The following is a 57,671-nucleotide window of genomic DNA, read 5'->3' on the forward strand; positions in this document are numbered from 1 at the left end:
GCGGGGACCTGGGGGCGTACCTGCTGGAGCGCCGCCACGCCTGGGTGAACCCGCACGGCGGCCTGCTCTCGGAGGGTTACGTGCACGGCCTGAACAACGTGGCCCAGGCCGTCAGGGAGCTCCGGGAGGGGCGTGAGGTGGCTCTCGTGACGGGGCTCGGCGGCAGCTACGGAAGTGCCGCCCTGCTAGTACGGTGAAAAATCGGCTGAAATGCCGATGATGCCTCCGACATGTACGGGGTGATCCGATCCCGAGACCCGAGGAGGCCGACCATGGGGACCGCCCGTGGATGACGACCGGAAAACCCGGTTCGAGGCCGTTTACCAGCAGACGTACGAGCACATACTCGGCTACGCCATGCGCCGCTGCGACTCGCCGGAGGACGCGGCGGACGTGGTCGCCGAGACGTTCGCGATCGCCTGGCGCCGCATGGACGCACTGCCACCGGGCGGCGAGTCCAGGCTCTGGCTGTACGGAGTCGCCAGGAACGTGCTGGCCAACCACCGCCGCGGCCAGGCCAGGCACCGGCACCGGAGCGTGGAGCTCGACGCCGACCTCGCCGACCTGTACGCCCACTCACCCGAGACCAGCCTCGAGCTGAGCGCGATCGCGCGGGCGTTCGGCGAGTTGCCCGAGGACGACAGGGAGTTGATCTCGCTGGTGGCCTGGGAGGGCCTGGACCGGGCCCAGATCGCCACCGTGCTCGGCTGCTCGCGCAACGCCGTGCGCATCCGGCTCCACCGGGCGCGCAAGCGCTTCTCCAAGGCGCTGGCCGCCGCCGGCGTGACCGTCAACCATCTGATCATGGAGTCCGCATGAACGAGTTGCAGCACCTCGCCAGGGTCCGCGACGAGGATCTGGCGGGCCAGGCGTCCGGCGCGGGGGCGCGGGCGCTCCTCTCCTCGATCACCTCCGAGGAGCCCGCCGCCGAGCCGGCCCGCCGTCGGACCCCTCGGTGGCGCACCCGCCTGGCCGTGGGCGCCGTGGCCGTCACCGGGCTCGCCGCGGCCGCCGTGATCGCCCCCGCCGTCCTCGGCGCGCGCGGCCCCGCCACCTCCTACGCCAACTCCGCCATCGACATCGAGCTGCACGGCGACATGTACGTGGCCACCATCAAGGACCCGTTCGCCGACTACGCCAAATACACCGAGGGCTTCAAGGCCGTGGACCTGGACGTGAACCTGGAGGTCGTGCCGGTGTCTCCCACCCAGGTGGGCCGGATCACGGGCATGCGGCTGAGCGGCCGGCTGGCGGCCAACGGCGAGTCCATCACCAACGGCACGTCGCCCGAGGGCTGCACGTTCGGCAGTGCAGGCTGCGCGATGACCATCGAGGTGGCCCGCGGCTGGAAGGGCTGGGCCTTGGTCCAGCTGGGGCGGGCGGCGCGGCCGGGGGAGAAGTACCAGAACTGGCGCTCGGCCATGAAGAAGGGCGAGATGTTGGAGGGCTACCGTGCCGGCGGGAAGACCGTGGGCGAGGTCATGGCCGAAGTCCGACGGCGCGGCCTCAAGGCGGTCTTCCAGATCATCGCTCCCCTGCCGGACCGCGGCGGCTACTCGGTGAACCCGAATCAGCAGTCGGCCAAGGTCGGCGACGACTGGATGGTCTGGGAGGTCCAGTCGGAGGAGGCCGGCGTCGTGCGCCTGATGGTGACCAAGGAGCGACTGCGGAAGAACCCCGTCTACGGCGACGCGAAGATCGCAGACGAGTAGCCGGAGTCAGGCGGTGAAGGCGGCGTGCCGGGCGCGTGCCTCGGCCTCCGGGAGCAGGTCGCGGGCCGCCAGCCACGCCGCCGCCCCCGCCGCGTCACCCGCCGTCGTGACGCGCTCGCCCGCCAGCAGCTCCGTCACCGCCTGGCGTACCGGGCCCTCGCTGGTCAGCACGCTCCCCGCGAGCACCACCGGGCCGGACTCGTGCACCCGCCTGAGCGTGGCGACCAGGCGCTCGGCGGCCTCTTGCATGATCTCGAGCGCGGCCGGGTCGCCTGCCGCGGCGGCCTGGCTGACCAGGGCGGACAGGGCGGCCAGGCGCATGTGGTCGGCCTGCGCCAGCCGTACGATGCGGTCGGCGGCGGCACGCGGCGCCGCGGGCCGGTCGTCGCCCAGGAAGTGCGCCACCACGAGCTCGCTCAGACCGCCGCCACCGGGAGCAGCGCCCCGGTCCAGGGCGTGGACCACGGCCTTGACGGCCCGGCGGCCGATCCAGAAGCCCGACCCCTCGTCGCCCAGCAGCCAGCCCAGCCCGTCGGCGAGCGCGTCGAGCCGGAAGCCCTTGATCCTGGCGGCCACCGCCCCCGTGCCCGACAGCAGCAGCGAGCCGTCGGGCTCCGGCGAGCCCGCGGCGTAGGCGATCGGAGTGTCGCCCATGTAGCGCGGCCCCTCCGTGATGCCGTGCTCGGCCCAGACCTTCGCCAGCTCGGGGACCATCTCTGCAACCTGCCCCGCCACCCCGGCCAGCGAGCCGACGACCCGCCCCCCGTCGTGTGTCCCGAGCGCCGCCCGGAGCGCGGCGGCGATCGCCGCCACCGCCTTGCCCAGTCCGTGAGCAGTGGGATTGCCCGCACCGGCCCGCGCGTAGCCGACCCTGGCGCCGTCGAGCGTGTGGACGGCGACCCGCGTGGACGTGGCCCCGGCGTCGACACCGACCACTAGCCGCGATTCAGTCACGGTCCGAGTCTGGGGGTTGACGTGGACCGGAAGCAAGAATAATTTTCGCCAGAAGACCGGGTATTCGGAAGGAATATTCGTGACTTCAGGAGCGCTCGGGCGCGTCGAAACAGAACTACCCGGTTTGCCGGAGGCGTTGCGCAGGGTCGGCGAGGTGATTCTCGGCGATCCTGCCGAGGCCGCGCGCTCGACCATCATCGCGCTGGCCGAGCGGGCGGGCAGTTCGCCCGCGACCGTGACCAGGTTCTGCCGGGCGTTTGGCTTCTCCGGGTACGCCGAGCTGCGCGTCGCCCTGGCCACCGAGACCGGCAGGGCCGCGCAGGCGGGCTGGGGCGCGGGCGTCGGCCACGAGATCGGCCCGGACGACCCGCTCGACTCGGCCATCGAGGTCATGGCCGCCGCCGACGCCAGGCTCATCCAGGACACCGCCGCCCAACTCGACCTCGACGTCGTCGCCAAGGTGGCCGACGCGATCGTGGCCGCGCCGCGTGTCCTCCTCGTCGGGGTCTCCACCAGCGGTAACGTCGCAACCATGCTGGAAGGCCGGCTGCGCCGCATCGGCATCCCCGGCTGGAGCGCCGGGGACGCGCACGTGGCCCTGTCGGAGGCGGCGTTGCTCAAGGAGGGCGACGTGGCCATCGGCATCAGCCACAGGGGCCGCACCCGCGAGGTCATGGAGTCGCTGGCGGAGGCGGGCAGCCACGGCGCGCTGACGGTCGCGGTCACCTCCTTCGCCCGCTCGCCGCTCGCGGAGCTGGCCGACCTCGTGCTGACCACGGCCAGCAGGGAGACCACGTTCAGGCTCGGCGGGCTGGCCGCCGTCCATTCGCAGCTGTTCGTCCTGGACGCCGTGTACGTGGCGGTGGCCCAGCGCACCTACGAGCGCACCAACGAGGCGTTCGAGCGCACGATCAGCGCGGTGGAGAGCCACCGGGTGGAGAGAGGCTGAATTGACGTACGCATCCAAGGTTCTCGATCTGGCACGCCAGGTCGCGGAGAGCCAGGCCGAGCCGGTGAAGAAGGCCGCCGCGCTGGTGGTGGCCTCGATCCGGGCGGGCGGTGTGGTCAACGCGTTCGGCTCTGGGCACTCCGAGGCCATCGCCATGGAGATCGCCGGGCGGGCCGGCGGCCTCGTCCCCAGCAACCGCCTCACGCCCAGGGACCTCGTCCTGTACGGGGGCCGCCCGGCCGGCGTGCTGACCCCCGAGCTGGAACGCGACCCGGCCGTCGCGCACGAGATCTACGACCTGGCGCCGGTCGAGCCGCAGGACGTGTTCGTGCTGATCTCCAGCTCCGGCGTGAACGGCACGGTCGTCGAGCTGGCCACGCTCGTCAAGGAGCGCGGACACGCGCTGATCGCGCTGACCTCGGTCAAGCACAGCACCCAGATGACCTCGCGCCACCCGTCCGGCCGCAAACTGCTCGACCTGGCCGACGTCGTGCTGGACAACGGCGCGCCGTACGGCGACGCCATCCTCGAGCTGCCCGGCGGCGGCACGTACGGCGCGGTGTCCACGGTCACCTCGGCGCTGCTCGCGCAGATGGTGGTCACCGAGGCGGTGGACGAGCTCGTGGCCATGGGCGAGACGCCCCCTGTCTACATGTCGGTCAACGTGACCGGTGGCGACGAGCACAACAAGGCCCTGGAGAGCCGCTACGCAGGACGTATCCGACGCGGATCATAGACAAGTCAGGAGCAGTCATATGCCCAACACCCCCCACATCACCAGGCGTGAGCTCCTTCGCGGCGCCGCACTCGTACCTGTGGCGGGGGCGCTGGCCGCGTGCGCGACGCCCGCCGCCAAGCCCTCCGCCTCGTCCTCGGCGGCGCCGGTCGCGACCAGCGCGGCCAACCCGTTCGGCGTGGCGGACAACAAGCCGCTGGAGGTGTGGATCTTCGACGGCGGCTTCGGCCAGGACTACGCCAAGACCATTCACCAGCCGCTGTTCAAGAGCAAGCATCCCGGCGTCGAGATCAAGCACAACGCGACCAAGGAGATCACGAAGGTCCTCCAGCCGCGCTTCGCGGGTGGCAACCCGCCGGACGTCATCGACAACTCCGGCGCCAACGCCATGGACTTCGGCGCGCTCGCCCAGGACGGCCAGCTCCAGGACCTGGGCCCGTTGCTCGACGCGCCGAGCTGGGACGACCCCGCCGTCAAGGTCAGGGACACCATCGAACCCGCGGTCATCGAGTACGGCACCTACGGCGGCACGTTCGGCGTGCTCGGTTACGTGAACTACATCTTCGGCATCTGGTATTCGCAGAAGGTCTTCAGGGACAACGGATGGACGGTGCCCAAGACCTGGGACGAGTTCCTGAAGCTCTGCGAGACGATCAAGAAGTCCGGCAAGATGGCGCCCTTCACCTACGCGGGGAAGTTCCCGCAATACCTCTACGATCCGCTGCTGACGATGGCCGCGAAGATCGGCGGCGCCGAGGTGCTGGTCAACATCGACAACCTCGAGGACGGCGCCTGGAAGACCGACGCCATGAAGACCTCGGCCACGGCCTGGGCCGAGATCGGCGCCAAGTACCTGATGGAGGGCACCGCCGGTCTCGACCACGTGCAGACCCAGACGGCGCAGAACAAGTACAAGGTCGCCATGCTGCCCAGCGGCTCCTGGCTGGAGAACGAGCAGAAGACCACCACCCCGGCGGACTTCGAGTACGGCATGTTCCCCGTCCCCGACTTCACCGGCTCCGACAAGTTGCCGTACGGCACGCTGCGCTCCCAGCCCGGCGAGACCTTCATCGTCCCGGCCAAGGCAGCCAACCCGCAGGGGGGCATGGAATACCTGCGGGCCATGCTGTCGAAGAAGGCGGCCGGCGACTTCAGCGAGATGGTGCGGACCGTGTCGGTGGTCAAGGGCGCGGGCGAGGGCCGCACGCTGTCGCCCGGCACCCAGAGCGCCACCAAGGCATTGACCGCCGCGGGCACCAACACCGTCTACTTCCGCTTTGACAGGTGGTATCTCCAGCTGAAGGACGAGGCCATCGCCGCCACCGGCGAGCTCATGTCGGGCGGGCTCAAGCCGGAGGCGTACCTGGAGCGCATCCAGAAGAAGGCCGACGAGATCAAGAACGACTCCTCGATCAAGAAGTACAAGCGCTGATGATCTTCAACAGGTATCGCCGCGGGCTGTTCATCACCTCGTTCCTGGCAGCCCCGGTGATTCTCTACCTGGTTTACGTGATCTCGCCGTACATCCAGGCGTTCTACATCGCGATGACCGACTGGCGCGGCGTGACGGCCACGCCCACGTTCATCGGTCTGGACAACTTCATCCGGCTCTTCAGCGACGGGATCTTCTGGAAGGCCGTCACGCACAACGGCGCGCTGCTCGTGCTGCTGCCGCTGATCACGATCGTCATCGCCCTGTTCTTCGCCTTTCTCCTGAACGTGGGCGGCGCGCAGGGCGTGACGGGGATCCGCGGGTCGAAGTTCTACCGGGTGGTGTTCTTCTTCCCGCAGGTCCTGGCCGTCGCCGTGGTGGCGGTGCTGTTCCAGCAGGTGTTCCGGCCGGACGGCAGCGGCATGCTGAACGGCCCGCTGATGGCGCTCGGGGTCAAGCCGATCGGGTTCCTGTCCGATCCGGACGTGGCGTTCTGGTCGGTGCTGGGCGTCATGGTCTGGCAGGCGGTCGGCTTCTACGTCGTGCTCTTCTCCGCCGGCCTGGCCTCCATCCCGAAGGACATGTTCGAGGCCGCGCAGATCGACGGGGCCAGCCGGTTGAGCCTGTTCTTCCGCATCACGCTGCCGCTGCTCTGGGACACCGTGCAGGTGGCCTGGGTCTATCTGGGGATCATGGCGCTCGACGTGTTCGCGATCGTGTGGGTGATGACCGACCAGCACGGCGGCCCCGACTGGTCGACCACGGTCATGGCCGCCGAGATCTACCGCAACGCGTTCCAGTACTTCCGCTTCGGGTACGCCTCGGCGCTGGGCGTGGTGATGTTCTTCTTCACCGTCGGCTTCGCGATCCTCTCGCTGCGCCTCTCGCGGCGCGAACGAATCGAGTACTGATGACAACGATGATCTCGTGGACGGCGGCGAACTCGCGGAAGATCGCCCGCCAGGAGCGCAAGCGCCGGCTCGGCCCGCTGGGCGTGCTGACGCATGTCGCGCTGCTGGTCTGGACGCTGCTGGTGGTGGTGCCGATCCTGTGGACGTTCCTGGCCTCGGTCAAGAGTGAGGACGAGATCTTCGGCGACGCCTGGTCGATGCCCGCCTCACTGCACTGGGACAACTTCGCCAGGGCCTGGGAGCAGGCGCACATCGGGCAGTACATGCTCAACAGCATCATCGTCGTGTCGTTCAGCACGTTCGGGACGATGCTGATCGGGTCGATGGCCGCGTACGTGCTGGCCCGCTACCCCTTCCGCGGCAACCGGGCGATCTACCTGCTCTTCGTGTCGGGCCTGGCCTTCCCCGTCTACCTGGCCCTGACCCCCCTCTTCTTCGTCGTCCAGAACTTGGGCAACGTGCCGCTGATCGGCCCGTTCATCGGCCTGAACACGCACGCGGGCCTGGTCCTGGTCTACATCGCGTACTCGATGCCGTTCACGATCTTCTTCCTGTCGGCGTTCTTCCGCACGCTCCCCACCGCCGTGGGGGAGGCCGCGATGGTGGACGGCGCGTCACACACCAGGGTCTTCTTCCAGATCATGCTCCCGATGGCGCGGCCCGGCATCATCAGCATCACGATCTTCAACGTCCTGGGGCAGTGGAACCAGTACCAGCTGCCTCTGGTGCTGCTGCAGGAGCGGGACAAGTGGGTCCTCACCCAGGGCATCGCCGACATCTCCACCGCCGCCGGATACGACCAGGACTGGTCGGCCCTCTTCGCCGCCCTGACCCTGGCCATCCTCCCGATGCTGGTGGTCTACACGGTCTTCCAGCGCCAGATCCAGAGCGGCCTGACCTCGGGAGCGCTCAAATAGCTCGCGCGCCCGGCGCGGGGGGCTTACTCTGCGGTGTGTGAACGGCGACATCCGCACGTTGCTGTCCCGCCATCTCCCCGACTACCGGGTGCGCTCCATCCGCCCGCTCGGCCAGGGCCTCGACAACATGGTGTACGAGGTCAACGACGAGCTGCTGGTACGGCGCAACAAGGCGACGACTCCGGAAACCAACCGGCAGGAGGTCGCCCGCCTGGCGGCCGTCAGAGAGCTCTCCCCGCTGCCGGTCCCCGAGGTGGTCTTCGCCGACGACGAGTCTGGCGTGATCGCGTACCACAAGCTCCCGGGCGAGCCCCTCAACCGGCACCCGGCACACGACGGGCCGCGCCCGGTCCTTGACCTGTGGCACTTGGCAGAGCCGCTGGGCGAGTTCCTCACCGCCCTCCACGCCGCCTCGCCCGGCAGGATGCGCGACCTGGCGCCACTGGACGTCTACCCGGCGCCGACGCTCCTCCGGGACGCCGAGCTCGACTTCCGGGACGTGGAGAGCCACGTCCCGGAAGAGCAGCGCCCCCTGGTGGAGCGCTTCTTCCGAGAGCCCCCGCCGGACGAGCCCCGCTCGCTGCGCTTCTGCCACAACGACCTGGGCGCCGAGCACATACTGGTGGACGCGGACGCCGGCACCATCACCGGCATCATCGACTGGACCGACGCCGCCATCACCGACCCGGCCCACGACTTCGCCCTCCTCTACCGCGACCTGGGCCCGGAGGTCTTCGAGGTGACGGTGGCGCACTACGGCTCCGACCTGGACGAGACGGACCGCGAGAGGGTGCTCTTCTACGCGCGGTGCGCACTCATCGAGGACCTGGCGTACGGCCTGAGCACGGGCCCCCGCCACTACGCCGACGCCGCCTTGACCCACCTGGCCTGGACGTTCGCGTAGATTGCGCGAACTGGCCTGGACATTCGGGTAGGTTGCGCCAAGGCCACCCGCCCGTTGCCCGGTTACGGGGTGGGCCTGCTGGAGCCCACCCCGGGCGGGCCTCGCTCCGCTCGTCCCGAAATGCGCCTGGCGGCGCGCAAGGTCTTCGCCAGGGGCGCTTCGCGCTCAGAGGGCTCAGCCGTCGCTCCCAGTCGGGCCCAGTCCCAACCCCTGTCGGGCTTCGCTGCGCTCAGGCGCTCTTATCCAGGCGCAGACTCCGCCTGCGCGTTGCTCGACTCTGTGATATCTCGGAACCATGCCTGAGACCTCGTTCGGCATCGCTGAAGGCCCCTCGATCCGGATGAGCTCCTCCTTGGCCGAAGGGACAACTGCGGCGGTGAAGCATGAGCTGCGTGGTCAGATACTGGACGAGTATCTGGCCGATTACGCGCGCCGCAACGGCCCCGTGCCCGCAGAGGAGCAGCAGCGTGCCCGCCAAGTGTTCGACGAGGTAACACCGGCCGCTACGCTCCCGACAATGGACGCAATCTTCCCGCCCAAGCTGAACAGAGGCGACGTCGTACGTGTGGTGGCGCCGGCCAGATCCCGCGCGATGGTGACGGAGCACGACCACACCGGCATCATCGAAGCCCGGTTCGCCGAGCTCGGTCTCACGCTGTCCTACGGCCGCCACGTCGATGAGCGGGACGCCTTCGACTCCTCCAGCATCACCTCCCGGGTCGCCGATCTGCACGAGGCCTTCGCGGACCCGTCGGTGGCAGCGATCATGACGGTCATCGGCGGCTACAACTGCAATGAGCTCCTGCCGTTCCTCGACTGGGACCTGATCCGCGCCAACCCGAAGATCCTGTGCGGATACTCCGACATCACGGCCCTGCAGAACGCCATCCTCGCCCGGACCGGGCTGGTCACCTACTCGGGGCCGCACTGGTCGACGTTCGGGATGCGTGATCACTTCGAGCAGATCCTGCGGTGGTTCACCGACGTCATGTTCGGCTCGGATCCGGTCGCCTTGGCTCCCGCGGACCATTGGAGTGACGATCTCTGGTTCCTCGACCAGGACAAGCGCGACCTGGTGCCCAACGAGGGGTGGTGGCGGCTCCGGCCCGGTTCCGCAGAGGGAAGGATCGTCGGCGGAAACCTCTGCACCCTGAACTTGCTGCAGGGCACCCCCAACATGCCGTCTCTCGCCGGCGCGATACTGATCGTCGAGGACGACCTCGAATCACATCCGGCGACGTTCGCCCGGAACCTGACATCACTGCTTCAGCTTCCCGATGCCGCCGATGTCCGGGGACTGGTGATCGGGCGCTTCCAGACAGCGACCCGCATGACCCGCTCGCTGCTGGAACAGGTCATCGCCGCCCAGCCGTCGCTGGCGGGAGTCCCGGTCCTGGCCAACATCGACGTCGGTCACACCTACCCCATGGCCACTTTCCCGATCGGCGGTCAGGGCGAGCTCACCGTCGCGGAGGGCGAGGCGAGCCTGACACTGCTGCGGCACTGACCATGTCGGTCAGCGGGTGGTCGGCGTGCGAGGCCGCCATGCGTCGCGAAGCAGGCTCATCGTGACCGACGCCCACCACTTGCCGGCAACGTACGTGGCCTTCGGCTCGACGCTCTCTATGCGGAACCCCAACCGTTCATATGACCTCTGGCCTCAGGTGACACCAGGACCATGCCGAGCCGCACCGACTGGCGGGACGGCTCGGTTCGCAGGCGGAACTGGCCCACCGGCTGCCCGTCGGAGTCGATGGCGATGTGGAAGCGACAGCTGGGGTTGGCTGCCTGGAAGTCGGTGAGTTGACCCGGGTCGAATGGCCACGTGAGCCCGGCGTTGCTGGACCAGGTGATGAGCGCCTCGAGGCTGTCTATCCACGACGCGACTCTGTGGGCGTCCCTCGGCTCGAATGCGCGTAGTCCGATCATCTGGTGATACCTATCGAATCCGCCCATCCAGGTCAAAACGACCACACGTACTGCGTCGAATGCACTGCGCGACCTGACAAGCACGCCAAGCCGTCCACCTCCCCCGTCCTCGGCGACGCGTTCGCAGCCGTCGGCATGCTCGTTCCGCGCTTATCCGAGAGTTGTGCGGCCACCAACAGCGGAGGGTAAAGTCTAAGACACAAAGAGCTACAATCAAACGTGCATTCGAGGGCGAGCCCGAGGAGCTGCCGGTGATGCTTCATCCGATGCCTACACTGGACATCGTGTCGGCCCCTGTGCCCCTTAGCGGCTCTGCGGCGGCCGTCGCCTATCTGCTGGCGACTGCCCGGGCCGCCGGCGTGCGTGTGAGCCGCACCAAGCTCTCCCACCTCCTCTATCTTGCCGACCTCCGAGCCGTCGAGCAGGGATTGCCCGCTGGTTCCGGCCTTGAATGGCGCTGGAGCCGTAGCGGTCCCCATAGCTTTCGGCTGGGCGAGGTTGAGCGTGACCTTCGTGAGGCGGGAGTGATCCTCCTCGATGAGAGCCTCGATCCTTTCGCCGGTCGCCGTGAGTGGACCATCCATCTGGTCGATGTGCCTCAGACCGTTGTGAGCGGTGAGTTCGCGACGATCATGGAGGCCGTTCTGACCGAGTATGGGCGGCTTTCGCCGGGTCAGCTGCGGGACCTCGCCTGCCAGACCCCACCCATGCGGGAGGCAGGCAGACAGCGTCGGGACGACGCGCGACTCGATCTTGCTGGAGGGCCGCCCCTGCCCGACCTGGGCTCCGGTCTGACCCGCCTGCGCCGGTGGGCAGAGCGCAATCCTCTGCCTGACGACGAGCCCGGCGGTGTCGACGATCTCGCCGAAGAGAGCCGCTACCTCGCCGAGCACCGGGCAGAGGCGATCCGCCGTCTCTTGGGAGACTAGGTGCCGGGTCCCTACATTGTCGGAGGCGTCTATCTCGTCACCGACAAGACGCTTCGTCTCATTCCTGAGGAAGAACGAGTGGTCCACGACGAGCCTGGATCAGGATTCCGGCCGTGCAACCCCTGCCGAAAGCCGCTCTCGAAGACCGCACCGGTGTGCTGGACGAAGACCTGCTGACCCAGGTTCAGGGGCGACGCGCTCAGTATCTTGGTCTGCTCGACTGACCTTGCCGCGCCGGAGCACGACGTCGCCCAGCGGGACCGGAAAACCGTTCGCGAGGGGCTGGGGCGGCGTGGTTGGCTGCCGGTCATGACGTCGGTATGGGTAGGCCAGCGCGTACGGCTGCGAGCCATCGAGCCGGAGGACTGGGAGGCGTTCCACTCCTTCAACGAGTACTCCGACGCCGTCAGGAGCGGCCATCAGCTCCACCCGCCGCAGTCGGCGGCGCGGGCCAGGAAGTGGGCCGCGGAGCTGGCCGAGAAGGATCAGGGCATGGACGACGTCCGCCTGGTGATCGCCACCCGCGACGGGAACGTCCCGGTCGGCATGATGAACACGCACAGCGTCGACCGCGTGCACGGCACCTTCGGGTACGGGATCGGGATCGGGACGCCGCACCACCGCAAGGGCTACGCCGGCGACGCCATCGTCCTGCTCCTGCGCTACATGTTCTTCGAGCGCCGCTTCCAGAAGGCCGAGGCGTGGGTCTACAGCTCCAACGAGCCGTCGCTGGCGCTGCACCGGCGGCTGGGGTTCGTGGAGGAGGGCCGCCGGCGCAGGAGTCACTACGCCAACGGCCGTTACGACGACGAGGTCCTCTTCGGCATGACAGTCGAGGAGTTCATCGAACGCCACGCCTCCTAGGGAGCCTGAAGCTCCGCGCGCAGCCGCCGCGTGGCCGTGACCACGTTGGCCAGCGCGGCCTCCACTTCCGCATACGTACGGGTCTTCAGCCCGCAGTCCGGATTGACCCAGACCCGCTCCACCGGCAGCACCGACAACGTCCGGCGCAGCAGTTCCGCCACCTCCCCGGCCCCGGGCACCCGGGGCGAGTGGATGTCGTACACCCCGGGCCCGAGCCCGCGTCCGAAGGAGCCGACCGAGCCCAGGATCCGCGCACCCGATCGCGCGGACTCGATGGTGGTCACGTCGGCGTCCAGCCCGTCGATGGCGGCCAGGATCTGGTCGGCGTCCGAATAGCAGAGGTGGGTGTGGATCTGCGTGCGATCGCTCGCCCCCGACGTGGCCCGCCGGTACGCGGCCACCGCCCACTCCAGGTAGTCGGCCTGCGCGGCCCGCCGGAGGGGGAGCAGCTCGCGTAGGGCGGGCTCGTCCACCTGGATGATCGACACTCCGGCCGCCTCCAGATCGCGGACCTCCTCCCTGACTGCGTCCGCCACCTGGAACACGACGTCGCGCAGCGGCAGGTCGTCGCGGACGAAGGACCAGGCCACGATGGTGACAGGCCCGGTGAGCATGCCCTTGACCGGCTTGTCCGTGAGCGACTGCGCGTAGGTGGCCCACCGGACCGTGATCGGCGAGGGGCGGCCGACGTCTCCGTGCAGGATCGGGGGCCGGGTGCAGCGGGAGCCGTACGACTGGACCCAGCCGTTCCTGGTGACGGCGAACCCGTCGAGGTGCTCGGCGAAGTACTGCACCATGTCGTTGCGCTCCGGCTCGCCGTGCACGAGGACGTCGAGCCCGAGGCGTTCCTGGACCCGGATGACCCGCTCGATCTCGGCCTCGACCTGCCGTTCGTAGGCGGCCTGCGACAGCGTGCCCGAGGCGAGCGCGGCCCGGGCGGCGCGCAGGGAGCCGGTCTGCGGGAACGAGCCGATCGTGGTGATCGGGAGCGCGGGCAGCCGCAGGTGTTCCGCCTGGGCCGCGGCCCGCACCGCGTACGGGCCGCGTTCCTCCGGCACCACCGGCCCCGACAGCGCCACCGAGGCCTCGGCGGGCGCGGCGTCCCGCAGCGGGGAGCGCGCGAGCGCCACCACCTCGGCCACCTTCTGCTCCGCGAACGCCAGCCGCTCGGTCAGCGCGGGGTCGAGCTCCGGCTCGGCCGCCACGTCGTACGGCACGTGCAGCAGCGAGCAGGACGTGCTCACCACCACGTCCGAGGCCCGCACGGCGCCGAGGGCGGCCAGCGCCCGCTCGGGGGAGGTGCGCCACACGTCGCGCCCGGACACCACGCCCGCCACCACGGTCTTGCCGGTCAGGTCGAGCCCGGGCACGCCACCCCGTACGAGGTCGATCCCGATGGCCTCCACCGGTGTGCCGGCCAGGACCGGGAGGGCCTCGCCGAGGTCGCCGAAGTACGAGGCGACGAAGAGCCCGGGGCGGTCGCGTACGGACCCGAGCCGGGAGTACGCGGTCCGCACGGCGGCCAGCTCGTCCGCGGTCCGGTCGCCCACCAGCGCGGGCTCGTCCAGCTGCACCCACGAGACCCCCTCGGCGGCCAGCGCGGACAGCAGCTCCTCGTAGCAGCCGAGCACGTCGTCCAGCCGGTCCAGCGCCGCCCCCAGCAGCAGGAACGTGACCGGCCCCACCACCACGGGCCGCGTCTCGAACCCCAGCGCGCGCGCCTCCCGCACCTCGGACAGCGGCTTGCTCGCGTCCAGCTTGAACACCGTGTCGGGGCCGATCTCGGGGACGATGTAGTGGTAGTTCGTGTCGAACCACTTCGTCATCCGCAGCGGCGCGAGCCCCTCGGTGCCCCTGGCCATCGCGAAGTAGGGGTCAGCGGCCTCGCGATACCGCGCGGGCACCGCGCCCAGCAGCACCGCCGTGTCCAGCACCTGGTCATACAGCGAGAACGTGTTGGACGGCAGTCCCTCGAGCCCCAGCTCGGCCAGCCTGCGCCAGGTCCGCTCCCTGAGCTCGGCTCCCACCTGCTCGAGCTCGACCCGGGTCGAACGCCCGTCCCAGTAGGACTCCAGCGCCCGCTTCAACTCCCTTCGCGGCCCGATCCTCGGATATCCGAGCACGGTGGACTTGGGGAATGGGGACATCTCTCGGCTCCCTTGACGTCGTTCGAGTGATCGCAGGCATCCTGCCGAGCGCTCGGGAGCTGATGCATCATGTATTGGTGCTGCTTATGCTCAAGGAGATGCACTGCTTCGCCGGCGTCGCGGAACGGCTCAGCTTTTCCCGGGCCGCCGCCGACCTGGGGATGTCCCAGCCCGCGATGAGCCAGGCCATCACCCGGCTCGAGCGCGCGGCCGGCGTCAGGCTCTTCGAGCGGACCGCCCGTGACGTGCGGTTGACGGCGGAAGGCAAGGCGCTGCTGCCGTACGCGGAGCAGGTGATCGAGTCGGTCCGGGCGTTCGAGGCGGAGTCGGCGCGGCTGGCGCGGCCGACCATTCATCTCGCTTATCCACCGCTCGTCGGCGCACTGGCGGCGCGGATCGTCAGGCGGCTGGCGGGCCGCACCCCCGCGATCAGCGTGGAGCTGCGCGCGGCGGGCCGCGGGGCGGCGGCGCAGGCGCTGGCGGGCGGCGAGGTGTCGGCCGCGATCCTGGCCACCCCGGCGCCCGCGCAGTTCGTGACGGCGGCCAGGTTCCACGTCACGGTCGACCACCTGGCCCTGCCCGCGGGCCACCGGCTGGCGGCCCGGTCCAAGGTGACCGCGGCCGAGCTGGGCGGCCAGGTGCTGCTCACGCCGGGCAGCCGCCCCTGGCCGGGGCTGCCGGGGCGCTCGCGCATGGTGGCCGACGACGACTTCGCCGCCGCGCTCGACCTGGTGGCGGCGGGCGCCGGGCTGCTGCCGATCCCGCAGCTCCTGGTCAGGGCCGTCAGGAGGGACGACGTGCGCTTCGTGCCGCTCGACGCCGGCGACCTGCGCATCACGTACGCGCTGGCCTGGTCGAAGGAGCGCGTGACGCCGGAGCTGATGGCACTCGTGCAGGCCGTACAGGACGCCCTGTGGACTAGGTGACGGGGAGGTTCTTGAGCGCCTCGCGGCGGCTCAGGCCCGAGATGCCCTTGGCCTTGACGTAGCGGATCACCTCGGCGGGGTTGGTCTTGGCGTATTCGCGTAACGCCCACCCGATCGCCTTGCGTGCGAAGAAGTCGTTGTCCGACAGGCTCGGCTCGATGCACGCGTACAGCAGGGCCGTGTCCGTGCGCTGCTTGAACCGGTTCTGGCACAGGATGGCGGTGCGCCGCTTCCACAAGTCGTCGTCATGCGCCCAGTCCAGCATGAGCGGCCGCATCGACTCGGGGAACGCGGCCAGCAGGCCGCCGATCCGGTGCGTGGCCAGCTCGTCCACCAGGTCCCACCAGGCCCCGGTGACGATCATCTCCTCGTACATCGGCACCGTGTAGAGGGTCTGGAAGCCCCGGTAGAGGTGGAAGCCGGTCAGCTCGACGGCGGCGTAGCGCTCCTCGCGGTATTCCGCCTCCCGCCACAGCCCCAGCACAGCCCGTCGCCACTCCGGTGCGCTCTCCAGCCGGTGCTCGGCGAAGACCCGCCGGAGCACCGCCCGCCTGGGCACGGCCTGCACGCCCAGGAACGGCATCGAGGACTTCATGTAGGCGCGCATGGTCTCGGCCTTGCCGGGCTCCGCGGCCTCCTGCAGCGCCAGCCGTACGGCCTTGCCGAGGCTCATCCCTTGTGAGTGGTGCGCTCGCCCGTGGCGAGGCCGTCGAAGAGCACGGTGATGTAGTGTTCGGCCAGCGCGCTGGTGTTGAGCCTGCCGCCCGGCCGGAACCAGCGCACCGCCACCCAGATCGTGTCGCGGATCATGCGGTACGTCAGCTTCGGATCGACGTCGGACCTGAACAGCCCGGCCGCCTGGCCCGCCTTGATCTGCGACACCCAGATCTGCTCGACCTCGTCCTCGGCCTTGACCAGATAGTTGAAGCGCTCGAACTGCCGCAGGTAGTTCCAGTCGTTCTGCATGACCGTGATCGCGGCCCGGTGCGGCTCCAGCGTGCTGAACCCGATGCGGACCATCTCCGACAGCACGGTGCGGGCGTCGGCGCTGGAGTCGACCGCCGCGCGGTAGCGGGCGATGAGGTCGTCGAGGAAGGTGGACAGCACCTCGTCGACGATCGTCTCCTTGGAGTCGAAGTGGTGGTAGAGACTTCCGGAGAGGATGCCCGCCTCGGTGGCGATCTCGCGTACTGTCGTGGCCTGGAAGCCCTTGCGCGCGAAGATCTCCGCGGCGAGCTTGACGAGGTGGTCGCGGCGCTCGGAGGCCGATCCCGACGAGGTCGCGCGCTGGCGTTTGGCCGGGGTGGTCGTGGTGCCGGAGTTCTTACGCGTGGTCACGACACCATTATGAGCCCTCAGACAATCGCTTGTTCACCTAACTGCCCCAGCTCATACGGCATTCCACACTGCACCAAGCGCTTGCTACCATGCGGATGTGAACGAGGCCTACATCGTCGGCGCGGTCCGTACCCCCGTCGGGCGCAGGAACGGCGGCCTGGCCGCGGCCCACCCCGCCGACCTCGGTGCGCACGTGCTCAAGGAGCTGATGTACCGCGCGGACGCCGATCCGTCGGCCGTCGAAGACGTGATCTTCGGCTGTGTGGACACGATCGGCCCGCAGGCCGGCGACATCGCCCGCACCTGCTGGCTCGCGGCCGGGCTCCCCGAGGAGGTCCCGGGCGTCACGGTGGACCGCCAGTGCGGCTCGTCCCAGCAGGCGCTCCACTTCGCCGCCCAGGCCGTGCTGGCCGGCACGAATGACCTGGTGGTGGCGGGCGGCGTGCAGAACATGAGCATGATCCCCATCTCGGCCGCGATGCTCGCGGGTCGGGCGTTCGGGCACGAGAGCCCTTTCGGGGGCGCCAAGGGCTGGATCGAGCGGTACGGCACGCAGGAGGTCTCGCAGTTCACCGGGGCCGAGCAGATGGCCGCCACCTGGGACATCTCGCGCGAGGAGATGGAGCGGTACGCGTACGAGTCGCACCGCCGGGCCGTCCACGCCATCGACGCCGGACATTTCGCCCGAGAGATCGTCCCCTATGAGGGCGTCACCACCGACGAGTGCCCGCGCAGGGGCACCACGATCGAGCAGATGGCCGGGCTCAGGCCCCTGGTCGAGGGCGGCCGGCTCACCGCGGCCCTCGCGTCGCAGATCTCCGACGGCGCGGCGGCCCTGCTCATCGCCTCGCCCAGAGCCGTACGGGAGCACGGCCTGACCCCGCGCGCCCGTGTGCACCACATCTCGGCGCGCGGCGCCGACCCGATCATGATGCTCTCCGCGCCGATCCCGGCCACCGCGCACGCGCTCGGCATGACCGGCCTGGCGATCGACGACTTCGACGCGATCGAGATCAACGAGGCGTTCGCGCCGGTCGTCCTGGCCTGGATCAAGGAGACCGGCGCGGACCCCGCCAAGGTCAACCCGAACGGCGGCGCCATCGCGCTCGGCCACCCCCTCGGCGCGACCGGCGCCGTGCTGGCGGTGAAGCTGCTGCACGAGCTGGAGCGCACCGGCGGACGGTACGGCCTGCAGACCATGTGCGAGGGGGGAGGACAGGCGAACGTCACCGTCATCGAGCGGCTGGCTCCATAGGCCGTGCGCCCCGGCTGCTAGCGGCCGTCCATCTCGCGGAAGATCTGGTCCAGGCGGAACTCGTGTTCGTCCATGGCACGGCTGAAGGTGTCCAGGGTCCTGTCGAACTGCTCCAACGCCTGTTCCGGGGTGGCCGGCAACTCGCCGACGGCATCGCGGACCACGCGTTCGCATTGCATGGCGCTGTCTTCCTGCGCGCGCCGCACCGCGAGCACGACCGCCTCGGCCAGATCCTGGCTGCTCAGCTTCATGACGCGCGGATCGAGCGAGATCTGGGCGATCCGTCCGTCGGCGTCGGCGCGTACCCGGACCTTGCCGTCCGCGCCTTCACCCACACCGCTGATCGTCTGGATCTCCCGCTGCGCGGACTGGAGCCGGCGGTCGTCCCACTCAGCTTGTTCGGTGATCTGCATCACGTCGTCCGGAGGGTTGTTTTCCGCCCGTGGCTTCCCCAGCAGGTCCGACGATTCGGCGACCCCTCGCGCCCCGGTTCGCATCGTCTCCGAGCTGTAGGAGAACCCGTCCATCGCTCTACCCATCGAATCCTCCTCTGCGTCAAGAGACGTCGCCGCGGCGCTGCTGCTTGCCTTAGTTCAGGCCGGAGTCCAGCGGGGCATTCATGCTTGGCAGCCTGTCCGCGGTCGCCTTCGCGTTGAACTGTCGAATGCCTTCTGACCCAGCGGCTTGCCTTCGATGAAGTCGTTGTACGCGGTCGAGCCGCCGCCGCTGAATCCCGGGAGGAAATACGCTCTCCTGCCGGGGTCGGCTTTCCGGCTGGCAGATCACCGCCCTTTGGGCCCTGCCTCGCGCGACGGCGGGGTCAGGGACCAATCCGACGAGCCCTCCGATGGCGTCATCGACAGCGGCACCGATCGGATTGGGTGCGTTGGGCCCTGGAGCAAGCATGTCCCCCCTCAAAGATGTGATCTTGGGACGCTGGAGGCCGAGCGCCGGCACCCAGGCTGCTCCCGCTCAGCGTTCGCAGCCCTGAAGAGGCCATGCGAGTGCGCGAGAAGATCAGCGGCTGTCTCACATTTTGACACAAAGAATTCGCCTACGGCTACCCGTAACACCGGATTAGGGACATGTGAGCCAGGTATGCCCACTTCTCCGGGGGTGCGCCCGAGTCTGCCAGACGGCTCGGGGCAGGAATCGGCCGAGGAGTCATTCCGCTACATCGCCGCTGGTCAAAGGGGTTGTGGTGGCTCGCCGGCCATACTTTGGAGCGTTCCCTCTACGCAATGCGGACAAAAATGGACCATTGTCGTATGTCTTCGTATATCACCCAGCAGATCTTGACCACATGTCCGAAACTCCATACCTTTGGCCGTTGTTCGCGGCGCATGCGGCGCGTGACGCTGTCGCACGCACAGTGTCCGCCGCACTGCCTGGGCCTGGCCCAGCCTGTCGGCCATGGATAGCGAGGAGGCGATAGAGGCTAGCGATCCGGCCGGGGATCTCACCCACAGTGCCCGGCTGTGGTCAGACCGATAATCGGCTCGGGGAGAGACTCACCCAACCGGTGACATTCCACGGCCGGGATTCCGCCTCTGGACAATCGAACGGAGAAAGTCCCCTCCATGGAACGCACGTACCTTGTCTGCCTGCCCTTCGCCGGTGCAGGCGCATCTTTCTTCAAAGAGTGGCAGCGACACGCCCCCGATGAACTGAGCATCCTGCCGGTGCAGTTGCCCGGCCGCGAGGAACGCTTTGTCGACCCCCCGCACACCGATGCCGCACGCGCAGCGGAGGAGGCATACGCCCAGGTGCTGGCGCGGATCGGCGGGCCCGCCCGGGTGGCTCTTTTCGGGCACAGCCTCGGCGCGGTGCTCGCGTACGAGCTGGCCCACCGCCTCGGCGGCGTGGCCGGCATACGGCTGGCACGACTTTTCGTGAGCGGTTCCCCCGGGCCGTGGAATGGGCGGGAGAGCCGGGCCAGCGGTCTGAGCGATGAGGAGTTCCTGGCTCGGGTCCGCGATTTCTCCGGTTATTCGCATCCGGCGCTCGAAGACCCGGAAATGCGGTCGTTGTTGCTGCCCGTGATCCGGGCGGACGTCGAAATGCATGAGAATTACCGGCCGGCCTCCGACAAGCCACTGTCCATACCGGTTACCGCGCTGCGAGGGCGCGGGGACGAGCTCGTGGACGGATCACACCTCGCTCAGTGGGAGCGGGCCACCACCGCCGGATTCGCCACCGCCGAACTCGACGGCGGTCACATGTACCTCGCCGACGATCCCGCGACCCTGCTGAGGCTGATCGGGGCCGCGCTCGCCCCGCAGGAAGAACGGTGACGGCGCGCCTGGCCGGGAAGACGGCCATCATCACCGGTGCGGCCCGTGGTCTGGGACGCGCCAGCGCTCAGGCCTTCGCGCGGGAGGGCGCCGACCTGGTGCTGATCGACGTCGCGCGGGATCTGCCGGGTGTGCCGTACCCGTTGGGTTCCCGGAGCCAGCTCGAACACACCGCGGAGCTCTGCCGCGATTCCGGCGTCTCTGTGCTGGTCAAAGAGGCGGACGTACGGGACCTGCTCGAGCTGGAGGACGCGGTGTCCACGGCGGTCGACCGTTTCGGCCGCGTCGACGTCCTCGTCAACAACGCGGGCATCGCCGCGCCGTCCGGCAAGACGGCGCACGAGATCGACGAGAACGAGTGGCAGTTGATGCTCGACGTCGACCTCTCGGGCGCCTGGCGTGCCATCCGGGCGGTGGGCAAGCTCATGGTCGAGCAGCGTTCGGGCAGCATCGTCAACATCGCGTCCACCGCGGGGCTGGTCGGTTACCGGCATTTCGCGGGATACGTCGCCGCCAAACACGGTCTTGTCGGCCTGACCAAGGCGGTGGCGCTGGACTACGCCCCGCGCCAGGTCAGAGTCAACGCGCTGTGCCCTGGCTCGGTCCGCGACGACGCGCAGGTCGAGGGCCGCATGCTGGCGGAGATCGCGCGCTCGCTCGACGTGCCGGTCGGTACGCATGAGGAGGCGTTCCTCCTGTCCCAGCCGATGAACGCGCTCATCGAGCCGGACGCCGTCGCCTCCGCTGCCGTGTGGCTGGCCTCGGACGAGTCCCGGCAGGTCACGGGCAGCGTGCTCACGGTCGACGGAGGTTTCACAACCCGGTGACGGCCGCTCACCGGACCTGCCGTCCCTCAGATCCCTGGAGATTTATCCGTGTACCAAGCTGACAGCGTCTCGCGGCTGTTCGCTGCCGCCCGCTCACCGTCCGTGCACTGCCACGCCTGGCGGGTACGGCTGTCCGAAGGCGCCGACGCCGCGCGGATGGCCCGGCTTCTCGATCAGGCGTCTCGTGCCTGGTGGGGGGAGCCCGCCCGGTTGTGGGTGGAGAACGTTCCCGCTGACGGCGACTCGCCGGCAGCGCGCCGGCGGCTCGACTCCGAGCTGCACCGGCCCATGTCAGGAAGTGGGCCTCGCCTGCGGGCCGTGCTGCTGGAGTACGCGGACGGACCGGCAGATCTCGTGCTCGTCGCGCACCGGGAAAGGTGCGACTCGGTGACGTTGCGCTCGGTCGCCCAGGTGCTCACGGGCCGGGCCTCCTACGACCGGTTCCGCCCTGAAGAGGCCGGCCCCGATGCCGGGATGATCGCGAGGCGGGGAGAGGCGGGCCGTCCGGGATCCGTCGAGTGGGCCACCGGTGACGCCGCCGCGGGAGACCGTACGGGCGTGGTGACCGTGCGGACACGCGCGGCGGCACAGGCCACCGCCAAGGTGGCGGTGGCGCTCGGGCTGGTCGTGGGACGGTACGAGGACCAGCGTGATCCGCTGCTCGGCGCGCTGGCCGTCGTACCGGACCGGCCGGCGGGAGCACTGGGAGCCTTCGACACCGGGATGTTGCTGGCGCTGGACCTGTCCGGTCAGCAGACCGTGGGAGAGCTGGTCGCCGGGAGCGACAGGACCCTGTGCGGCGAAGGCGGACGGGGCGACGGCCCGCGGCAGGACCTCGCCGAGCCCGGCGGCCGGGTGCTGGCCGGGCTTGTCGCCAATGAGCTGGATCATTTCACTGGCGAGGGCGAGACCTACCTCCCCTGCCAAGCGGCCCCGTTCCCCCTCACCATCGCGCTCAGGCGCGCCGCCGGCGGTCTCATGCTCGACGTGCACCACCGGCTCCAAGACGTGGACGAGCACACCGCGCGGCGGTTCGCCCACCACGTCGCCCGCGTGTACGAGCAGCTGATCGACCCGGCCGATGATCTGGTCCCCGACGACGTCGACCTGTTGGACGAGCCCGAGCGCCGCTGGACGGTCGAACTCGGCCGCCCGAGCCGGTCGCTGGAGCAGCGGCCGGAGCGGATCGAGGAGGTGTTCGCCGCCCGCGTCGCGGAGCGGCCCGAGGCCGTCGCACTCACCTGCGAGGACCGCTCGCTGACCTACGCCGAACTCGACGAGCGTGCCGAGCGCATGGCAGGTGCCCTGCGCGGGATGGGGGTGCGGGCGGGCGAGCGGGTGGGCCTCTGCCTGGAGCGCTCGCTCGACCTGGTGGTCACCATGCTCGCCGTGCTCAAGGCCGGTGCGGTGTACGTGCCGATGGATCCTGGTTATCCCGCCGACCGGCTGGCGTTCATGGCGCAGGATGCCGGGCTCATGGTCGTCGTCGCAGGTGGGAGCTTCCCCGACGGCGATCAGCTGAGCATTGTCACGCCCGAGCAACTCGTGGCCAAGGGCGGCGGAGCAGGCACGGCGGCCTCTGACGGCGAGGCCGGCGGATCACCCGGCCCGGACGACGCCGCGTACGTCATCTACACCTCCGGCTCGACCGGGCGCCCGAAGGGCGTGCTGGTGCCGCATCGCAACGTGGTCGCCCTGCTCTCCGCGACCGAGGACGACTTCGGGCTCGGCCCCGGCGACACCTGGACGAACTTCCACTCCAGCGCTTTCGACTTCTCGGTCTGGGAGATCTGGGGAGCGCTGCTCACCGGCGCCCGGCTGGTGATGGTCCCCTACTGGGTCTCGCGGTCGCCGGAGGAGTTCCACGAGCTGCTGGTGCGCGAGCAGGTCACCGTGCTCAACCAGACGCCGTCGGCGTTCGCTCAGCTCATGGACGCCGACAGGCGCAGGGGCGAGCGGCTCGCGGTCCGGCTGGTGGTGTTCGGCGGCGAGCCGCTCGATGCCCGTCCGCTGCGGGACTGGTTCGACCGATACCCGGAGAATCGCTGCCGCGTCGTCAACATGTACGGCATCACCGAGACCACCGTCCACGTGACCGCGCAGACCGTGACCCGCCGGGAGGCCATGGCGGGGTCCAGGTCGGTGGGGTGCCCGCTGCCCGGCTGGCACGTGTACGTCCTGGATGAGCGGGGTCGGCCGGTGCCCTGCGGCGTTCCCGGCGAGATCTATGTCGGCGGCGCCGGAGTCGCCCTGGAATACCTCGGCCGTCCCGAGCTGACGGCGCAGCGCTTCCTGCCGGACCCGTTCGGCGGAGGTCGCATGTATCGCTCCGGCGACCGGGGACGCCTGCGGCACGACGGCCGGCTGGAGCACCTGGGACGGCTCGACACCCAGGTCAAGGTCCGCGGCTTCCGCGTCGAGCTGGACGAGATCCGCCGCGTGCTGCTCGAGGACGCCTCGGTCACGGCGGCCGCCGTGCTGCCGCGGGCCGGCGACCTGGAGGGAGCGCGCATCGACGCGTACGTGGTGCTGGCCGACGGCGACACCGCCGCGGTGCGGCGACGGGCCGCCAGGGTGCTGCCCGAGCACATGCTGCCCGCGACGATCACGGCGCTGCCCGCGTTGCCGCTCACCGCGAACGGCAAGCTGGACGTTCGCGCGTTGCCCGAGTCCGCGCCTCCGGCGTCCGTACGGGCCCCCTCAGACGATGTCGTGGAGACACTGACCGCCATCTGGGAGTCGGTGCTCGGCGTGCCGGTCGGCGCCGACGACAACTTCTTCGAGCTGGGCGGCAACTCGCTGCTCGCGATGCGGCTGGCGGCGGCCATCCGGGAACGGGGACTGCCCGCGCCGCCCATGCGCGAGCTGTATCTCCATCCGACGGTGAGCGGTCTCGCGCGGGTGCTCGGCCATGAGTGAGACCGGGGGACTGCTCGAGTGGCTCTCCGGCCCTGACCACCCCGGGCCGTTCCCCGTCGCGGGCCCGCCCGGCGTGCGGGCGCCGGCGGTCCTGGCGGCGTGGGGTGCGCTCCTCTACCACCACACCGGCCGGCAGGATCTCACCTTCCGCGTCGTGCGTGGCGGTGCGGACGAGGTGGTCCGGTTCGCGATCGATCCAGGCGGGAGGCTCGCCGAGCTGGTGACGTCGGTGACGCGGGCGCTCGACGCCGCCGACCCGTACGACCCCGGTCTCGGCTCCATGCCCGTCCTGGTCCACGGGGATCCGGTCCCGCCCGGCGCGTTCGCCCTCGTCCTGGACGAGAACGGAGTACGGTTGCGGCCCGGCCCGGCCAGGAACGCGGACCTGACCGCCCGCCACGCGGACCACCTCGCCGCCGCGCTGGCCACGCCCGAGGACACCGTGATCCGCGACCTGGACCCGCTGTCCCCCGCGGAGCATGCCGAGCTCGACCGCTGGAACGACACCGCCGTCGACTACCCGCGAGAGGTCAGGGTCGAGCGGCTCTTCGCCGAACAGGCAGAGCAGGCGCCCGGCCATCCGGCCGTGGTGCACGGTGACACCTCCCTCACCTACGCGGCCCTGCACCGCCGCAGCACGTTGCTGGCCCAGTCGGTACGGCGCGCCGGCCTGGCCTGCGGCGAGCCCGTCGCGCTGCTCCTGCCGCGCGTTCCCGACCTGGTCGTCGCGGCCCTGGCCGTGCTCAAGGCAGGCGGCTGCTACCTGCCGATCGATCCCACCACCCCGCCGGAGCGCGTCTCCCTCCTCCTCGCGGACAGCGGCGCGACCCTGCTGATCACCGAGAAGGAGTCCGTGGCCGGGGCGCGGACCATCGCGATGGACGCCCTGGACTGGTCGGCCGAGCCGGAGCCCGAAGGCCCGGCTCCCGGTGACGCGTCCGCGCCCGCGTACCTGATGTACACCTCGGGAACCACCGGGCGGCCCAAAGGCGTCGCGATCCCGCACCGCGGCATCGTCCGCCTGGTGCGCGGGGTTGACTACGTACGCCTGGACCCCACCACCAGGATGGCGCAGATCGGGGCGACCGGTTTCGACGCCTCCGTCTGGGAGATATGGGGCGCGCTGCTCAACGGCTGCACCCTGCACCTGCTCGACCGGGAGACCTTCCTCGACACCGAGGAGTTGCGCAAGGCCCTGGCCGATCAGCGCATCACCACGGCGCTGTTCACCTCCGCACTGTTCGGCCGGCTCGCCGACGACGACCCGGCCGTGTTCGGGCCGCTGCGCGACCTGCTCGTCGGAGGTGACGTGCTCTCACCCAAGCACGCGAGGTCCGTGCTGCGCGCCAACCCGGGCCTGCGGCTGGTGAACGCCTACGGGCCGACCGAGAACGCGGTCATCTCCACCGCCCACGTCGTCGCCGAGCCGATCGGCGCGCGGGTGCCCATCGGCCGCCCCGTGCCCAATACCAGCGCCTATGTGCTCAACCAGGACCGCCGCCCACTGCCGATCGGCGTCCCCGGTGACCTGTACGTGGGCGGCGACGGGCTGGCCCCCGGCTACCACGGACGCCCCGAGCTGACCAGGCGTGCCTTCGTCCCCCACCCCCTACGGCCGGGACGGCTGCTCTACCGGACGGGCGACCGGGCCCGACGTCTGCCCGACGGATCGATCGAATTTCTCGGCCGGACCGACCACCAGGTCAAAGTGCGCGGGTTCCGCGTCGAGCCAGGCGAGGTGGAGACGGCGCTGCAGAACGCGACCGGAGTGAGCGGCGCGGTGGTCGTGGAACGGCGTGACTCCTTCGACAGCCATCTGTGCGCCTACGTCACGGGCGAAGAGGGCCTCCAAGCGGGGCATGTGCGTGCGGAGATCGAGCGCGTGCTGCCGCCGCACATGGTGCCCGCGCACATCATGGTGCTGCCGGCGCTGCCGCTGACCGCCAACGGCAAGGTGGACCGGACCGCGCTGCCGGACCCGGCACCACGCGGCGGCGGGCGGGCGGCGCGGGACGAGGTGGAGCGCGTCCTGGTCGAGCTCTGGGAGGACGTGCTCGATGTCCGCGGGATCGGCGTCGACGACCCGCTCGACCGGCTCGGCGGCAGCTCGCTGACGGCGACCCGGCTGGCCGCCCTGGTGCGGCGCCGCTTCGGCGTGGACTGCCCGGTGTCGGCCGTGCTGTCCGCCCGGACGATCTCCGCGCTGGCCGGGACCATCCGCACGGCCGACCGTACGAGCCCCCGCCCCGCCGGGCCGCGTCCCGGCCTGGCCGCCGAGCGAACCCCGCTGTCGCCCCAGCAGCGGGGAATCTACGTCGAGCAGCTCAAAGATCCCACCGGTACCCAGTACAACCTGCCGATCTTCGTCGACCTCCCCGCGCCGGTGGACCCGGACACGCTGCGTGCCGCGTCGGCCGCGCTCGCCGACCGGCACGAGATCCTGCGCACCGACATCGCCGTCGACGGCGACGGCCGGCCGCACCTGCGCGTCCGCGACCGGGTGGCCGTCACGCTCGACGAGGTGGACCTGCCGCCCGGCGCGGACCCCGACGCGTGGGCGGAGAGCTGGATCCGCCCGTTCGACCTCGCCCTGGCGCCCCTGTGGCGGGTGGCCCTGGTGCGGCATGACACCGGAACGCGGCTGGTCCTGGACATCCACCACCTGATCACCGACGGTCACGCCCTGACCCTGCTGATGTCCGAATGGGCGGCGCTGATCAGGGGTGAGCGGCTGTCCGAGGTGGAGCTGCGCTACCGGGACTTCGCCCAGTGGGCGAACGGACCGGAGAAGCGGCAGCTGTCCGAGGCCCAGCGACCCTACTGGGCAGAGACGTTCGCCCGGCCGGTCCGGCCCCTCGACCTGCCCACCGACCTGCCGAGGCCGGCGGTGCGCCGGACCGAGGGCGCTCACCTGTACTTCGAATTCGGCGCGCGACGCAGTGACGCGATCGCGGAACTGGCCCGTGCCGAGGGAGTGACCCCCTTCCACGTGCTGCTGGCCGCCTACACCGCCTTCCTCGGGCGGGTGAGCGGCAGCGACGACGTGACGGTCGGAACAGCGGCGTCGGGACGGCACCTGCCGGGCGTGGACCGGGCGCAGGGGATGTTCGTGAACACGCTCTGCCTGCGCACACGGCCGGAGGCCGAGCTGCCGTTCCGCGCGTACCTACGGGCGGTGGCCGAGCACGCCACCGCCGCCGTCGACCACCAGGACCACGCTTTCGACGCTCTCGTGGCGCAGCACGAGCAGCACGACCTCAGCAGGAATCCCCTCTTCGACACGTTCTTCGCGGTGCAGGACACCGGACTCCACAAGGTCGGCTTCCTGGGAGGCCGGCCGCGCTGGCGGCCGGACGCCACCCGGCGCACGATCTTCGACCTCGACCTGCAGATCGAGGTCGACGGAGCCGGGCCCGGCGGCTATGCCGCCCGGTGGGCCTACGCCACGAGCCTCTTCCTGCGGCCCACGGTGGAACTGTTCCGCGATGAGCTGCTGGCCCTGTTGGACGCCGCGCTCGCCGAACCCGGCACGCCGCTGGGCGAACTCGGGCGGGTGGCCGCGACTCCGTACGACCTGTCCGAGCTCGCGCTCGACTTCGACTTCTGATCCGGCTGGGAGAGCACCATGCAATCCATCGAGACCCTGGGCGGGCTCAAGGTCGCGGCCGCGCAGCGTCCCCGTGAGGGCGCGTACTGGCGCGCGGAGCTGGCGGCGCTGCCCGACCGCGCCGGCTTCCCCGCCGACCACAGCGCGCCCGGCCGCGGCCCGCACGCCGCCGCCGCGCTCGACCTCGATCCCGCCTTGGCGGACCGGCTGCTGAAGCTGGCCCGAGGTCAGGACACCGCCCTGCGCTCCTTGCTGATCGCCGCGGTCGGCGCGCTGCTCCAGCGCCACACGGGCGGGGAGGAAGTCGTGCTGGCCACGCCCGCCTTCCCGGTCGCCGGCGGTCCGCCGCCGCTGGCGTCCGCGCTGCCGATCCGGCTGCCGATCAGCCGCGACAGCACGCTGCGCGACCTGCTCGGCGAGGTGGCGGCCCGGTTGCGGGCCGCGGTCGAGCATCAGGACTACCCGATCGAGCTGCTGGCCGAGGACGGCCCGCTCGCCGACGTGCTCGTCGGCCCAGTGGGTGACAGCGTGGGCGACAGCGCCGACCGGCCGGATTTCCCGCTCGTCTTCACCTTCGTCCGCGAGGCGGACGGCCTGGCCCTGCGGCTGCTGCACCGGCCCGAGAACCACACGGCGGACACCGCCCGGCGGCTCCTCGACCACTGCGCGTCGCTGCTCGATCAGGCCACCGCCCATCTCGACCTGGCGCTGAGCGCGCTCGACCTGCGCTCCGACGCCGACCGCGCGCTGAGCGCCGCGGTGAACGCCACGGACGTCGCCTTCGACGACACGGTACGGCTCGACGAGCTGCTCGGCCGGCGGGCCGCCGCGACCCCGGACGACCTCGCCGTGGTGGGCGACGGCTTCCGCCTCACGTACGCCGAACTGAACGCCAGAGTCAACCGCCTGGCGCACACGTTGCGTGCTCACGGCGTGGGCCGCGACGACCTCGTGGCTGTGCTGGCGGAGCGGTCGCCGGAGATGTTCGTGGCCGTCTACGCCGTGCTGCGGGCGGGTGGCGCATACCTGCCGATCGACCCCGGCAACCCCCGCGACCGCATCGCGTACCTCCTGCGTGACAGCGCTGCGCGCCTGGTCCTCACCCAGCCCCACCTCGCCGGCCTGGCGGGCGCGGAGACGGCGGTCCTGGACCTGACGGACGAGGCCGCCTACGCGCCGGAGTCGGACCCGCCGCCTGCGCAGGGCACCGCTCGCGATCTGGCCTACGTCATCTACACATCGGGTTCGACCGGCGCGCCCAAGGGCGTCCAGATCGAGCACCGCTCGGTGGTCAACCGCATCAGCTGGATGCACAAGGCGTACCCGATCAACGCCGCCGACGTCATCATGCAGAAGACGCCCACCTCCTTCGACGTCTCGGTGTGGGAGCTGTTCTGGGGGATGCTGGCGGGCGCGGCGGTGTGCCTGCCCGAGCCGGGCGCGGAGCGGGACCCGGAAGCGCTGGTCGCCGCCATCCGGCGGCACGGCGTCACCACGATGCACTTCGTCCCGTCCATGCTCGGCGCATTCCTCGACTTCCTGTCAGGAACGGGCGAGCAGGACGGGACGGCCACACTACGGCAGGTGTTCGCCAGCGGCGAGGCGCTGACCCCGCAGCATGCCCGGCGCTTCCACGAGGTCGTCCCGGCCGCGCGCCTGGTGAACCTGTACGGGCCGACCGAGGCCACCGTGGACGTCACCCACTACGCGTGCCGGGGCGACGAGAGCCGGGTGCCGATCGGTTGGCCGGTCGACAACACCCGCGTCCACGTGCTCGACGCCGACCTGCGCCCGCAGCCGGTCGGCATCCCCGGCGAGCTGTGCATCGCCGGCGTGCAACTTGCCCGGGGGTATCTCGGGCGGCCGGAGCTGACCGCCGAGCGGTTCACCGCCGCCCCGCACGCCGGCGAGGAACGCGTCTACCGCACAGGGGACCTGGCCCGCCGGTTGCCCGACGGCGCGATCGAGTTCCTGGGCCGGATGGACCACCAGGTCAAGGTGCGCGGCCACCGGATCGAGCCGGGCGAGATCGAGGAGTGCCTGCGGCAGCACGCCGGCGTGCGGGACGCCGTGGTCGTGGCTCACGGGAAGAACGGTGCGCTCCGCGGGTATGTGCTGGCGCCAGAGCCGATCTCGGAGGACGAGCTCAAAAGCCATCTCAGGCGCGCGCTTCCCGAGTACATGGTGCCCGCCAGGCTGGTCGCGCTGGAGCACTGGCCGCTCACGCCGAACGGCAAACTGGATCGCCGGGCGCTGCCCGAACCCGGTGAGGTGGCTGAATACACCGCCCCGCGGACGCCGCGAGAGGAGCACCTGGCCCGGATCTGGGGTGAGGTGCTCGGCCGCGAGCGGGTCGGCGTGCACGACAACTTCTTCGCGCTCGGCGGCGACTCGATCCGGTTCGTCACCGTGCTGGCCAAGAGCCGCGCTCACGGCCTGGACTTCACCTTCGAGCAGCTCTTCGAGAATCCGACGATCGCCCGGCTCGCGGCGCTGGCGGCCGATGCGGCGGGTGGCGCGGAGACCCACGTGCCGGAGCCGTTCGAGCTGCTGAGACCGGAAGACCGGGCGAAGATCCCGGACGGGGTGGTGGACGCCTACCCGATGACCCAGCTCCAGGCCGGCCTGGTCTTCCAGAGCGAGCTGTCGCACTCCACCGTCGAATATCACGACATCCTCAGCTACACGATCCAGAGCACGTTCGACGCCGAGCGGTTCGAGCAGGCGGTGCGGATCCTCGTCGCGCGGAACCCCATCTTCCGCACCAGCTACCACCTCACCGGCTACAGCGAGTACCTGCAGCTCGTCCACCAGGATGCCCCCGCGCCGCTCTTCGTCGCCGACCTGCGTGGCAAGACCGAACAGGAGCAGGACGCCTGGTATCGCGCATGGGCCGAGCGGGAGAAGGCCCACCGCTTCGTCTGGACGGAGCCCGGACTGGTCCGGCTGCACGTGCACGTGCTCGGCGACGACCTGTTCCGCTACACGCTCAGCCAGCACAACTCGGCGCTCGACGGCTGGAGCATCACGCTGGTGCACACCACGCTGTTCGACATCTACCACCGGCTCCTGGAGGGGCGTCCGCTGCCCGACGCCCTGCCGGGCAACCATCTGCGTGACTACGTCGCGCTGGAACGCCGCTCGCTGGCAACCGAGGAGCACCGCTCGTACTGGGCCCAGCTGCTCGCCCAAGGCGCCTTCACCGAGCTGCCGAGGACCAGGGACTCGGCAGAGCCGGACGTCTTTCCCGTGGTGTTCCACGAGGTGGAGTTCCCGCGCGGGCTGTCCGACCGGATCGTGGCGCTGGCCGACAGGCTGTCCGTGCCGGTCAAGAACGTCGCGCTGGCCGCGCATCTCAAGGTGCTCTCGCTGATCGCCGGCGAGAGCGACGTCGTGGCCGGCTACGAGCACAGCGGCCGTCCGGAGACCCACGGCGCCACCGAGGCGATCGGGCTGTTCCTCAACACGGTGCCCTTCCGCGCCCGCGTCGAGGAAGGCTCCTGGGCGGACCTGATAGGCCAGGTCTACCGGTCCGAGGCCGAGTTGCTGCCGGCGCGGCGCTATCCGATGGCGCAGATGAAGCGCGACCTGGGAATCCAGGACCCGCTGTTCGAGACCGCCTTCAACTTCACCCACTTCTACCTGCTCAAGCAGCTTGAGGCACGCGAGGGTTTCGCGCTGCTCGACGTACGGGCGAACTCGGAGACGGAGTTCGTGCTGCGTGCCGAGTTCTCCAGGCACTTCGTCACCGACGAGGTACGGCTGAGCCTGCACTACCACGCCCACCTGTTCGAGCCCTGGCAGGTGGCCAGGATGGGCGCGTACTACACGGCCGCGTTCGAGGCGATGACCGCCGACCCCGACGCCCCGCAGCATCTCGCCGACCTCCTGCCCGCCGAGGAGAGCACGGCACTGGCCGCGGCCGAGCGGTCAGAAGCGCTCCCGGCAGCGGCGGCCGGGCTCGTCCCCGACCCCGCCCGCCGGTTCCACCTGCGGATAGTGGACGGCCATGGCCTCCGGGCGCCCTTCGCCACCCCCGGCCAGGTCCTCCTCGTCGCGGCCGACGACGAGAGCGTCGCGGTGCCCACCGGCCGGTACGGCCGTCGGATGCCCGGCGGCCTGGAACTCCTTCCGGAACGCCCGCGCCGGGAGTTCCACCAGCCCCGCCGGCGGAGCGCCTCCCGCGAGGCCTCTCGCCCGGAAGGGCCCGTGCAACTCCGCATCGCGCAGGCGTGGGCCAGGGTCCTCGACGTGCCTCTGGAGAGCATCACGCTCGACGGCAACTTCTTCGAGCTCGGCGGCGGCTCCCTGACCGCGATGCGGGTGGTGATGGAGCTGGACGGCCTCGTGTCGCTCACCGATCTGATGCGGAACTCCACCCTCGGGCCGCTGTCCGTGGTGGCCCAGACGCGGCTGAAGGAGGACGCCGGGCCGGATTCGGGCATGCTCCGGGCCCTGTCGGAGAACCCGGACAACGCCCGGTGCGCCCTGGTCTGCTTCCCCTACGCCGGCGGCAATGCCATCAACTTCGAACCGCTGGCCGCCGCCTTCGGCAAGGAGGACGACATCGCCGTCTACGGCGTCGAGCTCCCAGGGCACGACGCCGGGCATCCTGACGAGCCCCTCCTGCCCGTGGAGGAGGCCGCCAGGCTGCTGGCGGACGAGATCCGCACCACCCTCGCCGGGGATGTGCTGCTCTGGGGCCACTGCGTGGGTTCGGCACTGGCGATGGAGACGGCACGCCTGATGGAGGCGGCAGGCCGGCCGCCTCTGCACGTCTTCGTGGGCGGCAAGCTCCTTCACGACAACCGCACCACCCGCGAGGCCGTGCGCCAGGCGGACACGATGAGCGACGACGACGTCCTGGCCTGGCTGGCCGGCGTGACCGAACTCGGCCCGCTCACGCCCGCCCAGGCGGCCTTCATGGCGAAAGTGTTCAGGCACGACTCCCGCTCCGCCAACGCCTACCTGCTCGCGCACGCCGAAGAGGGGACCAGGGCCACGCTCGGCGTCCCCCTCACGACCGTGTACGCCACCGACGACCCGCTCACTCCCGAGTACGACCGGCGATACGAGGAGTGGTCGATGTTCTCCGCCGAACTCGGGCTCGCGGAAGTCGGCCCGGCCGGCCACTACTTCTGCAGCACGGTGCCGCACGCCGTGGCCGACCTGGTGCGCTCGCTATGGAAAGAAGAGCACTGAGATGTCCACCGTCAATCCATCCGAGGCGTCGACGCCGCTCCGGCAGTTCCTGGCTGGGGCCAGGAGCACGATGCCCTTCCTCGCCTCCGCCATCCCCATGGGCATCGCGGGAGGCGTGCTGGGTTTGTCCAGCGGGCTGTCGGAGTTCGAGACCCTGGCCCTGGCGATGGCCGTGAACTCCGGCACCGCACAGTTCGTCGGCTTCGCGCTGATCGCCGATGGCACGAGCTGGCCGGCGATCATCCTCACCACGGCCATCCTGGGCCTGCGGATGCTGCTGTACTCCACGATCCTGATCCCGTACGTCAAAGAGGTTCCCCAGCGCTGGCGGCTGCTCCTCGGCTTCGGGCTGATCGACGAGGTGTTCTTCGTGGCGATAGAACGCCTGCGCAAGGGCACGCTGACCCACAGCAAGCACCTGTTCTTCCTCGGGGCGTCGGTGATGCTGTACGTCCCCTGGATGCTGTCCACGGTGGTCGGCATGTCGCTCGGGTCCGCCGTGCCGGACGTGGAGAAGCTCGGCCTCGACTTCCCGGTCACCGGCATGTTCGTCGCCATGCTCGCGATCGGGCTCGTGAACTGGCGAGTGGGCGCCGCCATCTGCTCCGCGGGAGTGACCGTCATGGTGGCGCAGGGCCTGCCGTACAACCTCGGCGTGGTTCTGGCCGCGGTCGTCGGCGCGGTGGTCGGCGCCGGATGCGAGTGGGCGACGAAGAACAAGGCCAAGGTCAAGGAGAACGTGGGATGAACATGGCGCTGCTGATCCTCGGCATGGGGCTGGTCAGTTTCCTGCCCCGGTATCTGCCGCTGGCGATCCTCGCCGACCGGGAAATGCCGCCGCTGGTGGAGACCCTGCTGCGGTACACCCCGCCGGCGGTGCTCGCCGCGCTGGTGTTCCCGGCCATTCTCGCGCCGTCCGGAAAGGGCATCGAGCTGACGCTGGCGAATCCTTATCTGATCGGCGGTCTGGTCACCTTGGCGACGGGCCTCGTCTCGAAAAGATTCCTGCTGTCCACGTCGGTCGGCATAGCGGCGTTCTATTTGAGTCGCTGGCTTATCGGATGAAAGCCGGGTCGTCCGTAACGTGGTTGGCGAGTTTGCTTTTTGGAACGCGACAACGGCTGTGTGACCTGGCCTTATAGTTGAAGATCGAATCATCGGAACGAGTTTTCGGCGAAGCGGTATGCGTTCTTACCACTTGCGGTCTGACCGGAATCTGAGTTAATGTGAGGGTTCATGTCCACCCCCCTGTCCGTGGAAGAAAAAGAGTCGCGTTCACTGAAGGCGACCATGCGCGTTCTGAATGGCATTGAGCGCGCCGGGAACAAGCTTCCCCATCCGTTCTGGCTATTCATCATCCTGAGCGTCCTGCTCATGGGGCTGAGCTGGGCACTGTCGGCCGCCAACGTGTCGGCAGTGAATCCGGCTGACAAGAAGACCGTCGCCGTACAGAACCTGCTCTCGGCCGAGGGCGTCGAGCTGATGCTCGGCAAAGCCATCGAGAACTTCGCCGCCTTCCCCGCGCTGGGCACGGTCCTGGTGGTCATGCTCGGCGTGGCCGTGGCCGACAAGGCCGGGTTGCTGGCCGCCGTGCTCAGGCGCGGCATCTCCCGGGTGCCGGCGAAATGGGTGACCTTCGCGCTCGCTTTCACCGGCATGATCTCCCACGCGGCCGCCGACTCGGCGTACATCGTGCTGATCCCGCTGGGCGGCCTGGCCTTCTACGCGATCGGCCGCAACCCGATCATCGGCGTGATCGTGGCCTACGTATCGGTCGCGGCCGGCTTCGACGCCAGCCCCGTGATCACCCCGACGGACGTCATCCTGGGCGGCATCACCACCGGGGCCGCGCACACGATCGACCCCAACGTCACCGTCACGCCGCTGGCCAACTACTTCTTCTCCCTCGGCTCCTCGGTCGTGCTCTCCATCGTCATCACGCTGGTGACGGAGACCCTCCTCACCAAGCGGGCGAAGAGCATGCCGATCGACGACGACGCCGAGATCGGTGACCTGGGCGACCTCAACCTGACCGACCTGGAGCGCCGCGGCCTGCGCCGGTCCGGCATCGCGCTGATCGTGATCGCCGCGCTGGTCGCGCTGGCCATCGTCCCGTCCAGCTCGCCGCTGCGCGACGAGAACGGCGACCTGGCGCTCGGCCCGCTCCTGGGTGCGGTCGCCCTGCTGATCGGCATCGCCTTCGCCGTCGTCGGCATCGTCTACGGGCGCACCGTCGGCACCATCAAGAAGAGCAGTGACGTGCCCGACTTCATGGCGCACGGCATGAAGGAGATGGCCCCGGTCATCGTGCTGTTCTTCGCCATCTCGCAGTTCCTGGCCTACTTCAAGTGGACCAACATCGGCACGATCGTCGCGGTCAAGGGCGCCGACCTGCTCAAGGCGGCCGGGATCAACGGCCCGGTGGTGTTCATCGGCATCCTGCTCATCGTCACGATCATCAACCTGCTGATCACCAGCGGCTCCGCCCAGTGGGCGCTGGTCGGCCCGGTGTTCGTGCCGATGCTGATGCTGCTGGACATTCCGGCGGAGACCACCCAGGCGGTCTACCGCATCGCCGACTCCTGCACCAACGCGTTGTCGCCGATGAGTCCCTTCTTCGTGCTGGTGCTCGGGTTCGTTCAGCGCTACCGCAAATCCGCCGGCATCGGCACCCTGATGGCCCTCGTCCTGCCCCTGTGCCTGGTGATGCTCGTCACCTGGACGCTGTTCTTCCTGGCGTGGTGGGCGCTCGGCATTCCCCTCGGACCGGGCGTACCTGTCCGATAACCCCTCTCTGCAACAAGGATTTTGACTGTGACACCGGCTTCCGCGTGGGCCTCTCAGGCCCTTCCCACCATGCTCGACGACCTTCGCAGGCTCGTCGAACTGGAAAGCCCCAGCGATGACAAGCGACTCCTGGACCGGACGCTCGACGAGATCGGCCTCTGGGTCGCCGACCGCGCCGGGGAGCCGGACCAGCTAACTCGTCACGATGGCGGGCAGCACGGCGACGTGCTCGAGGTGGCCTACCGCGGCACCGCGCCGGGATTCGTCCTGCTGGTCGGCCACTACGACACCGTGTGGCCGGCCGGCACCCTCGCCGGCTGGCCGTGGCGGATCGATGACGGCGTCATCAGCGCGCCCGGCGTCTTCGACATGAAGACCGGTCTTGTCCAGGCGGTCTGGGCGGTGCGGGGGCTGCGCGAGCTCGGGCTGCCGCACCCCTCGGTCCACCTGCTGTTCAACGGCGACGAGGAGATCGGGAGCCCGGCCTCCCGCGAGCGGATCGAAGCGGCCAGCGAGGGCGCGCTGGCCAGCCTGGTCTTCGAGGGCGCCGTGGACGGGGCGGTGAAGACCTCCAGGAAGGGCGTCGGCATCTTCTACCTGACCGCCACCGGTGTCGAGGCGCATGCCGGTCTCGATCCCACCGCAGGGGCCAGCGCGGTCCACGCGCTGGCCGCGCTGATCACCGAGATCGCCACGCTGGGCGCGCCCGAGCGCGGCACGACCGTCAACGTCGGCCTCGTCAGCGGCGGCACCGGCACCAACGTCACCGCGGGCCAGGCCACGTGCGGCATCGACGTGCGCATCTCGGACCCGGCGGAGATGGCCCGCGTGGACGCCGCGCTGGCCGCGTTGCGCCCATCCGACCCGCGCGTCTCCATCGAGCTCACCGGCGGGTGGAACCGGCCTCCCATGGTCCCCAACCCCGCCTCGGAAGACCTGTTCGCCAGGGCGTACAAGGCGGCCATCGAGCAGGGCCTGGACCTGCGCCAGGCAGGAGTCGGCGGAGCCAGCGACGCCAACTTCGTCTCCGCGCTCGGCCGGCCAGTGCTGGACGGGCTCGGGCCCGTCGGGGCGGGCTCCCACTCCCGCTCGGAGCACGCCATCGTCGACTACATACCGGAACGCACCGCACTCACCATGGGCATCATCTCCAGCCTCGCCGAGTAGCGAGGGTTCATTGCGAAAGAGGACGGCTGACGTCAGAAAATAGCTCTAGCAAATAGGAAACTTTCCTATTAGATTGCGGGTCATGCCCTTGAGCGGTGACCTGCTTCGCCTCGCCGACGCCGTCCTCTTCCCCGGTTTCACGGGACACATGCCTCCCGACTGGGTCCGCCGCCGCCTCGGCGGCGGGTTGGGCGGCGTCGTGCTGTTCTCCCGCAACATCGCCGACGCCGCCCAGGTGGCCCGGCTGACCGCCGCGCTGCGTGCCGAGAACCCCTCGGTGCTCGTCGGCACCGACGAGGAGTCGGGGGAGGTCACGAGGCTGGAGGTGGCCACTGGAAGCAGCCGCCCCGGCGGGTACGCGCTCGGCGTCGTGGACGACGTGGGCCTGACTGAGGCTCTGGCCAGGGATCTCGGCGGCGACCTGGCCGCCGCGGGCATCAATCTCGACTTCGCCCCTTCCGCCGACGTCAACTCCAACCCCGACAACCCCGTCATCGGCCTGCGGGCCTTCGGCGCGGACCCCGCCCTGGTGTCCCGGCATACCAGGGCGTTCGTCCGCGGCCTGCAGTCGGCGGGCGTGGCCGCGTGCGCCAAGCACTTCCCCGGACACGGGGACACCTCGGTCGACTCGCATCACGGCGTGCCCGTGGTGTCCGACGACGGGATCGAGGACGCGCTGCTCCCTTTCCGAGAAGCGATCAAGGAAGGCGTCAAGGCCGTCATGACCGGCCATCTCCTGGTGCCGTCGTACGACGCCGAGCTGCCCGCCACGCTCAGCCCCAAGGTGCTCACCGGGCTGCTGCGGGAGGAGCTCGGGTTCCCAGGAATGATCATCACTGACGGCATCGAGATGGCGGCGGTGGCGGGGGCGTACGGGATCGGGGGCGCCTCCGCCCGCGCCATCGCCGCTGGAGCCGACGCGATCTGCGTCGGCGGCGAGCGCGCCGACGAGGCCACCGCCGCCGGGATCCGCGACGCGATCGCCATGGCGGTGACCCAGGGACTGCTGCCCGAGGAGCGGCTGGCCGACGCCGCTCGGAGGGTCCGCGAGCTGGCCTCATGGGCCGCTTCCCCGGGCGGCCAGGCACCCCGTGACGGCTCCATCGGCCTGGCCGCCGCGCGCCGGGCGATCAGGCTCACCCGCCGGTCGACCGCTCCCGTGCTGCCCCTGACCTCCCCTGCGTACGTGGTGGAGCTGGCGCCGGAGATGAACCTGGCCATCGACAGGAAAACGCCGTGGGGCGTCGGCGAGCCCCTGTCCCGCCTGCTGCCGGACACCGTGGTGAGGCGGCTGGCGGTGGGGGACTCGACGGGTCCGGCGCTGGAGCGCCTGCTCAGGGAGTCCGCAGGACGGCCACTGGTGATCGTGGTCCGTGACGTGCACCGCTATGCCTGGCAGGAGCAGTCGCTACGGCACCTGCTCAGCGCCCGGCCCGACGCGGTGGTGGTGGAGATGGGGCTTCCCGCGCGGTCGGATCTGGGCGCCGTGCACATCGCCACGTACGGCTCCGCCCGCGTGTGCGGGCAGGCCGCGGCCGAAGTGCTCACCGGTGCTCATGGGTAGGGTGTGATCCCGTGAACTTCGACGGCGAGGATCTTTCACGCAAAGCGCTGGCCGACCGGCTCCCCTCCGACGAGACGCACGTCTTCCGCGACTGCGACCTCACGGAGACCGACCTGTGGGGCGCCCCGCTGGCGGGGGCCAGATTCGAGTCGTGCGTGCTGGACCAGACCGACTTCCGCAAGGCCGACCTCGACGGTGCCTCGTTCACCGGCGGAGGCGGCATGCGGACCCGCTTCAACGACGCCGACCTCATCGACGTGACGTTCACGGACGTGGACCTGTCCTCGGCCCAGTTCGGCGGCGCGCTCCTGACGGACGTCTCGTTCGCGGGCTGCCGCATGATCGGCACCGCGCTCACCGCCTCGCGCGGCACCGGCTTCAAGCTCACCCGCTCCAACCTGACCCTGGCCAACCTCGGCGGCTGCTCGCTGCGCGGGGAGCTCATCGAGGGCGTGCGCTTCGACGACGCCGATCTGTCGGGCTGCGACTTCACGGAGGCCACGTTCAGTGACTGCCGGCTGATCGGGACGCGCCTGCTGCACACGAAGTTCGCCAAGGCCGATCTGCGCGGGGCCGACCTGGGCCAGCCGGACGACGCCAAGCTGCGGGCGTTCGCGGGCGCCATCATCAACCAGACCCAGGCCAACGCCATCCTCGCCGCCCGCGGCATCACCGTCGTCTAGGCTCGGCGTCACGAGAATGTCCGGGGCAGGTGGGAGAGGGCGGTCTCGGCCTCGGCCATGATGCGGTCGATCAGCTCCCGGCATGACGGCAGATCGTCGATCACGCCCACCACCTGGCCCGATGCCATCACTCCGAGATCCGCCCTGCCCTCCACCATCGCGGCCCGCAGCAGCACCGGCGTGTTGGCCGCCTGCAGCACCTGGGCCCAGGTCAGGTCGCGGGCCTGCCTCATCCGGCGGCCCTCGCGGAGCAGCTCGCCCCACGACAGCCCCGACAGCCGCTTGAACCTGGCCCCGTTCACCACCGCACGGACCAGGCGCGACCGCTCCAGCGACGCCACGAAAGGCGTCAGGAGCACCCGGTGCGGCACCCCGTCCAACTGGGTCGTGACCACCGTCTCCCGCGTGGCCAGATACAGCTTCTTCACCTCGTCGGGCACAGGGGAGTCGCTGGTCAGCAGGAACCTGGTCCCCATGGCGATCCCGCAGGCCCCGTACGCCAGGGCCGCCACCAGCCCCCGTCCGTCGAAGAAGCCTCCGGCGGCGATCACCGGGATGTCGACCGCGTCCACGACCTGGGGCAGCAGCAAGGTGGTGGCGACCGGGCCGGTGTGGCCGCCGCCCTCGCCGCCCTGGACGATCAACGCGTCGACGCCCCAGCCCGCCACCTTCTCCGCGTGCCGGCGGGCGCCCACCGACGGGATCGTGACCACGCCCGCGTCCTTGAGCCGCGCGATCAGGTCGCGCTTGGGCGCCATCGCGAACGACGCCACCCGCACACCCTCGCCGATCAGCACCTCGATCCGCTCGGCGGCGTCGTCGGCGTCGGAGCGGATGTTCACCCCGAAAGGCGCGTCCGTGCGTTCCTTCACCCGCCGGATCGCCGAGGTCATCTCGGCCACCGACATCGTCGCGGCGCCGATCACGCCCAGACCGCCCGCCTGCGAGGTGGCCGCCGCGAGCCGGGCGCCCGCGACGTACCCCATGCCGGTCTGCACGATCGGGTGGCGGCACCCGACCAGATCGGTCAGCGCGGTCCTCACGCCGCCACCTCGCGGTCGCGGGTTCGCTGGGGATCGAGCCGGTCCAGGACGTCGAGCTCCTCGGGGGCCGGCCCGCGCGTCTGGGCGACATTTCGGGGAATGTCGAGATTGAAGCCGGTTGCTGCCACCACGTCCTCCACCCGCACCCCGGGATGCACCGACACCAGCCGCATGGTCCCGTCAGGGCCGCGGAAGTCCAGGACGGCCAGGTTCGTCACCACCCGGCGCAGGTCGAAGGCGCCCCTGTCGGTCCCGACCCCGCTGACCATGTCCACCTCGGGCACGAACACCCGGGTCGAGTGCCGGGGAATCCAGTAGCTGGTCGGGTCGCAGCGTGTGTTCCCCGGCGCCCCCCGAACGCCCAGCAGCTGCGCCTTGGGCCGCGACCAGTCGCCGATGCAGGAGATGTTCGTGTTGCCGTGCCGGTCGATCTGGCTGGCCCCGAGCATGACGTGCCGCCGGCCGTTCAGCACCAGCCACAGGTGCTCGCGGAACGGCAGCCACCCCTCCACCACCTCGGGCGCCTCGCCCAGCGCGGGCACGTCGCCGGTGAGCAGGCAGGTGCCGTCGTGCGTGAGCAGCTCCGGCTCGAACGTCAGCCGCGCCAGCCGCGCCGCCAGCACCGTGACCGCCCCGCCGATCCCGGCGGCGACGATCTCCCCGTCGCCCCTGAACGCCTCCGCGCACGCCACCACGCACACGTCAGCCCTGCTGCTCATCGAACTCCTCCCAAGGCGTCTCCACGTAACGCCGCTGGAGCGCCTCGTCCCGCCCGTAGTCGGGCTCGCACGAGGTGAACCCCGCCCCGCCGGGCACCTCCACCACCCCCGCCACCATCGAGCGGCTGATCAGCAACGACTGCAAGGGCCCCTCCTTCAGCAGGTCCTCCACCACCCGCTCGCACGACACGTAGCACCGCCGCGCGGCCTTGGCGTAGAGGTCGTCGAAGTACGGGTCGGGACCCAGGTACTGGGCGTTGCCCCGGGCGTCGGCCCGGTTCATGTGCACCAGGGCCACGTCCATGGTCAGCGCGGGCACCGCGACCAGCTCCTCCCCGTCCGCGTACGGCGACCGGACCGTCCGCAGCTCCGGGTTGACCCGCAGCACGTCCGACCCCAGCCCGGCCCGCGTCGGCAGGAACGGCAGCCGGTGCGCCCCCGCCAGCAGCCCGAACATGAACATCCCCTCGTCGTACTCCACGAACTCGATCTCCCCGGCCTGCCTGGCCCGCCGGAAATGGGGCTCCAGAGGGATGGAGTCGAGCGTGACGAACGGGGCCACGACCTTGCGTACCTTCTTCGCCGCGCACAGCATGCCCACGTCCGCGCCGCCGTACGAGACGATCGTGAGGTCGTCGGCGGGGGAGCGGAGGAGGGCGCGTACGAGCGCCATCGGCTTGCGGCGCGAGCCCCAGCCGCCGATCCCGACCGTCATCCCGCTCTCGATCCGGCTCGCGACCTGCTCGGCCGACATCAGCTTGGTCACGTGAATCGCTCCCTGTGCCGGTCTCCGGCGCCCGTCAGGTTCAGCTCGAAGGTGAAGCCCTGCTCGAAGCGGTAACTGCGCTTGACGTCCACGGGGTCGATGCCGTTGAGGGACTCCTTGGCGCGGCGGATCACGTACGGGTCCTTCGCGGCGATCTGCCCCGCCACCTCCAGCGCCACGTCGCGCAGCTTGTCGCGCGGCACCACCTCCAGCACCGACCCGAACGCGTGCAGCTCGGCGGCCGTCGCGTTCCTGCACGTGTAGACCATGGCGCGCATCAGGTGCTGCGGGACCAGCCTGGCCAGGTGCGTGGCCGCGCCCAGCGCGCCCCTGTCCACCTCGGGCAGCCCGAAGTACGCGTCGTCGCTCGCCACCACGACGTCGGCGTTGCCGGCCAGGCCGACGCCGCCGCCCAGGCAGAAGCCGTGCACCGCCGCGATCACCGGCACCGCGCACTCATAGACCGCCGCGAACGCCGCGTAGCACGCCCGGTTGACGTCGACCAGCGCCTGGTGACCCTCGGCGTCCCGCAGCTCCTTGATGTCGACCCCGGCGTTGAACCCGCGCCCCTCGGCCCGCAGCACCACCACCCTGGTCCCCGGTTCGTCCCCGGCCCGCCGGACGGCCTCCGCCAGCTCCTCCCAGCCCCGCACGGTCAACGCGTTCACCGGCGGCACGTCCACCACGACCTCGGCGATCGGCCCGGCCCGCAGGGTGATTCCCATCGCCGCTCCCGTCTGGTTGCACCTAACGCTTGCTTGGTACGGTAGCACCCGTGACCGTGACTTACGACTACACGGGCAAGGCCGTCCTGGTGACCGGCGGCACCAAGGGCATCGGCGTTGGGATCGCCCGCGCCTTCCGCGCGGCGGGCGCCGACGTGACGGTCTGCGCCAGGAACGACCCCGCCGCCCCGATCCCGAGGCTCCGGTTCGTCCGGGCGGACGTGCGCGTGCCCGCGGACGTCGAGCGGCTGATCTCCGGGTTCGACCGGCTCGACGTGGTGGTCAACAACGCGGGCGGCTCGCCGTACGCGCCGCTGGACGGCACCTCGCCGCGGCTGCACGCCCGCGTCATCGAGCTCAACCTGACGGCCCCGCTGCTGGTCTCGCAGCGCGCGTACCCGCTGCTCGCCGCCGCCGGAGGGGCGATCGTGATGATCGGCAGCGCCGGTGGCGCGCGCCCCTCACCCGGCACCTCCGCGTACGGCGCCGCCAAGGCCGGGCTGCACCACCTGGCCCGTTGCCTGGCCGCCGAGTGGGCACCGGAGGTGCGCGTCAACACCGTCGTGGTCGGCCTCGCCGCCACCGAGAACGCTTCCTCGCACTACGGCGGGCGCGAGGACGGGATGGGCGCGGCCATCCCCGCGGGCCGGATGGCGACGCCCGCCGACGTGGCCGCGGCGTGCTTGTGGCTGGCCGCGCCCGGCTACGTCACGGGCGCCGAGGTACGGGTGGACGGCGGCGGCGAGATCCCCGCCTGGCGAAACCTGGCCTCCAGCGACATTTCCTGATATCTCTTCATGATCCTTCTGGGAGGTCTGTGTGGGAATCTGTGCTGGCCGCGTGGTGATCGTGACGGGCGCCGGTCGGGGCATCGGGAGGGAGCACGCGCTGGAGTTCGCCAGGCAGGGCGCCCGCGTCGTGGTGAACGACCTCGGCACAGGCCCGGCCGGCGAGGGCAGCTCGGGCGGCCCGGCGCTGGAGGTGGTCGCGGAGATCCACGCGCTCGGCGGCCAGGCGGTGGCCAACAGCGACGACGTGTCCGACTGGGACGGCGCGGCCCGGCTGGTCAAGAGCGCCGTCAGCGCGTACGGCCGCCTCGACGTGCTGGTGAACAACGCGGGCTTCCTGCGGGACCGGATGCTCGTCTCGATGACCGAGCAGGACTGGGACGACGTCGTACGCGTCCACCTCAAGGGCCACTTCCTGCCGCTGCGGCACGCGGCGGCGCACTGGCGGGAGAGGTCCAAGTCGGGCGAGCGCGTCGAGGGCAGAGTGATCAACACCTCGTCCGGCGCGGGCCTGCTGGGCAGCGTCGGCCAGGCCAACTACTCGGCCGCCAAGGCGGGGATCGCCGCGCTGACGCAGGTGGCCGCGGCCGAGCTGGGCAGGTACGGCGTGACGGTGAACGCCATCGCGCCCGCCGCCCGTACCCGCATGACCGAGGAGGTGTTCGCCGCGACCATGGCCAGGCCGGAGTCCGGGTTCGACCCCATGGACCCGGCGAACATCGCACCGCTCGTGGTCTGGCTCGGGTCCGACGGGTCGGGCCATGTGACGGGCCGGGTGTTCGAGGTGGAGGGCGCGACGATCGCCCTGGCCGACGGCTGGCGGCACGGCCCCGAGGTGGATCGGGGCGCTCGCTGGGACCCGGCGCACGTCGGCGAGGCGGTCACCACCCTCCTCGCCTCCGCCCCATCCCCCGAACCGGTCTACGGCCAGCATTCATAGAACAATGTTCTGGTAACTTACAGCTACCTATCGTCAACGCAGGGTTATATGCTCGCACTGACCTTGATCTCCTGCGGTCAAGGAAGGTCAAAGGGGTGGGCGGGACTCGTGCCCGCCAACCCTGACGCCCCGCTGACGAAGGAGCAGAGAGTGATCAGAAGGGTGTGCGCCGCGGCCGTAATGGCGGCGGCCGTCGGCGGCGCGCTGCCGGCTCCACCCGCACACGCAGACGACGGCTGGTCCGGCCCCTGGCGCAGCGACAGCTGGTTCGGCAACTGGAGCGGCAACAGCGGCTCCAGCCAGTCCGGAAACAACTTCGGCGACGTCACCGCCGTCAACCGCGGCGAGGGCGCCTCCACCAACGTCAACAACATCAACGGCATCGCCCCGACCGCCACCGACGGCGGGGTCACGGTGACCTACATCTTCTACTGACCGGCTGACGTCCGAGACCAAGACGATCCGAAAGGACAACAACAAACATGATGAAGAAGCTCTGCGTGACCGGTTTTGTCGCCGCTGCGGCCACGGGTGTGGCGCTGCTGTCGGCGCCGGCGTACGCGGACGTCAACGCCGGCAACACCAGCTCCAACCGCGAGTCCTCCCAGTCGGGCAACAACTTCGGCAACGTCGTCAGCAGCAACCGCAGCGGCCTCGGCGCCACGAGCGTCAACAACGTCAACGGCAACGCCGTGACCGCCACCAACCGCGGCACCTCGCGCGTCGAGGACGTCGTCGAGATCGACTGACCAGGCGGGACGCGCCGCGATGCGCAGCCGCGAGCGCGTCCGTGGCGCGAGCCGGGCCGGAAATGGTCTGGCTCGCGCCGTAATAGCATCCCTCGGTGGCTATTTGTGCATATGTAACGTTCGAGGATCCCGAGGGCGGCGACGACGAGCGCGATCTCGCCCTGTCGGCCTGGCGCGAGGCGGGCATCGACGGGCGCGTCGAGCGCTGGGACGATCCCGCCGTCGACTGGAGCTCGTACGACGCCGTGGTCGTCCGTTCGGTCTGGGACTACATCCTCAGGCGGGAGGAGTTCCTGGCGTGGGCGCGCGGCGTGGAGTCCGTCACCAGGCTGCTCAACCCGTCCCCTGTCCTCGAGACCAACACCGACAAGACCTATCTGCGGGATCTCGGCGTGCCGATCGTGCCGACGCACTGGTCGTCGCAGGGCCTGCCGGACTGGCCGGAGTACGTCGTCAAGCCGGCGATCTCCGCCGGCGCCCGCGACACCACCAGGACGACCGGCCGTGACCAGGCCCAGGCGCTGGCCGCCGCGCTGGAGGCCGACGGACGCACCCCGATGGTGCAGCCGTACCTCGACATGGTCGAGTCGGAGGGCGAGACCTCGCTGCTGTACTTCAACGGCCGCTTCAGCCACGCCGTACGCCGGGTGCCCATGCTGGCCCCCGGGATGACGGACGGCGACAACGCGCGGGCAAAGGTCCGCACACCAGCCCCGGACCAGGTCGATCTCGCGGAGAAGGTGCTCACCGCCGTACCCCAGCCCCTTCTCTACGCTCGGATCGACCTGGTCCGGCTACCCGGCGGCGAGCCCGCGGTCATCGAGGTGGAGCTGACGGAGCCCTACCTCTACCTGCGGTACGAGCCGCGGGCGGCGGCGAACCTCGCCACGGCGCTGCGCGAGCTGCTCTAGGACTCTTTCACCCAGAGCCGCAGCAGCCCGCGGAAGTGCTCGACGAAGCGGTCGCGCTCGTGGGTCGGGTACGTGGCGGTCACGGTGTCCACCAGTAACCGGTCGAACTCGGCCCCGGCCACCCACTCCAGCACCACCTCGTCGATGTGCGCCAGGCGGTCCTGGCAGAACTCGTGGTAGTGCTCGGTCTGGAAGTACTTGTCCGCCAGCCGCCGGTACTCCGCCAGCCGCTCCTCGTACGTCCCCTCGACGGCGAAGTAGTCGTGCGTCTCGAGGTCGATCCTGGGCCTGCGCCGGGTGGCCACGCAGAACACGCTCCACTTCACCAGCGTCTTGATCGCCCAGGGGAAGTAGTAGTGCAGGCTCGTCAGCGCCACGTCGGGGCAGGCGTTGGCGTAGTCGATGGGGTGCACGTCCGAGCCCTTGATCAGGGTCTCGCAGGAGTTGAACTCCCACCGGAAGAACGCGTTCACCAGCTTCCCGATGGTCACCACCTCCTCGCCCACGGACGGCGACAGGAACTCGTGGTCCACGGCGTAGCGGGCGTGCATCGGCTCCTCGGGCCTGAATCGCATCACCATCGTCTCCGCCCCGATCGACAACGACCTGGCGAACGCGTCGTAGCCCTCGATGGCCTGCTGGAGATGCATGAGCATCTCGCCGCTCTGGTCGTAGGCCCGGTGCAGCTCGTCCCGGTCGCGCACCAGCGACACCCCGCGCCAGGCGCCGCCGTCGTACGGCTTCATGAAGAGCGGGTAGCCGACCCGCTCCGCCACCTCGTCCAGGTCGAAGGGCTGGTTGTAGCGGGCCGCCGTGTAGGCGTACCGCGCGTTGTCGATCGGGTTCTTGTACGGCACCAGCACCGTCTCCGGCACCTTGAGCCCGAGCCGCATCATCGCGCAGTACGCCGTGTGCTTCTCCATCGACTGGAACGTGAACGGGCTGTTCAGGAGGTAGACGTCGTCCATCATAGAGACCTTCTTGAGCCACTCGCGCGGGTGGTAGTACCAGTACGCCAGCCGGTCGATCACCAGCTCGTGACGCGGCCTGGCGCGCAGGTCGAACGGCTCGATCGTGAGGCGCTCCACGTCGAACTCGCCCACCCCCTTGATCGGGCCGAGCCGCCGCAGCACGGTCTCGAACGCCGACGGCCAGTCCTCCTCGGTCCCGAGCAGCAGCCCGATCAGATGTCGCACGACGCCTCTCCTCCCGCCCGCGCGGCCGCCGGGTCACACGCCAGGGAGACGGCCGTTGCGGAACAGGTCGACGAACCTTTGATGGTCTTCCCGGGCCTGTGCCCCGTACCGGTGGGCAAAATCCACCAGCATCCCGATAAATCCGGGCTTGTCGTTGCCGATCACCGCCACGATCGCCTCCTCCGTCGAGAAGTCGACGAGGTCGTGACTGGACTCGTCGTCGGCCACCGAGTGCATGCGCGCCACCGCCCGCCCCAGGTCCTGCACGATCGAGCGCAGCTCCGCCGGCTCGTTGACGTCGTCCCAGTCGAGGTCGGCGGAGTACGGCGACACCTCGGCGACGAGCTGGCCCACCCCGTTCAGGGTCGTGTAGCCGAGCCAGGGATCGGCGTACGCCTGCAGGGCCCGCTGCGACTCGGCCGTGCGGTGACCCTGGTGCAGGAAGTAGGAGGCCACCTTCTCGTCGGTGACGTACCGCGCCACCGCGGGTACCGCCGCCTGCTTCATGTAGAGGATGACGTCGTTCTCCAGCGCCTGCGAGCGCCCTTCGAGCAGCAGGTTGTACGAGGGCAGCCCCGCCGAGCCGATGCCCACGCCCTTGCGCAGCGCCACATCCTTGACCACGTGCTCGACGCCGCGGCTCTGCCCCGGCAACGTGGCCAGGTACTCCTGGAACGCGGCCAGCACCGCCTGCCTGGCCGCCGCGTCCACGCTCTGCCTGCCCGCCATGAGCGCGAACCGCCGGTCGTAGTGGTCGATCACGGTCTCGACGTCCAGCAGCGCCACCCGCGTGCTGAGCCGCGCCGTCTGCAGGACCCGGTGCAGCACGCCGGTCGTGGTGTCCAGGGTGAGCGAGCCGATCGCGTCGTCCCCGCCGGCCGCGAGGGCGGCCAGCTCGACCAGGTACGCGCCGGCGAAGTCGGTCACGAGCACGCTGATCGAGTCGTCGGACAGCGCCTTGGCGTACCCGATGAGCGCCACGCTGGCGGCGAAGCGCTTGAGGTCCCAGACGTACGGGCCCACGTACGCCTCGTCGAAGTCGTTGACGTTGAAGACGAGGACGCCGGAGGCGTTCATGTACGTGCCGAAGTTCTCCGCGTGGAGGTCGCCGTGGATCCAGACCCGGCTGGTCGGCTTGTCGAGGTAGGACTCGTCCGCGTACGAGCCGGTCATGTCCGCGTAGAACAGGCAGGCACTGCCCCGGTAGAAGGCGAAGGGAGAAGCCGCCATTTTCCGAAATTTCCGCCTGAAAGCGGCGGGGTCTCGCTGAATCGACTCGCCGAACTCCGTCATGAGGACATCGAGCAGGAAGGAGGAGCGTGCGCCCATACTCCGGACACTAGATCGCGATCTCCTTGCCGCCTACCCTGGTCTTTCCCTGACAGGGCTGGTCAGGGGTGCTGGGAGGAGACCGAGACCACCTCTCCCGTCATGTACGAGGAGTAGTCGCTGGCCAGGAAGACGATGACGTTCGCCACCTCCCACGGCTCGGCCGAGCGCCCGAACGCCTCCTTGGCCGCCAGCTCCGCCAGCAGCTCCTCGCTGGTCACCTTCGCCAGGAACGGGTGCACGGCCAGCGAGGGCGCCACCGCGTTGACCCGTACGCCGTGCTCGGCGGCCTCCAGCGCAACGCACCTGGTCAGCGCCATCACCCCGGCCTTGGCTGCCGCGTAGTGCGCCTGCCCCCGCTGGGCCCGCCAGCCGACCACGGAGGCGTTGTTCACGATGACGCCGGAGCCCTGGGCGATCATCTGCTTGAGCGCCGCCCTGGTGCAGCGCATGGTGCCGTTCAGGGTGACGTCGATGACCGCGTGCCACTGGTCGTCGGACATCTCGGCCAGCGGCGCCGTACCGCCCAGACCGGCGTTGTTGACGACCACGTCCAGCCGGCCGTGCGCCTCCACCACCGCGTCGAACAGCGCCAGCACCTGAGCCTCCGAAGTCACGTCGCACGGCACGGCGAGCGGCTTGACGCCGGTGAGCTCGGTCAGCGCGTCGGCGGCAGCGGACAGGCGGCGCTCGTGCCTGTCGGAGAGTACGATCGTCGCGCCCTCCTCGGCGCAGCGCCGCGCGGTCGCATAGCCGATGCCCGCCCCCGCGGCGGCCGTCACGAGCGTCACCTTGCCGTCGAGCAGCCCGTGCGCCTTCGGGTATGGAGGGGGCATCCGTGCTCCAATCAGCGGGGGAGTCCCAGGGTGCGCTCGGCGATGATGTTGCGCTGGATCTCGCTGGATCCGGCATAGATCGTGTCGGCGCGGCTGAACAGGTAGAGCCGCTGCAGCTCATTGAGCTCGCCCTGCGCGCTCCCGGCCACGAGCCCCTCCCTGCCCTGTACGGCCTGCGCCAGCTCGCCCAGCCTCCGATGCCACTCCGACCAGTAGAGCTTGGCGATCGACACCTCGGGACCCGGGTCGGGGCGCAGCATCCTGAGCGCGTTGAGCCGCATGATCTCCAGCTCCAGCCACGACCGGACGAGCCGGTCGCGCAGCACGGGGTCGTCGATGGCGCCGGTGCGCCTGGCCGTCTCGATCACCTTGGCCAGCTCCCGCCGGAACCCGATCTGCTGCCCGAGCGTGGAGGCGCCGCGCTCATAGCCGAGCGTGGCCATCGCGACCCGCCAGCCGTCGCCCGGCGCGCCCAGGATGTTCCCCGCCGCCGTGCGCGCGCCGTCGAAGAACACCTCGTTGAACTCGGACGTCCCGGTCAGCTGCACGATCGGCCGGACGACGACGCCGGGCCGGTCCATGGGGACGAGCAGGTACGACAGCCCCTTGTGCCGCTGCGAGCCCGGCTCCGTGCGGCAGAGCACGAAGCACCAGTCGGCCACGTGCGCCAGCGAAGTCCACACCTTCTGGCCGGTGATGACCCATTCGTCGCCTTCAAGATGCGCCTTCGTCTGGACGTTGGCGAGGTCGGACCCGGCCTCGGGCTCGGAATAGCCCTGGCACCACAGCTCCTCGCCGCGCTGGATGGGCGGCAGGAAGCGGTCCTTCTGCTCGTCGGTGCCGAATTCGAGGATGGTGGGGCCGATCAGCCCCTCGCCGATGTGGCCCACCCTGGCGGGGGCCTCGGCCCTGGCGTACTCCTCGTGGAAGGCCACCTGGTCCTCCAGGGAGGCGGCGCGGCCGCCGTACCGCTCGGGCCAGCCCAGGCAGGTCCATCCGGCCTTGCCGAGATGGCGCTCCCACGCCTGGCGCAGCTCGTGGCCCTCGTGCTCGCGCCCGGGCCCGCCGAGCCCCCTGACGTGGGCGAACTCGCCGCTCAGCGCCTCCTCCAGCCAGGCCCTCGCCGCCTCGCGGAGCCCTGGCGTGGCGCCCGCCGGGTCAGGCAGGCTCAACGAAGCCTCCGTACCCGCCGCGGAAGAACACCAGCGGGCCGCCTTCGGCGTGCGTGTCGAGCTGGAGCACCCTGGCCACCACGATCATGTGGTCGCCCGCCGGGTGCTCGGCCTCGACCGCGCAGTCCATCCAGGCCAGCGTGCCTTCGAGCACCGGGTTGCCGCCGGGGGAGCCGGTCCACTCCAGGCCCGCGAACTTGTCGCCGCCCTTGGTCGCCATCTGGGCGCACACGTCCTGCTGGTTCTCGGCCAGCACGTTCACGGTGACGACCTTCGCGCCGCGCACCCTGGGCCAGCTGGTGCTCGTGTACGCCACGCAGAACGCCACGAGGGGCGGGTTGAGCGAGACGGAGGTGAAGGAGTTGGCCGCCAACCCGCACGGCCGGCCGTCGGCCGGGTCGACCGCCGTGATCGCCACCACACCGGTCGCGAACCTGCCGAGCACCTGCCGGAAGAGGCGGCTGTCGAGGTGGCCGTTCGCGCTTTGGGGTGAAGGGCCGGTCGGCATGGCGGCTCCGTTGCGAATCCTGCGCTGATGGGGCGTCGGAAGGCCGCGACAGCCGTCCGGCGCCACGAGCCGGGCAGCGTGTGTGCTCATGGTCCGCCTCCTAGTCCACCGGCTGCGCCATCATACCAAGCGCTTGCTTGGACGGTAGGGCGGATGGCGAGATCGTGTCAAGTTGGAGCGGGGCGAGCCCGCCCGCCGCGCTGCGTTGACATGGGGGAAATGCCCGGCTTAACGTGACAATTGTGTTGCCCAAGCGCTTGCTTGACTTTCGGAACCACACCGCCATAGCCGGGATCGGCTACACGCCCTTCACCAAGGACTCGGGCGTCAGCACCCTCACCCTGGCCTGTCGTGCCGTGCTGGCCGCACTGGAGGACGCCGGGCTGGCGGTGGACGAGGTGGACGGCCTGGCCACGCACAGGGTGGGCGACTCCGCCGCGCCGACGCTGGTCGGCCCGGCGCTGGGTCTGACGGACCTCGCCTGGCACCTGGACCAGTTCGGCGGCGGCAGCGTCTCCCACGCGGTCGTCGGCCAGGCGGCGCTGGCGGTGGCGGCCGGGATGGCCGAGACGGTCGTCTGTTACCGGGCCATCAACGCCCGCTCGGAGTTCCGTATGGGCGGCACGGGCCGGGGCGTCCCGGTGAGCCCTGAGGTGCAGTACCAGGCCCCGTACGGATATGTGGCGCCGCCGCAGCAATACGCCATGTACGCCCGAGCCCACATGCTGAAATATGGCACTAAAGCGGAGCATTTCGGGCAGCTGGCGGTCACTCAGCGGGCCAACGCCGCCAAGAACCCCCGGGCGCTGATGCGTACCCCGATCACGCTGGACGACTACCTGGCGAGCAGGTGGATCGCGGAGCCGTTCCGGCTGCTGGACTGCTGCCTGGAGACGGACGGCGCCTGCGCCGTGGTCGTCACCACGGCCGAACGCGCCCGCTCGCTGCGCCGCCCCCCGGTGCTGATCTCGGCGGCCGCCTGGGGCGGCGGCACCACACACCTGTCGGACCCGTCCGCCGACCCCACGGTGACCGCGGCCGCCGCCCTGGCCCCGCGCCTGTACGCGCAGGCCGGGCTGGGGCCGGGCGACATAGACGTGGCCGAGCTGTACGACTGCTTCACGTACTCGGTGATCGTCCAGCTCGAGGACTACGGGTTCTGCGGCAAGGGCGAGGGCGGCCCGTACGTGGCCTCGGGCGCCACCGCGCTGGACGGCCCGCTCCCGGTCAACACGCACGGCGGCTTCCTGTCGGAGGGCTACGTCCACGGCATGAACCACATCGCCGAGGCGGTATCCCAGCTCAGGGGCGACGCCGGGGACCGTCAGGCGCCGGGCGCCGAGGTCGCGCTCTCCACCGCCCAGCCCGGCTACATCCTCCCGGCCACCTCCGCCCTGATCCTGAGGAGGCCGTGATGACGGCGTACCGGCCCCAGCTCGATCGGGACTCGAGGGAGTGGTGGGAGCGTGTCGCCAGGCGGGACTTCGCCGTGCAGGAGTGCGACGGCTGCGGCACGGCGCGCTTCCCGGCGCGGGCGTTCTGCCCGGCGTGCCGGACGGAGGCGTGGCACTGGCGGGAGGTGGAGCCGGAAGGGGTGGTGGAGAGCTGGATCGTCAACCACCAGCCGTTCATGCCCGGGTTCGGGGAGCCGTACGTGGTGGTGATGGTCAGGCTGGCCGCGGTGCCGGGGTGCTTCGTGTACGGGAACTGGCGCGGCGATCGGCCTCCGGAGCCCGGCAGGCGGGTCCGGGGCGCCTACCGCCGGATCGACGCGGGGCTGACGCTGGTGGACTGGGAGCCTGCCGAGGATGACGGGAGTCCGGATACTCATCCGGCCCGGCGCAAATCCTCCCGCTAGTTGACCTTGGTCAGGAAATGGATTCGTACCGGAATGCCCCACTAGTCCCACCATCACGAACAGCCCCGCAGGTTCGGCTCCGAGGGTTGATGATGTGGCAGTAGGCGTCAACGCGGACGGCTCTGACTTGGCGGCAAGTGATGACCGGTTCGGACTTGGTGGCAGGCATGACCCGGAGGTCGCGGGTCACGATCGTGCCTGTCCGCCGGTCGGCGCGTGGGCCGCCTGGATGGGGAGAGACAGCGGGTTCCCTGAGCAGGAAAGCGCGCCCTGGCGGGCGTGGGGGACCCGCCAGGACGCGCTTCCTGTTCCGTGTGCGGCGGCGCCAGGACTCCGGCGAGGGATGGAGTCCTAGACCGTTGAATCGCGCACGGAGTCGATGGGGGAGTGTGAAAGCTCCCGTTGCCGGTAACGTGCGGCGATGCGTTGAGCTGCACCGACCGGGTCATCGATGGGGTGCGTGACGGGGGCGCCACCCTCCTCATTCCCGACAAAGGATCCGTCGTTGCACCACACGGTCAGCTCAGTCAACGCCGATTGCTCGGATGCGCCATTGCTCTGGTAGGTGTGGGTGAACCGCTGGCGAGGCAACCCGTAACGCAGTAAACGTGTTGCTTCGCAAGGGTCATGCCAGGGCAGGTACGGCGTACCCGTGCGGACCGGCAACACTGGCCTTCACCCCCTCACCGGCCTTTAGATGGATTTGTACCAACGAATGGATGATGGGCCGCGGGAGGGGGTTCGGTCAAGGGGTTGTGGCCTGCTAGAACCAGATCGTCTAAATTGTTGGAACAAAAGGGGTGAAAGTGGCAAGGTCGGTGCTGTATCAGCAGGTGGCTGCGGAATTGCGTCGAGCCATCTACTCGGGTGTCCTCGGCCCGGGCGCACAGCTACCGACCGAGGCGCAGCTCATGGAAGACCATGGGGTGAGCAGGAACACCGTAAGGCTGGCCCTGGGAGAGCTCGTCAATGAGGGGCTCGTTACGCGCACGCCGCGGCGTGGAACCGTGGTCAGAGACCGCAGACCGCTGCTGATCTATCCGCAGCGGGAGCTGGAGCCGCAACCTTCTGGGGAACTGCGGGAAGCCTTCGCCTATGCCGTGGCGCAGGAAGGCCGCGCGCCAAGCCAGTACATCGAGGTGCTGACGGTGTCTCCCGTCGAGGAGATCGCCAGCAGGCTGGAGTTGGCGGACGGGGAATTGGCGGTGGTGAGACGCCGTCTGCGGTTCGTGGACGGCCAGCCGTACAACACCAACGATTCCTATTTCCCCCGTGATCTGGTTGCCGATTCTGAGATCGCCAGGCCCGGAGACATCGCGCGAGGGGCGAACCGGGTGCTGGAGGAGCTGGGGCATGCGCAGGTACGCGTCGTGGACGACATCTGGGCCCGCATGCCCAACCAGGAGGAGGCCGAGCGCCTCCAACTAGAGCTCGGCACGCCCGTCATGGTTTACGTCCGAGTCGGTTTCGACGGGGCGGACATGCCGGTGCGTGTCGCGGTGTCGGTGCTGCCCGCCGACAAACATCTGATCAGATACGAGCTCGACCGCCGCTAGCGGGCTCGGGGTGAAGGGGTGATTCAGCCGGCCGGGCGCAGCGAGAAATAGCCGCCTCGCTGGCCATGGGGAGTCGTGCATACTCCCCTAAATCGCCATTTATCCATATATATCGGGTTGAGGTCCCATTTCGGGCCTGCGCGACATTGCGTCATCACGCTGTGTATTTACGCGCGCACCCAACGCAACGGGAGTTGTATTATGCACACAAACACCCTGCTTCACCCGCTGGCTCTCCGCAGAGCCGAACCCGAAGACCTTCGCGGCATTCTCACCCTGCTCGCTGACACCGCCGAGTGGCTCTACGCGCAAGGAGTGCGGCAGTGGCCGCGCGGGGGCTTCGGCCCCGAGCGGATCGAGCCGCTCATTGAGGAGCGGGTGCTGTACCTGCTCGACGACGAGCTCAGATACCTCGACCCCGACGAATCGGCCCCGCCGGTGGCCACCATAGCCCTCGACGGCCACGCGGACCCGGAGTTCTGGACACTCGACGACGATCCCGGGGCGGCCCTTTATGTCCACAAGCTCGCCGTGGCCCGCCCCTGGTCCGGCAGCGGCCTCGGCGACGCCCTCCTGGACTGGGCCGGCGCCTCGGCCCACGCGTCCGGGCTGCCCCTGCTGCGGCTGGACTGCGCCAAGGGGAACCGGCGGCTGCAGGATTACTACCGCCGCCGCGGCTTCCGCCACGTCCGCACGGTGGATCTTCCGCACCGTGCCTCGGGAGCCCTGTTCGAACGGCGCTCGGAAGACCTGTCCACCACGGCCTTCCGGGACCTCACCATGGCCGAGCTGATCAGCGCCTGACGCGCTTCGTTCACCACCCGCAGCCCGGCCGGGGCCCAGCTCCGGCCGGCTGCGGCTCGGCCCTGGAGGCGGGATTTTTTGGTGTGATCTGCGCCGGAATGGTGCAGAGCACCATATAACCTCTCCTCCATGACCGGATCCCTGCTCGAGGTGATCGCGCTGAACGTGCGCGACGCCGTGGCCGCTGAACAGGGTGGCGCCGACCGGCTGGAGGTCGTCGCCGACATGGCGGCCGACGGGCTGACCCCGTCCCCCGAGACGGTTGCCGCGATCGCCGCCGAATGCCCCCTCCCTCAGATGGTCATGCTCCGCTGCGACGCCAACTTCGCCGCCGACTCCGACGTGCTCGACCGGCTGAGCCGGGACGCCAAGGCGCTGGCGCAGGCTGGGGCGGCGGGGTTCGTGTTCGGGTTCCTCGACGGCTCGGGGAAGGTCGATCTCGCGGCCACGGAGGCGCTCATCCACGCCGTCTCGCCGCTGCCCTGGACGTTCCACCGGGCCGTCGACCACGCGGCCGACGTCCAGGCGTCCTGGCGGGCCGTGCGGCTGCTGCCCAACCTCGCCACCGTGCTCACCTCGGGCTCGCCCAACGGGGTGGGAGAGGGACTCCCGGTGCTGAAGGCGCGCGCCGAGGCGGGTGACGGCTCGATCATCCTGGCCGGCGGCGGGCTGAAGCCGGCGTACGTCCCGGCGCTGCTCGACTACGGCGTCCGCGCCTTCCATGTGGGCTCCGCCGTGCGGGCGAGCTGGTCCGACCCGGTCGAGTGGCGGCTCGTACGCCAGTGGCGAGCCATGGTCGAACGCGACTGAGACCCCGGGGCCCGGCGCGGGTCACGGCGGGGCCGCCCGCGGCGGTCACGGCAGAGCCGCGTCCGCGCGCCTGAGAGCGGCCACCAGCGTGCGGATCGTGGCGGGCTCGTCCATGACCCCACCCCCGGCCTCCCGCTGCTCGTGCCAGGCTCTCACGCGCTCCTGGTACGCCTCGTACCGGGCCAGGTGGAAGGCGTAGACGGTGGCGAACCGGCTCACCAGGTGTGAAGGGTGCATGTCCCACCCCTGATAGAAGCCGTGCCGCAACGAGTGCCTGACCAGCTCGGCATGGCGCCGCCACAGCGCGTGCACGTCCCGCCCGAGGTCGGAGGCGGGCGAGGCGGCCAGCGACCCGTCCGACAGCTCCACCCCCGTGCCCGCGAACGCGGTCTGCATGACGTGCCGGGCGTGGTCGCACGCGGGATGGTCGAGCCGCTGCTCGTGCGGCGGCAGCCCGATCGCGGCCGTGTAGTCGAACACCCCGAAATGCGCCGCGGCCAGCCGCCCGCCCAGTCGCTCCGCCAGATCCCCGCGCAGGAAGTGCAGCGTCTGCGGCGCCTCCACCTGCATCTCGAACCGCAGCGGCACCCCCAGCTCCGCCTCGAGCTGCTCCAGCACCTCCGCGAAGTGCCCGAGGTACGCCTCCATGAGGATCTTGGGAAACGTCACGGTGAATCCGGGCGGGAGCTCGCCGGCCCGCTCGACCACTCCCGTGACGAACAGGTCGAGCGTGCGCACCGACCGCCTGGGATCCCCGTCGGCGAACGACTTGACCCGCGGCCCCCACCGCCGCGGCAGCGCCCCCGCCGCATGCATCGTGGCCACCGCCTCGACGGCCTGCGCCACATGCTCGTCCTCCACCAGGCCGGGCCGTACGCCGTACCCGTCCTCGAAGTCGATCCGCAGGTCCTCGACGGGCTCGGCGGAGAGTTTCTTGACCACCTTGGCGTGCACGGCGGCGCCCAGCCCGCTGGGCACATCGAAGACCTCCGCCAGCGAGCCGGGATCGGCCAGGTGCGCCTTGACCAGGGACAACGCCTGATCGCCCCACTCGGAGACGGTACGGGCCGAGAACCGGTCGGCCGGGACGTAGACGGTGTGGACCGGCTGCCAGCCCACGCCGGCGGACGGATAGCGGGCTTGCTGGAGCCGGTAGGCCTCCTGGAACCCCTCAGGGACGGCACGCACGGAGCATTGCCTCCAGGCCGACCAGCTTGACGCGTTCGCCCCGGCCCAGCGACCTGGCCAGGTCGGCCTCGGCCGCCTCGATCGCCAGCCACTCCTCGTACGTCACAGGACGCACCCCGCGGGCGGCCAGCAGCTCGTCGATGGAGCCCCGGCTCACCGGCACGCGCCCCGCGAGGTCGGCCAGCAGCGTGCGGACCGTCTCCGCCGCGTCGGACTTGTTGGTGCCGATCACCCCGGTGGGACCGCGTTTGAGCCAGCCTGCCACGTATTCGCGGTCACGCACCCGCCCGGCCTCGTTCGGGACGGTCATGGTCTTGTCCGAGAACGGCACCCCGGGCAGCGGCACGCTCTGGTAGCCGACCGAGCGCAGCACCATGCCGACCGGCAGCGTCTCGAACTCGCCCGTGCCGACCACGCGCCCCTCCTCCGACAGGCGGGTGCGTTCGAGCTTGAGCCCCTCCACCCGTTCGGTGCCGAGGATCTCCACGGGCCGCAGCCAGAAGCGCACGTCGAGGCGGCGCGGGCGGCCCACCGGCTCGCGGGTGGCCCACGACTGCAGGACCTTGATGTTGCCCTGGACCTGGCGCGGGAAGTCGGCGCCCAGGACGACGGCCTCCTCGGGGCGCACGCAGACGTCGGCGTTGGCCAGCTCGCCCAGCTCGCGCAGCTCCTTGAGGGTGAACTTGGCGTGCTCGGGGCCGCGGCGGCCGATCATGTGGATGGCCTTGACCTGGCTCTCCTCGAGGCGCTCCAGCACGTCGTGCGGCACGTCGGTGGATCGCAGCTCCTCGTGGGTCTTGGCCAGGACGCGTACGACGTC

General features: G+C 70.2%; 52 protein-coding genes (2 of these 52 running past the window's edge). 35 read left to right on the plus strand and 17 right to left on the minus strand.

From position 1 onward, the window contains the following. The 3 genes from ABN273_RS17410 to ABN273_RS17420 form a co-directional block, all read left to right on the plus strand. Nucleotides 1-197, plus strand: the final stretch of a protein-coding gene (locus tag ABN273_RS17410; protein WP_349449926.1) for a thiolase C-terminal domain-containing protein. The gene continues 874 nt to the left of window position 1, outside the view; only the last 197 of its 1,071 coding nucleotides appear in the window; its start codon lies beyond the left edge, outside the window; it ends in the stop codon at nt 195-197. Between the two features lie 88 nt (nt 198-285). After that, nucleotides 286-819 (plus strand): RNA polymerase sigma factor, encoded by a 534-nt coding sequence (locus ABN273_RS17415; RefSeq protein ID WP_349449927.1) that lies wholly within the window; start codon nt 286-288, stop codon nt 817-819. Continuing rightward, nucleotides 816-1,712, plus strand: a complete 897-nt coding sequence (locus ABN273_RS17420) for a hypothetical protein (protein ID WP_349449928.1) — start codon at nt 816-818, stop codon at nt 1,710-1,712. The genes ABN273_RS17415 and ABN273_RS17420 overlap by 4 nt, the downstream gene beginning before the upstream one ends. A gap of 6 nt (nt 1,713-1,718) precedes the next feature. On the opposite strand, the gene ABN273_RS17425 is transcribed toward ABN273_RS17420, so the two are convergent. Continuing rightward, nucleotides 1,719-2,666: an N-acetylglucosamine kinase gene (locus ABN273_RS17425; protein WP_349449929.1), complete on the minus strand. Its 948-nt coding sequence runs from the start codon at nt 2,664-2,666 to the stop codon at nt 1,719-1,721. A gap of 79 nt (nt 2,667-2,745) precedes the next feature. Here ABN273_RS17425 and ABN273_RS17430 point away from each other — a divergent pair, with 79 nt between their 5' ends. The 7 genes from ABN273_RS17430 (at nt 2,746) to ABN273_RS17460 (ending at nt 10,022) form a co-directional block, all read left to right on the plus strand. Then, nucleotides 2,746-3,615 (plus strand): MurR/RpiR family transcriptional regulator, encoded by an 870-nt coding sequence (locus ABN273_RS17430; protein ID WP_349449930.1) that lies wholly within the window; start codon nt 2,746-2,748, stop codon nt 3,613-3,615. 1 nt (nt 3,616) lies between these two features. Then, nucleotides 3,617-4,351 (plus strand): sugar isomerase domain-containing protein, encoded by a 735-nt coding sequence (locus ABN273_RS17435; RefSeq protein ID WP_349449931.1) that lies wholly within the window; start codon nt 3,617-3,619, stop codon nt 4,349-4,351. Between the two features lie 19 nt (nt 4,352-4,370). Continuing rightward, on the plus strand, nt 4,371-5,783 hold the full coding sequence (ngcE, locus tag ABN273_RS17440) for an N-acetylglucosamine/diacetylchitobiose ABC transporter substrate-binding protein (protein WP_349449932.1): 1,413 nt from the start codon (nt 4,371-4,373) through the stop codon (nt 5,781-5,783). Further along, the gene (locus ABN273_RS17445; RefSeq protein ID WP_349449933.1) at nt 5,783-6,694 is read left to right on the plus strand and encodes a carbohydrate ABC transporter permease; all 912 of its coding nucleotides are present in this window, start codon (nt 5,783-5,785) and stop codon (nt 6,692-6,694) included. Before ngcE ends, ABN273_RS17445 begins: the two co-directional genes overlap by 1 nt. Further along, a complete protein-coding gene (locus ABN273_RS17450; protein ID WP_349449934.1) occupies nt 6,694-7,611 on the plus strand; it encodes a carbohydrate ABC transporter permease in 918 nt (305 codons plus the stop codon). Before ABN273_RS17445 ends, ABN273_RS17450 begins: the two co-directional genes overlap by 1 nt. Before the next feature lie 37 nt (nt 7,612-7,648). Then, nucleotides 7,649-8,515 carry a phosphotransferase family protein gene (locus tag ABN273_RS17455; protein WP_349449935.1) on the plus strand — a complete coding sequence of 289 codons (867 nt, stop codon included), beginning with the start codon at nt 7,649-7,651 and terminating at the stop codon, nt 8,513-8,515. A gap of 295 nt (nt 8,516-8,810) precedes the next feature. Beyond that, nucleotides 8,811-10,022 (plus strand): S66 peptidase family protein, encoded by a 1,212-nt coding sequence (locus ABN273_RS17460; protein ID WP_349449936.1) that lies wholly within the window; start codon nt 8,811-8,813, stop codon nt 10,020-10,022. Between the two features lie 116 nt (nt 10,023-10,138). Here the strand turns inward: ABN273_RS17460 and ABN273_RS17465 are convergent, their stop codons facing one another. Then, the gene (locus tag ABN273_RS17465) at nt 10,139-10,444 is read right to left on the minus strand and encodes a GNAT family N-acetyltransferase (protein ID WP_349449937.1); all 306 of its coding nucleotides are present in this window, start codon (nt 10,442-10,444) and stop codon (nt 10,139-10,141) included. A 251-nt stretch (nt 10,445-10,695) separates the two neighbouring features. Here ABN273_RS17465 and ABN273_RS17470 point away from each other — a divergent pair, with 251 nt between their 5' ends. Next, nucleotides 10,696-11,373, plus strand: coding sequence for a hypothetical protein (locus tag ABN273_RS17470; protein WP_349449938.1), 678 nt, complete (start codon nt 10,696-10,698; stop codon nt 11,371-11,373). Between the two features lie 309 nt (nt 11,374-11,682). Further along, the gene (locus tag ABN273_RS17475; RefSeq protein WP_349449939.1) at nt 11,683-12,237 is read left to right on the plus strand and encodes a GNAT family N-acetyltransferase; all 555 of its coding nucleotides are present in this window, start codon (nt 11,683-11,685) and stop codon (nt 12,235-12,237) included. Here ABN273_RS17475 and metE read toward each other — a convergent pair. Then, nucleotides 12,234-14,384, minus strand: coding sequence for a 5-methyltetrahydropteroyltriglutamate--homocysteine S-methyltransferase (gene metE, locus ABN273_RS17480; RefSeq protein WP_349449940.1), 2,151 nt, complete (start codon nt 14,382-14,384; stop codon nt 12,234-12,236). The two genes, ABN273_RS17475 and metE, sit on opposite strands and share 4 nt — an antisense overlap. 86 nt (nt 14,385-14,470) lie before the next feature. On the opposite strand from metE, the gene ABN273_RS17485 reads away from it, so the two are divergent. Then, a complete protein-coding gene (locus ABN273_RS17485) occupies nt 14,471-15,310 on the plus strand; it encodes a LysR family transcriptional regulator (RefSeq protein ID WP_349450114.1) in 840 nt (279 codons plus the stop codon). On the opposite strand, the gene ABN273_RS17490 is transcribed toward ABN273_RS17485, so the two are convergent. Next, entirely contained in the window at nt 15,303-15,983 is a 681-nt protein-coding gene (locus tag ABN273_RS17490) for a DNA alkylation repair protein (protein ID WP_349449941.1), read from the minus strand. The genes ABN273_RS17485 and ABN273_RS17490 overlap by 8 nt on opposite strands. After that, nucleotides 15,980-16,648, minus strand: coding sequence for a TetR/AcrR family transcriptional regulator (locus tag ABN273_RS17495; RefSeq protein ID WP_349449942.1), 669 nt, complete (start codon nt 16,646-16,648; stop codon nt 15,980-15,982). Before ABN273_RS17495 ends, ABN273_RS17490 begins: the two co-directional genes overlap by 4 nt. A 97-nt stretch (nt 16,649-16,745) precedes the next feature. Between ABN273_RS17495 and ABN273_RS17500 the strand changes: the two genes are divergently transcribed. Next, complete coding sequence (locus tag ABN273_RS17500) at nt 16,746-17,903, plus strand: acetyl-CoA C-acetyltransferase (protein WP_349449943.1); 1,158 nt, start codon at nt 16,746-16,748, stop codon at nt 17,901-17,903. A gap of 17 nt (nt 17,904-17,920) precedes the next feature. On the opposite strand, the gene ABN273_RS17505 is transcribed toward ABN273_RS17500, so the two are convergent. Next, entirely contained in the window at nt 17,921-18,430 is a 510-nt protein-coding gene (locus ABN273_RS17505) for a YbaB/EbfC family nucleoid-associated protein (RefSeq protein ID WP_349449944.1), read from the minus strand. A gap of 1,053 nt (nt 18,431-19,483) precedes the next feature. Between ABN273_RS17505 and ABN273_RS17510 the strand changes: the two genes are divergently transcribed. The 11 genes from ABN273_RS17510 to ABN273_RS17560 all read left to right on the plus strand — a co-directional run bounded on the left by ABN273_RS17510 (nt 19,484) and on the right by ABN273_RS17560 (nt 38,953). Then, entirely contained in the window at nt 19,484-20,197 is a 714-nt protein-coding gene (locus ABN273_RS17510) for a thioesterase II family protein (protein WP_349449945.1), read from the plus strand. Then, a complete protein-coding gene (locus ABN273_RS17515) occupies nt 20,194-21,024 on the plus strand; it encodes an SDR family oxidoreductase (protein ID WP_349449946.1) in 831 nt (276 codons plus the stop codon). The genes ABN273_RS17510 and ABN273_RS17515 overlap by 4 nt, the downstream gene beginning before the upstream one ends. A 48-nt stretch (nt 21,025-21,072) precedes the next feature. Then, the gene (locus ABN273_RS17520; RefSeq protein ID WP_349449947.1) at nt 21,073-23,943 is read left to right on the plus strand and encodes an amino acid adenylation domain-containing protein; all 2,871 of its coding nucleotides are present in this window, start codon (nt 21,073-21,075) and stop codon (nt 23,941-23,943) included. Beyond that, entirely contained in the window at nt 23,936-27,550 is a 3,615-nt protein-coding gene (locus ABN273_RS17525; protein WP_349449948.1) for a non-ribosomal peptide synthetase, read from the plus strand. The genes ABN273_RS17520 and ABN273_RS17525 overlap by 8 nt, the downstream gene beginning before the upstream one ends. A gap of 18 nt (nt 27,551-27,568) precedes the next feature. Then, nucleotides 27,569-32,752 carry a non-ribosomal peptide synthetase gene (locus ABN273_RS17530; protein WP_349449949.1) on the plus strand — a complete coding sequence of 1,728 codons (5,184 nt, stop codon included), beginning with the start codon at nt 27,569-27,571 and terminating at the stop codon, nt 32,750-32,752. A 1-nt stretch (nt 32,753) separates the two neighbouring features. Continuing rightward, the gene (locus ABN273_RS17535; RefSeq protein ID WP_349449950.1) at nt 32,754-33,500 is read left to right on the plus strand and encodes an AzlC family ABC transporter permease; all 747 of its coding nucleotides are present in this window, start codon (nt 32,754-32,756) and stop codon (nt 33,498-33,500) included. Next, nucleotides 33,497-33,817 (plus strand): AzlD domain-containing protein, encoded by a 321-nt coding sequence (locus tag ABN273_RS17540; RefSeq protein WP_349449951.1) that lies wholly within the window; start codon nt 33,497-33,499, stop codon nt 33,815-33,817. Before ABN273_RS17535 ends, ABN273_RS17540 begins: the two co-directional genes overlap by 4 nt. A 225-nt stretch (nt 33,818-34,042) precedes the next feature. After that, complete coding sequence (locus ABN273_RS17545) at nt 34,043-35,539, plus strand: AbgT family transporter (RefSeq protein WP_349449952.1); 1,497 nt, start codon at nt 34,043-34,045, stop codon at nt 35,537-35,539. Nucleotides 35,540-35,566: 27 nt separating this feature from the next. Then, nucleotides 35,567-36,706 (plus strand): M20 family metallopeptidase, encoded by a 1,140-nt coding sequence (locus ABN273_RS17550; protein ID WP_349449953.1) that lies wholly within the window; start codon nt 35,567-35,569, stop codon nt 36,704-36,706. Nucleotides 36,707-36,788: 82 nt separating this feature from the next. Beyond that, nucleotides 36,789-38,270, plus strand: coding sequence for a glycoside hydrolase family 3 protein (locus tag ABN273_RS17555; protein ID WP_349449954.1), 1,482 nt, complete (start codon nt 36,789-36,791; stop codon nt 38,268-38,270). An 11-nt stretch (nt 38,271-38,281) separates the two neighbouring features. Further along, complete coding sequence (locus ABN273_RS17560; protein WP_349449955.1) at nt 38,282-38,953, plus strand: pentapeptide repeat-containing protein; 672 nt, start codon at nt 38,282-38,284, stop codon at nt 38,951-38,953. Nucleotides 38,954-38,961: 8 nt separating this feature from the next. Here ABN273_RS17560 and ABN273_RS17565 read toward each other — a convergent pair whose 3' ends face one another. From ABN273_RS17565 to ABN273_RS17580, 4 genes are read right to left on the minus strand one after another with little or no spacing between them, the layout of a single operon-like run. After that, nucleotides 38,962-39,996, minus strand: coding sequence for an NAD(P)H-dependent flavin oxidoreductase (locus ABN273_RS17565; RefSeq protein ID WP_349449956.1), 1,035 nt, complete (start codon nt 39,994-39,996; stop codon nt 38,962-38,964). Beyond that, entirely contained in the window at nt 39,993-40,715 is a 723-nt protein-coding gene (locus ABN273_RS17570) for a CoA-transferase subunit beta (RefSeq protein ID WP_349449957.1), read from the minus strand. Before ABN273_RS17570 ends, ABN273_RS17565 begins: the two co-directional genes overlap by 4 nt. Beyond that, nucleotides 40,699-41,469 carry a CoA transferase subunit A gene (locus ABN273_RS17575; RefSeq protein WP_349450115.1) on the minus strand — a complete coding sequence of 257 codons (771 nt, stop codon included), beginning with the start codon at nt 41,467-41,469 and terminating at the stop codon, nt 40,699-40,701. The genes ABN273_RS17570 and ABN273_RS17575 overlap by 17 nt, the downstream gene beginning before the upstream one ends. Before the next feature lie 8 nt (nt 41,470-41,477). Beyond that, nucleotides 41,478-42,206 (minus strand): enoyl-CoA hydratase family protein, encoded by a 729-nt coding sequence (locus ABN273_RS17580; RefSeq protein ID WP_349449958.1) that lies wholly within the window; start codon nt 42,204-42,206, stop codon nt 41,478-41,480. A 50-nt stretch (nt 42,207-42,256) separates the two neighbouring features. On the opposite strand from ABN273_RS17580, the gene ABN273_RS17585 reads away from it, so the two are divergent. The 5 genes from ABN273_RS17585 to ABN273_RS17605 all read left to right on the plus strand — a co-directional run bounded on the left by ABN273_RS17585 (nt 42,257) and on the right by ABN273_RS17605 (nt 45,594). Further along, the gene (locus ABN273_RS17585; protein ID WP_349449959.1) at nt 42,257-42,994 is read left to right on the plus strand and encodes an SDR family oxidoreductase; all 738 of its coding nucleotides are present in this window, start codon (nt 42,257-42,259) and stop codon (nt 42,992-42,994) included. Between the two features lie 31 nt (nt 42,995-43,025). Further along, the gene (locus ABN273_RS17590; RefSeq protein ID WP_349449960.1) at nt 43,026-43,934 is read left to right on the plus strand and encodes an SDR family oxidoreductase; all 909 of its coding nucleotides are present in this window, start codon (nt 43,026-43,028) and stop codon (nt 43,932-43,934) included. 150 nt (nt 43,935-44,084) lie between these two features. Then, nucleotides 44,085-44,369, plus strand: coding sequence for a hypothetical protein (locus tag ABN273_RS17595; protein ID WP_349449961.1), 285 nt, complete (start codon nt 44,085-44,087; stop codon nt 44,367-44,369). 65 nt (nt 44,370-44,434) lie between these two features. Then, nucleotides 44,435-44,683 carry a hypothetical protein gene (locus tag ABN273_RS17600; protein WP_349449962.1) on the plus strand — a complete coding sequence of 83 codons (249 nt, stop codon included), beginning with the start codon at nt 44,435-44,437 and terminating at the stop codon, nt 44,681-44,683. 95 nt (nt 44,684-44,778) lie between these two features. Next, on the plus strand, nt 44,779-45,594 hold the full coding sequence (locus tag ABN273_RS17605; protein WP_349449963.1) for an ATP-grasp domain-containing protein: 816 nt from the start codon (nt 44,779-44,781) through the stop codon (nt 45,592-45,594). Here ABN273_RS17605 and ABN273_RS17610 read toward each other — a convergent pair. From ABN273_RS17610 to ABN273_RS17630, 5 genes are all read right to left on the minus strand, one after another. Further along, on the minus strand, nt 45,591-46,790 hold the full coding sequence (locus ABN273_RS17610; protein WP_349449964.1) for an ATP-grasp domain-containing protein: 1,200 nt from the start codon (nt 46,788-46,790) through the stop codon (nt 45,591-45,593). The two genes, ABN273_RS17605 and ABN273_RS17610, sit on opposite strands and share 4 nt — an antisense overlap. A 33-nt stretch (nt 46,791-46,823) precedes the next feature. Then, nucleotides 46,824-48,119: a DUF2252 domain-containing protein gene (locus ABN273_RS17615; RefSeq protein WP_349449965.1), complete on the minus strand. Its 1,296-nt coding sequence runs from the start codon at nt 48,117-48,119 to the stop codon at nt 46,824-46,826. 62 nt (nt 48,120-48,181) lie between these two features. Beyond that, nucleotides 48,182-48,955, minus strand: coding sequence for an SDR family oxidoreductase (locus ABN273_RS17620; protein WP_349449966.1), 774 nt, complete (start codon nt 48,953-48,955; stop codon nt 48,182-48,184). 11 nt (nt 48,956-48,966) lie between these two features. Then, nucleotides 48,967-50,121, minus strand: a complete 1,155-nt coding sequence (locus tag ABN273_RS17625; protein WP_349450116.1) for an acyl-CoA dehydrogenase family protein — start codon at nt 50,119-50,121, stop codon at nt 48,967-48,969. Then, entirely contained in the window at nt 50,114-50,725 is a 612-nt protein-coding gene (locus ABN273_RS17630) for a flavin reductase family protein (protein WP_502911051.1), read from the minus strand. The genes ABN273_RS17625 and ABN273_RS17630 overlap by 8 nt, the downstream gene beginning before the upstream one ends. A 167-nt stretch (nt 50,726-50,892) precedes the next feature. Between ABN273_RS17630 and ABN273_RS17635 the strand changes: the two genes are divergently transcribed. The 5 genes from ABN273_RS17635 (at nt 50,893) to ABN273_RS17655 (ending at nt 55,663) form a co-directional block, all read left to right on the plus strand. Then, nucleotides 50,893-52,050 carry a thiolase C-terminal domain-containing protein gene (locus tag ABN273_RS17635; RefSeq protein ID WP_349449967.1) on the plus strand — a complete coding sequence of 386 codons (1,158 nt, stop codon included), beginning with the start codon at nt 50,893-50,895 and terminating at the stop codon, nt 52,048-52,050. Continuing rightward, nucleotides 52,050-52,493, plus strand: coding sequence for a Zn-ribbon domain-containing OB-fold protein (locus ABN273_RS17640; protein WP_349449968.1), 444 nt, complete (start codon nt 52,050-52,052; stop codon nt 52,491-52,493). The genes ABN273_RS17635 and ABN273_RS17640 overlap by 1 nt, the downstream gene beginning before the upstream one ends. Before the next feature lie 818 nt (nt 52,494-53,311). Then, nucleotides 53,312-54,049 (plus strand): GntR family transcriptional regulator, encoded by a 738-nt coding sequence (locus ABN273_RS17645; RefSeq protein WP_349449969.1) that lies wholly within the window; start codon nt 53,312-53,314, stop codon nt 54,047-54,049. Between the two features lie 201 nt (nt 54,050-54,250). Further along, the gene (locus tag ABN273_RS17650) at nt 54,251-54,853 is read left to right on the plus strand and encodes a GNAT family N-acetyltransferase (protein WP_349449970.1); all 603 of its coding nucleotides are present in this window, start codon (nt 54,251-54,253) and stop codon (nt 54,851-54,853) included. A gap of 129 nt (nt 54,854-54,982) precedes the next feature. After that, the gene (locus ABN273_RS17655; protein WP_349449971.1) at nt 54,983-55,663 is read left to right on the plus strand and encodes a copper homeostasis protein CutC; all 681 of its coding nucleotides are present in this window, start codon (nt 54,983-54,985) and stop codon (nt 55,661-55,663) included. A 45-nt stretch (nt 55,664-55,708) separates the two neighbouring features. Here the strand turns inward: ABN273_RS17655 and ABN273_RS17660 are convergent, their stop codons facing one another. Continuing rightward, a complete protein-coding gene (locus ABN273_RS17660; protein ID WP_349449972.1) occupies nt 55,709-56,851 on the minus strand; it encodes a DUF6986 family protein in 1,143 nt (380 codons plus the stop codon). Further along, nucleotides 56,835-57,671: the 3' portion of an FAD-dependent oxidoreductase gene (locus ABN273_RS17665; RefSeq protein ID WP_349449973.1), read on the minus strand. The gene runs 465 nt beyond the window's last position; only the last 837 of its 1,302 coding nucleotides appear in the window; its start codon lies off the right edge, out of view — the gene reads right to left on this strand; it ends in the stop codon at nt 56,835-56,837. The genes ABN273_RS17660 and ABN273_RS17665 overlap by 17 nt, the downstream gene beginning before the upstream one ends.

The sequence above is a fragment of the Nonomuraea sp. B19D2 genome (genome assembly GCF_040137845.1).
Classification (GTDB): domain Bacteria; phylum Actinomycetota; class Actinomycetes; order Streptosporangiales; family Streptosporangiaceae; genus Nonomuraea.

What these genes read in the sequence shown, in the direction of transcription:
- ABN273_RS17655 (WP_349449971.1), top strand. Translation starts at nt 54,983, where the DNA reads ATGACCGGATCCCTGCTCGAGGTGATCGCGCTGAACGTGCGCGACGCC.
- ABN273_RS17650 (WP_349449970.1), top strand. Translation starts at nt 54,251, where the DNA reads ATGCACACAAACACCCTGCTTCACCCGCTGGCTCTCCGCAGAGCCGAA.
- ABN273_RS17460 (WP_349449936.1), top strand. Translation starts at nt 8,811, where the DNA reads ATGCCTGAGACCTCGTTCGGCATCGCTGAAGGCCCCTCGATCCGGATG.
- ABN273_RS17540 (WP_349449951.1), top strand. Translation starts at nt 33,497, where the DNA reads ATGAACATGGCGCTGCTGATCCTCGGCATGGGGCTGGTCAGTTTCCTG.
- ABN273_RS17475 (WP_349449939.1), top strand. Translation starts at nt 11,683, where the DNA reads ATGACGTCGGTATGGGTAGGCCAGCGCGTACGGCTGCGAGCCATCGAG.
- metE (WP_349449940.1), bottom strand. Translation starts at nt 14,384, where the DNA reads ATGTCCCCATTCCCCAAGTCCACCGTGCTCGGATATCCGAGGATCGGG.
- ABN273_RS17580 (WP_349449958.1), bottom strand. Translation starts at nt 42,206, where the DNA reads ATGGGAATCACCCTGCGGGCCGGGCCGATCGCCGAGGTCGTGGTGGAC.
- ABN273_RS17450 (WP_349449934.1), top strand. Translation starts at nt 6,694, where the DNA reads ATGACAACGATGATCTCGTGGACGGCGGCGAACTCGCGGAAGATCGCC.
- ABN273_RS17510 (WP_349449945.1), top strand. Translation starts at nt 19,484, where the DNA reads ATGGAACGCACGTACCTTGTCTGCCTGCCCTTCGCCGGTGCAGGCGCA.
- ABN273_RS17525 (WP_349449948.1), top strand. Translation starts at nt 23,936, where the DNA reads ATGAGTGAGACCGGGGGACTGCTCGAGTGGCTCTCCGGCCCTGACCAC.
- ABN273_RS17630 (WP_502911051.1), bottom strand. Translation starts at nt 50,725, where the DNA reads ATGAGCACACACGCTGCCCGGCTCGTGGCGCCGGACGGCTGTCGCGGC.
- ngcE (WP_349449932.1), top strand. Translation starts at nt 4,371, where the DNA reads ATGCCCAACACCCCCCACATCACCAGGCGTGAGCTCCTTCGCGGCGCC.
- ABN273_RS17555 (WP_349449954.1), top strand. Translation starts at nt 36,789, where the DNA reads ATGCCCTTGAGCGGTGACCTGCTTCGCCTCGCCGACGCCGTCCTCTTC.
- ABN273_RS17575 (WP_349450115.1), bottom strand. Translation starts at nt 41,469, where the DNA reads ATGTCGGCCGAGCAGGTCGCGAGCCGGATCGAGAGCGGGATGACGGTC.
- ABN273_RS17530 (WP_349449949.1), top strand. Translation starts at nt 27,569, where the DNA reads ATGCAATCCATCGAGACCCTGGGCGGGCTCAAGGTCGCGGCCGCGCAG.
- ABN273_RS17445 (WP_349449933.1), top strand. Translation starts at nt 5,783, where the DNA reads ATGATCTTCAACAGGTATCGCCGCGGGCTGTTCATCACCTCGTTCCTG.
- ABN273_RS17465 (WP_349449937.1), bottom strand. Translation starts at nt 10,444, where the DNA reads ATGATCGGACTACGCGCATTCGAGCCGAGGGACGCCCACAGAGTCGCG.
- ABN273_RS17505 (WP_349449944.1), bottom strand. Translation starts at nt 18,430, where the DNA reads ATGGACGGGTTCTCCTACAGCTCGGAGACGATGCGAACCGGGGCGCGA.
- ABN273_RS17535 (WP_349449950.1), top strand. Translation starts at nt 32,754, where the DNA reads ATGTCCACCGTCAATCCATCCGAGGCGTCGACGCCGCTCCGGCAGTTC.
- ABN273_RS17615 (WP_349449965.1), bottom strand. Translation starts at nt 48,119, where the DNA reads ATGGGCGCACGCTCCTCCTTCCTGCTCGATGTCCTCATGACGGAGTTC.
- ABN273_RS17620 (WP_349449966.1), bottom strand. Translation starts at nt 48,955, where the DNA reads ATGCCCCCTCCATACCCGAAGGCGCACGGGCTGCTCGACGGCAAGGTG.
- ABN273_RS17545 (WP_349449952.1), top strand. Translation starts at nt 34,043, where the DNA reads ATGCGCGTTCTGAATGGCATTGAGCGCGCCGGGAACAAGCTTCCCCAT.
- ABN273_RS17490 (WP_349449941.1), bottom strand. Translation starts at nt 15,983, where the DNA reads ATGAGCCTCGGCAAGGCCGTACGGCTGGCGCTGCAGGAGGCCGCGGAG.
- ABN273_RS17640 (WP_349449968.1), top strand. Translation starts at nt 52,050, where the DNA reads ATGACGGCGTACCGGCCCCAGCTCGATCGGGACTCGAGGGAGTGGTGG.
- ABN273_RS17420 (WP_349449928.1), top strand. Translation starts at nt 816, where the DNA reads ATGAACGAGTTGCAGCACCTCGCCAGGGTCCGCGACGAGGATCTGGCG.
- ABN273_RS17570 (WP_349449957.1), bottom strand. Translation starts at nt 40,715, where the DNA reads ATGAGCAGCAGGGCTGACGTGTGCGTGGTGGCGTGCGCGGAGGCGTTC.
- ABN273_RS17485 (WP_349450114.1), top strand. Translation starts at nt 14,471, where the DNA reads ATGCTCAAGGAGATGCACTGCTTCGCCGGCGTCGCGGAACGGCTCAGC.